We start from the raw sequence: 44792 nt of genomic DNA on the forward strand, positions 1-44792 counted from the left end.
ATGAGGTTATTGAATTACATGCGTGGCCTTGAGCTACTATCAGATTATGCTGAAAGTTATCTGCAAGAGCAGTTACTTTCCCCATTAAGCGTGGGTGATGTTTTTACTATAGCGTTGTTTTCTGTAAGGACAAAAAACAATCTATTACTAGAAGGATGTTTAACGTTAACGCAAGCTATACCCCATTTAATTCCAGCCATTAAGTCTCTTGTTGAGTGGGCACCCATAGAGTCTATTCTCTGGCAACAGCTAAATAATTACCCCTATTTTAAAGCATTGGCTGTTTATTTGAGACCTGAGGTCTCTCAGCTATCCCCACTGACAGAAAACGATATTACCTACTTGTATGATAAAGCGGAAACCGCTTCTTTACTGATTTATGCATTATTTTACCAAAAGCACCCTGATGCCCATGATATTACAAATGCATTGCTCGCAACTGAAAATGTGTCTATCAAAATGGCAATCGTAGATGTTGTATTGCGCCACCACTTGCCTGTTAACATAAAAAAAGAAGAAGTGCTTTTTCCTTTAATGTATTCATCTACGTCGGATGTTGCTTTCAAAGCAACACGTCTATTTACGTTATATACGCATTACTCTGCGGCAGAATATCAAACCGTAGTGACTCCGGACAAAATTGATAGGCGTATCTATATTCAAGCATTGGGCTGGTCTGGCTATACTTCAAACATCCCTTTGTTAATCGAATATTTAGACGGATCTGAATACGCCAGATTAAGTGCTGCGTCAATGACCACGATCACTGGTTCATTGCCGATAAAATGTGGTTGGAATGAAAAAAATGTGGAGCGTTTTATTGCGCCGGTCGCTGTGTCTTCCGTGAGTCCAGATGACGATCCGGATATTTCCTTAACTTGGCCGGATAAAAGTGCATTTTTGCATTGGTGGCAACAAAATGCTGGGCGTTTTGACACTAATGGGACTTATCTGGACGGTGTACCTGCTCACAATGACGGACTGTCATCCGTTCTTCGCTACGGTAGTCTGATATTGCGACGGTTGGCGGCAGAACGATTGCAGTATCAGCAGTCACCTCTCACGCTAAACACGGATGCGCCAGCGTTTAGTCAAATAACACAAAGAGTATAATAAATTTAGCAAAGGAAGGTTGAACCATGACTGATGCATTATTAAAAACATCCATAGAACCTCTGAATAAGCCATTTTCTGAAACACAAGAGAGTGAGACGTCAGAAGAATTGGTGTTTCGTTCCAATAAAAAAATCACGCTAGAGTGTGGGAAATCCAGCATTACGTTATATCCCGGCGGGAAAATTGTTTTGAAAGGGGAATATATCTTCAGCGATGCAAACGGTGTTAACCGGATAAGCGGTGGTCGGCTCGAACTTAATTGAGAGAAAACAGCACTATGTGGGGAATTGATAATCGAACACCCTATGCAGCAAGTAGCGCCTGGATAAGGGATAGTCATGGCGCAGAGGTCTGGGTTGTGGCCGTGAAAGCCACCTATGACTTTTTTCCTGACGGACAAGTCATGTTATCGGAGATACAGCATCCCGTACATTCTGGTCCGGTTATGCATCCCGCTGGCAAAAGCCTGCTCTATGACAACGAAGTCGGTGCGCCCAAGCCATTTACGGATGTGATCCTTAATGGGAGTGCCTGGTCATCCACCGATTCTCCTTTGCCAGAATTTAGTGTGGGTTTGCGTATCGACAGCAATGTCAAGCTGGCGCGGGTATACGGGGAACGTGTATGGGAAGGAAGAGGTTATGGCGCTCCCGTACCTACAGAGCGTGTAGATCTACTGTATGAGAATATGCTCTGTGGGCCTGAATATGCTAATGGTTATGCTAATCCTGTGGGTGTTGACCTTAACGCGGAACGGCAAGTGTCTTTCTCCCGGCTTCCCTCTATTGAGATGTTAGGGCAGTCAGATATAGATATTCGTGGATTTGGAGCGCTTGCCAGCCACTGGCCTGATAGAGCACGTTATGCGGGGACTTATGACCATCATTGGTCGTTACAACGTGCACCACTACTACCGGAAGATTTCAACCCTCTGTACTGGCAGCTTCTTCCCGAAACCGACGAAAAGAAGGCTAAGCAACTGAAAGGGGGAGAACTGGTTACCCTGGCAGGATTAACACCTAAGACGTTCAGTCAATCCCAACTGATAAGTTTCTATTTACCTAAAGTTGCTCTGCTATTCAGGACGCGTTTCTTTGATGGGAGTATCCAGGAGCACAGGGCAATGTTGCATACCGTGACGATTGAGCCTGACAGGCATCAAATCATGATGGTTTGGCATACAACATTATCCTGCCACCGCAAGGTCAATCAGCTTGCCGAAGTATTGATCAAGGAAAAACGGTGGTTGACACCCGCCCGCGTTGCACCCGTTAAATCATTCCCTGAGTGGGAGGCAACCTTACGATGAATCTCTCGATTATTGCTGCCGGGGGTGTTTTCCCTTCAGGACCCACGTTACCGTTGGCAGATATTGCCGTCAGTACTGAGTTCTCCTTACAACGCCGCTACCCCTTCTATACCGATCAATGTGGCTGTCCTGTTAGCCTAAGCTATTTTCCTGAAAAAAATGCACGTTTTGGTATTGAACGCTGGGCGGCGTTATTGAAGGCGATATTGGATGATGTCAGCCAAAGAGAATTGCCCCTCGATATCAAAAATCAGCCTGCACATATCTGGTTGATTTTACCCACCAAGGATATCTTCGTATTTCCAGAGCAAATCGAATCAGTATTATGTCAGGTGTTATACGACTACGCACCGCTCTGGGGAGTGAAACATATTTATTATGGTGAACATGCTCAGGCGGGCACCGTATTGGAAGATATAGCACGCACTGCGCAACACACGCGGGAGCCGCATCTGGATATCGTGATTGCCCTGCATACCTGGGCCACGCTGGAAGCACTGTTATGGTTAGAATCGCGTTCATTGTTGCATGGTAGCCATTCTTTTTATCAAGACAGGCTGCGTTCAAATCCTTATGGTCGCGTTCCCGGTGAGGGAGCCGCCTGTATCGTGATTGGTCATAATATTTCAGTGCCAGCCTGGTGTCAGATTGCCGGTATCGCAGTTGCCAAGGAAGAACGGTTGGTTGATAGCGACCAACCCTGCACCGGAGTAGCATTAAGCCAGGCTGCCAGACAAGCAATAACGTCAGCAAGGACACCTGTGATTTCACAACTGGTGACCGACTTTACCGGGGAGGCATATCGGGCTGATGAGTTGGGCTTTACCCTGTTACGTTTAAAGCACAATCAATTATTGACTGATTTTCAGCAGATTACGCCCGCGTTAGCATCAGGTGATGTAGGCTGTGCCAGCCTGCTATTGCATATGGCTGTCGTTGCCTGGCGCTACGCTCAAAACGCCGGAGCGACGACCCCTACTTTATTACTGTCCAGTGCGGACAATGGGCAACGTAGCGCGATAGTAATGTCACCTCACCACAAGGAGAGTACAGATGACGGTCACAATCAATGTTAACGGGCTGACGTTATGTCATAAAGGCTCTGGGGGCGTTACCCATAATACACTCCCTGATGTCTGCAAAACGCCGGGAAACGGTATTCCTATCCCTTACCAGAATGAAGCGTACTCCCGCACGCTGACGAAAAGTACCGTGAGCGTGTTTGCTGACGGGGGAAATACCATTGCCAACCTGGGATCGCAATTTGCAAGCAGCGTTTTTGACGAACCGGGGAGCATGGGTGGCGTGGTTTCCGGCACAAATATGGCGGAAGCAGAATGGATGACTTTTTCATTTGATGTTTTTTTTGAAAAAAAATCAGCTTGCCGGTTATCGGATAAGATGTGGATGAACCACCGTAACACGGTGAATATGGGCGGTTTGCGTCAGCCTAATTTACCGGAAGACGATTTTTTAAAATTAATCTGTGAAATTGCTATCGATTGCTATATTAAACATTGTAATAATTTAAAAGGAAACAAAGGCGCAGTAGACCCTAAGTATTCCCAATATGAACAGTGCGTAGACGATAAAATCAGAGAGAATAATTATGACGGTCGTTACCCCAAAGATGACAGCTCGGTCTGGTCAGAAGTGCATTTTGATGAAAACCTCGATCTGCTAAAGCAAGGGGGTGGCAAAGGCCCTTTACCCAGTTCCCGCCCGATAACCCCAAGGGGGGGGCGACGGATGGATATTATACGGGTTGACCCGACGACGAAGCAGCCTCTGGGGTTATATGACTTAAAGTTTCCAAACGATCCTACGTCTTTACCAAAAGAGAGGCTGGATGACTATTACGAAATGGCAGAAAAACTGAATTCTAAATATAAAACCTATGATGTTAAAGAAAAGTGTGATGGTTTTCCGGATGAGTGCCCCAACCCGAAGCCCGTGCCTGTACCAGAGCCCGTACCGGCCCCTGCTACAGAAGAGAATGAAAATAGCGGCTGGGCCTGGGCTGGGCTGATCACGCTAGGCGTGGTGGCAGTGGCGGCGACGCTTTGCCCGTTTGACGGTCCAGTGGGTGATGTTGCCGCCTGGACAGCTTTTGGGGCGCAGGCTACCGCCATGGGCATGTAATCAACCAAGGAGACAACGAATGACAGAGAATACATCAGAATTAGTCTTACCCGATTTGTCCAATATAGGTCAGTTGGACCAGTTACTTATCACCTCCCCCAAAGGAAGTATTCAGGGACGGATTGTTCTGGGCTGTGAACTGTATTTTGCACCACCGGATGACTATCCAGCCTTCTTTGCTGATTTGATTTGGGCGGTTGGGGATTACTACGCCCGATACGGTGAGTTTGTGAACCACTATGCGCTACCGAACGAAGCGGGCAGTGGCAAGATTAACGGCGATCCAATGCCGAAATTTTGGCAGGCGGTGGCTAATCAGGATCCGGATGAAGGTATGGGCGGGTTGCTCTGGCGGCAAGAGCAACCGGGCTATCACGCCACTTCATGGCAGGTTGACGTGGTGGGATTGGCACCACGTAAGAAGAGGCTATCATCACTGTTTGCCTCGATGTCGGTTGGTAAAGGAGAGGACGGTAACCGCTTTAGCGAACTGGCGGATTTAGTGTTGGCCTGGTGTGAGCGGTTACAACCGGTGCACGGTTCTGCGGGTTTTTGTTTTGGCTACCCTGTGGGGTTGAAACCAGATCCTCAATATACCTGGGCACTGCTCCAACGCTGCCCAGGCATTGATCACAGCGATACTGTAATGTTTTCTGTTAAGGCTAAGCAAACCTATAACCGAATTAAAGGGGTTAACTGGTTAACCGTATTAAGCGATCCTATCGTGGCGGAATTAGGCGGTCTTGCGGCAATCCAGATGCAGTTGGCGGATAAGTGCCGGATTAAAACCTACCGGGGCGGAATTATTATTATTGCCGGTCCGGTGCCGCAGTTGGGTGACCGTTATATTAACTTTATTCCCACCCGTTATCAGGCCGCTGCCAAAGTGACCCGTCCCGTCCGTTTTGAAGACTATCAGCGTCCCTTCGTGGAGTTACCCGAACCGTTCGATGAAGATATGGAGAGCATGAAATGGATCCGGCGTTTTGACGTTGATGAGGGGCAGTGAAGCTGCAAAAGACATACACTCAACAAGTGATGCGGATAGCGCAACGCTGATGTAATGCCGGTCACGCGCTGTATGTTTAATGCGTTGTTCATTGAGTGAAATCCCCGCGCTTTTGATGCGGGGATATCATGGTTAGAGTTGGCGTAAAGCGCCTATTTGTGCTACTTAACCGGCCAGAAATGCAGAGAGTCACTGATGTTACAGGGAGTTCGGATGAATAAAGAAAGGGGGGAAATAGTTAGCAGGAATAGCAGAACTGCATGGACAATCGACGAGATACGTGTTGTTGAGCAGCACTACGGGACGTTATCTGTCGCAGAAATCGGGAAGTTGTTGGGACGAACTCGGTCATCCGTAAGAAGTATGGCTAACCGGCTGAAATGTTGTGCCGAGTACGACCTCTGGAGTGATGCCGAGGTGGATATCCTCCGGACGCACTATGCTGCCGGTGCCGATATTGGGACGCTGCTGGCAATGTTACCCCGCCGCACGAAGGCGGGTATTAGGTCAAAGGTGGATACTCTGGGGATTATCCGGCGGCGGTGGCGTGAGGATGAAAACCATATCCTGCGGAAGTATTATCTTCTGGAAGGTATTGCCACTGCCGTGAGGTTGCCGGGGAGAACGGCATCAGCCATCAGAAACCAGGCTTACGCACTGGGGCTCTATCGTCCGAGAAGAATAAAGTGGAGTGAAGAGGAGTGGGTGCTGCTTGAGAAAAACCAGCATCTAGATCTGTCTGAACTGCATAAATTATTTCCAGGGCGAAGTCCCCAGGCAGTATGCCATGCTCGCATAAGATTAAAGCAGTCGCAGGGGACGGATTAAAATATGATGGCCTGATCGCTGATGTCCAGGACACTCATGAGTCATTTTTTAGCATTGTGCGTGCGTTTTTAATTGTTCACCAGGGAAGAAAGATGATGTGTTTAAGGAAGTTTCCGGGTTTGGTTTCTGATAATATTGCCGAAAAACTGGAGCCTGTGGTGGCTGCGTAAACCGATCTCCCTAATAGTAATGCGCAATAATCCTTTTTAGATGTTTGAGTGTATTGGTTGGTTCGTATCGAGTAAGTTATTCTTTCACTAACAACGGAGATAAATAATGAAAAAAGTCGTCATTACCGGATTTATAGCCTATAGCCTGATGGCAATGATTTTTTTTCATCTTTTGTGGGATTCGCTCCTGTTTCGCTATCAGTTTTCGGAGATCACATCCGTCAAGATAACTCTTGGTTACAGTACGGGGAGCCTGTTGGTTATTGGTGGCGTATGCACCATTACTGCTATCATTATTTTCATTCGCAGATTATTCAGAAGCGATAAGCAGATCTATGATTATTAATATACCCTATGGACAGGATAATGAGTTCTGGCGGAACATTCAAGACCAACCTTGTGCCAGATACCATCACTAGCATCAGAACCCGTTTTTCCAGGGTTAGTACGAGGACCAGGAAAGCGGGCTGTATTACAACCTGAACCGGTATTATGATCCGGGGATTGGGCGGTATCTGACGGATAACTCGAAAAGTTTTGTCGAAGGGGAATATAAAAATAAAAATACAATCAATAAGTCACCTGCCTTGTTGGCCGGTGACTTATTGTAAGAGGTATTAGCTTTTTTGTTGACTGAAGATTATTTTGTGCTTTTGCAGTTCAGACTCCATATCGTTGATGCAATAGACAATATAGTAAACATTAAAGATGAAGGTATAAAATGGATTCATCTTCAGTTCAAATTTAAACTCATTTAAAGCGTAAGCCTGTAATGCTGTCTTAGCCTTAAATGCCCAGACGATTAGCATAATCCCAGATGCCAATGATAATATCCTTGCCATAAGGTCAAAAATAGTGGCATCATAGCTGTTAATTGCTATACCGACATCGGATAACAACCAGCCTAGGCCGGTGACAACTGCAAGCCACAACGGATAATCTTTTGCAATAAAATCGTTTTTCAGTTCTTCCGTCATCTTTCTTTGATTCAGGTATAACCACATCATGGGATAGATGCCACCTGTCGCTATCGTCAATAATACAAAATTCAAGGTTTTTGTATTCAACATATTCTTTAGGGTATTGATATCTTTCATGAGCAAGTCCTTATGTTAATCTCTAAATTATTAATTAGTTGGCATCAGGAATGTATGAGTTTGAAATACTATTGTATACAGTGTTTTTGTCTATTTTAATGCTGGCTTTTGGCATTGTTGTCTGAACATCTCCTTTGAAAACATTTACTGTATATTCTTCAAGGTTTTTGTCAGCGGAGTAAGCATACCCGACTGCGTAAGTAAATGCTCCGTTAGGGATATAAAGCATTTCTTCTCTATAGTCGCTTCCATTCAATACACTTTTAGTGACATCAGATTTGTTTTTGACTAACATAATCTCGGGTTTATTACCAATAGGACCAAACTGATAAGAGATCTTATCTCCCTGATCGCAAACTTGAACCTCTTTGGTATGCTTGGTATTCATTCCATAATAAATGGTCTTATTATCATCGCATTGAGACGCTGCAAAGGCTGAAAGTGAAAAGATCGTTAGTACAAAAGCGGTAATGTATTTCATGATGGTTCCTTATTATTAATAGTGGTTCTTATTACATGGGGTTAAATATCAATATCGATAATTTTGTATTGATACTCACTTTTTTCTTTATCAGTCCAGGCAATTTGATAGATGAAATCATAAGTTTCAATATCTGAGCCAGCACGCATAGTTAATGCACCACTGCACTGCCTTAACCCAGCTTTTTCATCATACAAACTTTCTTCAACCTCAGAAATGGTCGTTTTTGGATTGATGATGCTGGTGTCAGCTTTGACTAAATAACTATTGACAAGATCAGGTAATCTTTTGTTGATTAATTCACTATTATTACATTTTGGTAATTCTCCTGAGTCATTCCATCCTTTTATAAAATTAAAAGCACAGAATAGAACAAAAACACCGATAAAAACAATTTTATATTTAATCAAAAAATTTCTGATGACTTCCTTATTACCCATGATGATTCTCCATTATTAATCTTGGTAACTAATCAATGCTGTTTTACACCAGTAATTCCGTTTTAATTTAATGCATTTAAAAACTCAATTATTTATCTTTATCATATCAACGAATTTTTACTCTTTTCGTTTCTGGCTGTTTGCTTTATTTATTGCGTTAGGTAAGTTTTTTATAAAGAAAATAATGAAGCTAAAAACTCCGCTAAAGATTGCCTTGATAATTTTAGGGAATTTAAGCGCTAACGGAATGGCAATGAGAAAAAACAAAATAATAATAATTACCTGCATAAATATAACCTCTAATATAGTTAAAAGAGTTATCCGCTCTGCGGATAACTCTATCTGTAAGTATCATGTTCATTATGAAATGATTGTTTAATCAACTACGATAATGACTCTCTTTGTTTTCTTCGCATCCATTTATTATAGTAATCTGAATGGTCTTCATCCCTTCCGCCAGTTTCCTGGATCCAGTCTTCATACTCAGGGCTATCTTCAAAACGTTCGGACATTTTTGCCTCCATTCAATAGTGTTTACTAAAAACAGGCACCACAGTGTGGTTAGCTGAGTTTTCAGGGACCTATGTTCAACAAATAGACTAAACGAACTTCACTGATATCTGAAATCGTTAAAACCGATCGAAGTAGCGAAACTGATCTGTGAAACCTATTGATTATAACGATCGATATTTTATATTTGATAGTCTTTTGCTATCAATGATCGACTAACGATCGTTGCATCAGATCAATCAAAGGAGGGGGCGACATTGAGTAGTACGATGAGATAGATCCCAACCGTATGTATTGATTGATATAAGGCCTCAGTAACTTTGGCCTGTTGACGAGGAATACCACTAAGCATCAATCGAAGGTATGGTCACAGTTCCGACATTCAAACCGGTCGAACAGAACCCCGTCCATTGCAGACCCCGTCACAGCGCCTGCTGTAGCACCAGCGACAAACCGTCCCAGCAATGAACCAATAACGGCCCCTGCTGCTGTTCCCACGATAGGGACAACAGAGCCCATTGCTGCTCCAGCGCTAGCGCCACTGAGTGCTCCCGCTACACCACCGGCTATACCTCCTGTAGTCCTGCCAATATGGCGTTCGCTGATACGTTCAGAGCCGCATTCCGGGCATATCGTTGTCATTTCTGTATTCTCCTTTTTTCAGTACATTAAAAAGCAAAAAGGCACCGGCTCATTAACGAGCGGATGCCTTCTCTATGGAATTACGTTTGTCTATTTGTCAGTGATGCCAGCCAGCGAGTCGATGTAGTCAGCATACCACTGCATCATTTCTTTACGTCCATCAAGATACTGGGCGTGGTTGTACGTACCACGAATGGAATTTTTGTCCACATGAGCTAATTGAGTTTCAATCCACGCAGAATTAAATCCTTTCTCATGTAAAATAGTGCTCATTGTGTGCCGGAAGCCGTGACCAGTAGCTCTGCCGTCATAACCTAGCCGTTTCAAGACCATGTTGATGCTAGCTTCGCTCATGGGCTTGTTCACATCATTTCGCCCGGCAAAAACCAGTTTGTAGTTGCTCGAGATTTTTTCTAGTTGACGAAGTGCATCCACAGCCTGACAGGATAACGGTACCAGATGCGTTCTCTTCATCTTCATACGTGATTTTGGGATCTCCCAAATGCTGTTGTCAAAATCGATTTCGCTCCACTGAGCCATACGTAGTTCGACTGTTCTTAAACCTGTTAACATTAGCAAACGAGTAGCTAACTGAGTCGTCATACTTCCAGTGTAAAGCGTCAGTTTATTCAGAAACTCGGGTAGTTCTGAAACAGAAAGAAAAGGATAGTTTTGTTTTTGGTATCCTTGTAAAGCACTAGCGAGGTCTGGAGCAGGGTTGTATTCAGCTCGACCAGTTACAATCGCATAACGAAAAACTTCACCACATCGTTGGCGTACTTTATTGGCTAGTTCTGGAGCTCCACGCTTCTCGATCCGTTGTAGCAATGATAGAAGTTCAAGGGGTTTTATTTCATTGATTGGTCGAGAGCCGATATGTGGGAAAACATTATTTTTAAATGCTCTACTGACATAATCGGCGTAGTTTTTTGACCAACTAGGAACCTTTGAGGTATACCATTCAGTGGCAATAGATTCAAAAGTGTTTTCAACGGAGCGCTTCTTTGCTAGTTGGTCCAATTTTTTCACTTCACCAGGATCGTTTCCTGCGGCTAACAACTTTCTTGCCTCTTCACGTTTGGTGCGTGCGTCAGCAAGAGAAACATCAGGATAGATCCCAAATGAAAGCTTTTTCTCTTTACCAGCAAATCGATACTTCATTCGCCAGTATTTAGAGCCATTGGCATTGATTTGTAGGTAAAGCCCACCACCATCAGCGAGCTTATAGATTTTCTCTTTTGGCTTTGCGGTATCAATCTGCCGAGCATTGAGTGGCATTTTGGGGGCCTCATTTATTGTTGAACATAGTAAGCCCCCAAATAGGCCCCCGAACAGTTGTTGATTTCAGTTGAACGGGGTAGACGTCTGTTGATGTCAATATGCCTGCATGGTAGGTTTATAATTGATTATACGGGGTTTTTGTTGATTTAGGTAGAGTTCAGGAGATATACATTTGGTGTCCCCTGCAGGAATCGAACCTGCAACTAGCCCTTAGGAGGGGCTCGTTATATCCATTTAACTAAGGGGACACAGCGCGCGCAGTATACCCATTTTTACGCTTGGGTTTAAGAGGTTATTGGCCTGATCGTCTGAAATGTAACCGGTTTTCTCTGTTTTTAGCCCATTTATTGCCGTTAGCCGCCCATCAGTGAGCATTGATGGCAGGAGTCAGTCGCTTTGGTGAAGGGCGAGCGGCAGGAACGAGGCATGTCACAGTGCCCCACAGCTGCCGCCGTGGTATCAAGAAGTTGTCTGGTTCTAAGGGGTTAAATTAAAAAGTTTTGCTGCATCTTGCTAAAGTCGGCGTCGGTAAAGCCTAATTCCTGCTTGATGTAACCCGCAACGCTACCAGATTGTTGTTTCATAGTGTTGAACACCTCAACAATAAAGGATTCCCGCGTATCAATCAGCGTATGCAGGTAATCAAGCACATTTTGGTCGTCGGTTATTTTACGGTAGGCAGCCATTTTTACCTCGTTGCGCTCCATCCGGTTGGCCTGGGTTAGCAGGTAATCGGCAATAATGTCATCCTCTGAAACCCCCAGCATGGATAAAACCAATAAAGCGCCATAGCCCGTGCGGTCTTTGCCCCCACGGCAGTGCTGAATATGTGGGCTGTTGTCTTTATCTAACAACACCTCAATCATGGCCTTAAACGCTGTTTTAGACTTGTCACTGGTCACGAAGTGTCTGTATTGTTCTAAAACCTGTGCGCCTTGCCCATTGATCAGTTCTGCAGGGATATCACGCATAACGCTTTCGATCAGCATACGATCTTCGTCACTGGGCTCGGCGGAAAACTGGGCCGCCAGCTCTGCGGTTTGTGCCGCTGCATCCAGATGATAGGTTCTTTTCTCACCAACAGCGTCGTTGGGGCTTTTGGCAATCTCATTGGCACTGCGGTAATCAATAATGGTCTGAATCTGCAACGATTCGATGTATGCCACGGCCTGTGGGCTGAGGTGGTATAAATGGTTCGAGCGGTACAACATTCCCCATTTTACTTGTTTGCCACCGGCACCCACGTAGCCGCCAAAATCCCGGAAGTTATTTAATCCGCCAACGGGAAGGGTTCTTTCTGCGCTAAGAAAAGTTTGGCCTCCCTGCTCGATAATAAAATAAACGCGCTGTTCGGCCTTTAACGGATCGTCCAATAAATAGGGACTAGAGGCATTGCCCGTAATTAAATAGCGTTCCTGACTGTTGGCGTCATTATCTTTTGTCCAGTATAGCGACACCGGGCCTGCATCTGAATTAAAGCTTATCTCGAGTTGGGTCTTGTTTTTTCTGCTGACGGATAACCGAATCTTCGAATTCATCACTATTCCCTTTAACTTAAAATGCCAAACATGGAGCAAATGACGCCGAACACCATCATTGCAATGATGAGTGACACCGTATATTTTCCTTTAAACTTTTTGACCAGGAAGAATATGCCCAAGGAGAACAGTAACGTCAGCAAGTTAGGCGCAACCTTGTCAAACATCTCCTGGACTTTTATCGACTGCTCGCCAACCGCGATCACCAAGGGGGTCGATATCTTGACGGTGGTGGCTATTAGCGATCCTAGCACCATCACTCCCACCACGTTGGCCACGTTTGAGATGCGTTGAATGATGTTGGAGTTTTTCGATTGCTCGATTAAATCCACGCCCTTGTTGTAGCCATAATGGATAAAGAAATATTTCGAGCCGATGTTGACCAGGTTAAAGAGAATAAACATCAGTATCGGGCCGATAAGATTACCCTGCAGGGCAAATGCGGCACCGATACTGCCGCAGATCGGCAGCCAGGTGAATTTCAACAGGCTATCGCCTAAACCGGCCAGCGGGCCCATTAAACCGGCCTTAACAGAAACTACTGCTTCTTTCTCTTCTTCTGTGGTTTTTTCTTCCAGCGCGGCGGTAACGCCCAAAATCAGTGCGCCAGTGTTAATCTGTGAATTGTAGAATTCCAGGTGCCGCTTCATGGCCCGTACGCGCGTTTCTTTATCGGCATCGGCGTACAACTTGTCGAGCACCGGGATCATGCAATGCGCAAAGCCAATAGTTTGCAGCTTCTCATAGTTATATGAGAATGACATGGTCTGAATATTCCAGAAAATACGGTTTAAATCGGCCTTGGTCAGCTTTTTTTCCTGAGTGGTGGGGCTCACACCATGATATGAAATTGTCTCGTTCATAAGTCATACTCTTCTTCAGTGTCCGTTGCGGTCGCTTTGCTCTTTTCTGGTGCCGGAGTATTCATGCCGTTGGTATAAGCCATGTCATAAAGCACGGCAAAGGCCAGGGCGATAAAGGTAATCGGAATAATCGGCAGCTTTAAATAGGTGGTCAGAATAAAGCCTAGCAGGAAGAAGAACCACATCCGGCCCTTTAACAGCATCAGCAATAAGATACATACGCCGATGGCTGGGATCATTTTAGACGCCACGCCCATGCCGGTTAAAATGCTGGCCGGTATGGCTTCTAACACTTTGCTGACCAGGTCCCCACCAAAGTAGATTGCCAGGAAGCAGGGAACGGCACGGATCAAGAACCACAGCGGCGTCGAGAAATAGTGGACCTTGACCAGGCCTTGATAGTCCCCCGATTGAATGGATTTCTCCGCCCAGACGTTTAAGAAGCTGGCAAAAGAGCGCCAGACGATCAGCAGTTGCTGGCAAAGAATAGAGACCGGAACTGCCAGCGCGATACCCGCGGCAATACCGCCTTTGGAGGCGATACCCAAAGCGACACCGATGATCGATCCCGCAATGATATCGGGAGCAGAGTAGGCGCCTACGTTACCGATGCCCATCCACATCAGTTCAAGCGTGGCGCTGATCGCCAACCCCTGAACCATGTCCCCCATGATGATGCCCGCTACCGTGCCGGTTAACAACGGCCGCCGCAGCATTTGTGGCCCTACGTCATCCATTGAGCAGATACCTGCCCAAATGGCCACCAAGATTGCTTCCATTAACATCGTTGTATCCCCCAGCGATTACGTAAAAAGTTACCTAATCAATCGATCAATGTTTTCAGTTCCACAATGGGATCTTTCGGCACCATTTGTATTTCTACCGCAATATTTTTGGCAATCAGTGATTTAAACGCCTGCTCTTCTTCTGGTGTTACCGCAACGGCCCGCGAAAGGCTCTTTCTGCCTTCCTGCATTCTCATGCCACCCACGTTCAGCTTGTCAATTTTCAGCCCACCTTCTACCAGCGCGTGGACATCGACACTGTTGGTAAACAGCAGCATGGTGCGTCTTTTAATTTCTGCCTTTTTCAGTACATCGATAAACTTCTGTACGCCAAATACCTGAACCTTTAATTCAGGCGGTGCTGACATGGTGATCACCGATTGCTGAACGCTATCACCGGCAACCTTGTCATTAATAATCAGGATCTGTTCAATATCATGGTTTTTAACCCATGTGGTGATCACCTGGCCGTGAATAAGGCGGTCATCAATTCTGGCTAAATTAATTGGCATGGTATCTTTCCTTAAAGTTCGGTTGACTGTTCCCGCTCGGCTTGTAAGGCCTTCCCAACGTTGAAGCAACTATTTGGAAAAACCTCCTCGATAACGGTTCCAATCTCATTTAATGGCAACTCGCGATTGCTGAAAACTTCAAGCAGGGTCGGAATATTAAAACCGCAGAATAACAACACGTCATCATGGGTTAACAACAGCTCGCAAGACAAATTACACGGCGAGCCACCCATCATATCCACCAGGATCACCACTCCATTGCCCTGGTTAATCGATTTATAGGTGTCAAATAGCGTGACGCGCGCATCACTGATATTGGTGTCTTCCTGAATGGAGACCACCGCAACGTTTTCTTGCTTACCGATCAGCATCTCGGCACAGGTCAGCGCACCTTGGGCAAAGGGGCCGTGGCTCACTAATATGACAGGGATCTCAGCTTGCATCGTCTCTCCTGGATAATCCTTTGTGTAACATTATTACTTTGTGTGTTTTATTTTTTAGTAATACTATTACCTTCGAATTGAAATGGACACCATGAGAAGTGGATTTTCTGCGTTCTGAGAAGCCGATCACTCTTTAGTAGCTAGGCATGCATAGGCTTGAGGCGGTAATGGAGGGCATAGCTAGAAGTGGCTAGGGCGCAGCATTGAGCGCCCCCAGCGGCCTGGTTAAGGCTTGTTGTTTTGGTTGTAAAAACGTTCTGCGCGGGTTTGGGTTTGCTTTAATAAACGCTCGTCGTACTGCTGGATAAACAGGTTAGTCACCAACATATTAATCACCGAAAGCTGTGAAATCTTGGAGCGGATAGGGATCAGGCGGGAAACGCTTTCCGTGGAAATGGTGTGCAATAACACATCGGCCAAGCCAGAGATGCGGCTTTGTCCCATTTTGGTGATGGCGATAGAAGGGACACCCAACTGCTGTGCCAGGGTCAGCAACTTGACGCCATCCTGATTTTCACCGGAGTGGGAGATAATGATCAGCAGATCGTGTTTATCCAGGGTATTGACGATGCTAAATTGAATGCTGTAGTCCAGGTGGCAGCTCACGTCTTTCTTTATCTTGATCAACTGGTATTCGAGCTCTTTACCTACCAGTCCGCTACTGCCTGCTCCGTAGATCACCACTTTATTGCTATTTCTGATGAGCTCATTGGCTTTGGCCAACTGCTCGCTATTCATCATGGCGTGGGTTTCATCAATAGAGGAATTTTCTATCAGGTGAATTTTACCGTTCACCGTTTCTATTGAGTCATCCAGATTAATGTCTTCCTGCAACACATTATCTTGTTTGCTGAAACCCGACGAGGTGATCAAATCGATTTTAAGATCGCTAAATCCTTGATACCCCAGCTTATGGCAGAGACGTAGAATGGTGGTGGTGCTGACGTCGTTAGCTTTTGCCAGCGTCTGGATACTCATATTTTTTAGCGACTGTTTATTCGCAATAATATACTCGGCTACGCCACGTTCTTTCGCCGATAATCCGTTGCTGACTTCTCTAAGTTTTAAGTCGAACATCTAACACCTTTCGCCGGGTAAGAATGTTATTCGTTGTTTATAATACAATTTCGCACCAACCTTATCAAACGGCGAATCGCTGGCGGCAGCAAGTCTTACTGGCGATCCGTATCTTCCTTCGGTTTTTTCTCCCGTTGTGTCTTCAGCCGTTCGGCCTTGGCCTTGTCACTCATATCGTTGCGGATCTGCGCATGGCTGATCAGAGCGAAGATAAAGCTACCGCCGATGATATTGCCCGCCAACGTCGGGATGGCGAACGGGTAGAAGAACTCCTGCCAGGGGAGTGCACCGCTAAACACCAGGTACAGGATTTCGACGGAACCGACCACAATATGGGTAAGGTCGCAAATCGCCACCAGGTAGGTCATCAGCACGATCACCCAGATCTTGGCGGCCCCGGCGGAAGGGAACATCCACACCATCGTGGCGATGATCCAACCCGCCAGGATGCCGTTGGCAAACATCTCTCGCGGGGTGTTATGCATGATTTCCTGCGACAAGTTGGTGAAGGCCGCACGGATATTCTCATCAAAAATAGGCATATGGATAAACGCCAGCGCGGCCAGGCCGGTGCCGAGCAGATTCCCCAACAGCACTATCCCCCATAAGCGGAACAGAATAACGAAGTTCTTCGGCGTCGGTTTATGCATGATGGGCAATACCGCAGTGACGGTGTTTTCAGTAAACAACTGCTGGCGAGCCATGATGACGATGATAAAGCCGAAGGTATAACCGATGTTCTCGACAAAAAACCGGCTTGGGTCATCCGGTAGCCGTGCGTGAAAAATCCCTTTTGCTGCCAGGGAAGCCCCCATCGACAAGCCAGCCGCCAAGGCCGAAAGCAATAGCGCCAGCCAGTCACGCTCCAGTTCTTTCTCCCCCTCCATGCGGATTTGTTCATGTACGGCAGCGGCGCGCGAGGGCAGTTTTTGCTCATCGACCTCAATGGTGGATTTGCCCCGATCGTGCTCTTCGCTTTCGACCTTGACGCTGCTTTCATCGCTGTTGGCTTGACGATCTGGTTTTACGCTCAACGGTCATTCTCCTATTGGCTGATAACTAAGCGTAGTTGCTGATGGAGCGAAGGAAAGTGCGCCGGGAAAATGATTAAAAAGTAACGAAATTTTAACGTTGCTGTTTTTTTCTACGCAATTTTGATCTGATGCGCAATATTACCTCTAATGGAGTACATCCAAGCCAGGCTGCGGGCTTCGAGCGCACTGTGGCTTATGCTATGATTCGCTATCCCAAAGAAAAATAAGAGTCCTCCATGCTGGAAGCCAGAAATCTTAGTTGTGTACGAGATGAACGTACTCTGTTTGACAGGTTGAGTTTTTTGGTGAGCCCGGGGGACATTATTCAGGTGGAAGGCCCTAATGGGGCTGGCAAAACCAGCTTGCTGCGCATTTTGGCCGGGTTGGCACAGCCAGACGCGGGTGAAGTGCTGTGGCAGGGTGAAAATACGCGCCATCGCCGTGAGCAATATCATCTGGATCTGCTGTTTCTGGGGCACCAGCCGGGGATTAAATCCATGCTGACCCCGTTTGAGAATTTGCAGTTTTACCAGGTCGTTAGCCAGTCATCCGATCGTCAGGCCATCTGGCAGGCGCTGGAGCAGGTAGGCTTGGTAGGGTACGAGGATGTACCGGTGGCGCAGCTTTCCGCCGGGCAGCAGCGGCGGGTGGCGCTGGCACGGCTCTGGCTCAGCAAATGCCCACTGTGGATCCTGGATGAACCTTTGACGGCCATAGACAAGCAGGGCGTGTTGGAGCTGACCACGCTGTTTGAGCAACATGCACAACAGGGCGGTATGGTGTTGCTAACGACGCATCAAGATTTAACCGGAACACGGCAGGCGGTAAGGAAAATTCGCCTGACACAGACCAGCGCGGAGATCGCCTGATGTTCTTTATCATACTGCGGCGGGAACTGAAAATTGCCTTTCGTAAAGGCTCCGAGATCGTCAACCCGCTGTGGTTCTTCCTGATCGTGATCACGCTGTTTCCGTTGGGCGTTGGGCCAGAACCGCAATTGCTGGCGCGTATTGCGCCGGGGATTATCTGGGTAGCGGCGCTGTTAGCCTCATTGCTTTCACTGGAGCGATTGTTTCGTGATGACTACCTGGATGGCTCATTGGAACAGCTATTGTTATTGCCAACGCAACTGCCAATGACGGTGTTAGGCAAAGTGTGTGCTCACTGGGTGGTGACTGGGTTGCCGTTGTTGATCCTGTCGCCGCTGGTGGCGCTGCTGCTGTCGCTGGATGTGAATACCTGGATGGCGATGGCGCTGACCCTGCTGCTGGGCACCCCAACGCTGAGCCTGATTGGTGCTATCGGTGTGGCGTTGACGGTGGGGCTACGCAAAGGTGGCGTGTTGCTGAGTTTGCTGGTGCTGCCGCTGTATATTCCGGTACTGATATTTGCTACTGCGGCGATAGATGCCGCCTCGATGGGGATGCCGATTGACGGTTACCTGGCCATCCTGGGCGCGATGTTGGCGGGCAGCATCACGCTGGCGCCTTTTGCCACCGCAGCTGCGTTGCGTGTAAGCGTACACTAGCTGGAAATTTAATCGCGGATGAATGCCTGTAAGAGCTTTTCCGTGCGCAAGACTTTCGCCGTTCTGCCATCAGGGAGCGGCTACCGAATGATTTTTTACCGTGAGCAATGACGACAATGTGGAAATGGTTACATCAATTTGCCAGGCCGGAACGGCTGTACCATGTCTGTGGCCGCTTTGTCCCCTGGTTGGGGATAGCGGGCGCCATCTGTCTGCTGGTCGGCTGGGTGTGGGGCTTCGGTTTCGCACCTAAAGATTATCAACAGGGTGACAGCTTCCGTATCATGTACATTCATGTTCCGGCGGCCATCTGGTCGATGGGCATTTATGGCTCGATGGCGATAGCGGCGTTTATCGGCCTGGTCTGGCAGATGAAAATGTCCGATACCGTGGTCGCGGCCATGGCTCCGGTCGGCGCGGTGTTCACCTTTATTGCATTGGTCACCGGATCTGCCTGGGGTAAACCGATGTGGGGCACCTGGTGGGTGTGGGACGCACGCCTGACCTCAGAGCTGGTATTGCTGTTCCTTTATATGGGTATCATTGCGCTGTATAACGCTTTCGACGATCGCCGCCTGGCCGGGCGAGCCGCCGGTATTCTGGTGCTGGTGGGGGTGATCAACATTCCGATTATTCACTTCTCGGTCGAATGGTGGAATACCCTCCACCAGGGCTCAACCAATATGCAGCAGAGCATTGCGCCAAGCATGCGTTACCCGCTGCGTTGGGCGATCTTCGGTTACCTATTGTTCTTTATTACGCTGACCTTGATGCGCCTGCGCAACCTGATCCTTTTCCAGGAACGTCAGCGCCCGTGGGTCGCCGAGTTGGTTAACAAGGAGCGTCAGTCATGAATGCTGCATTCAGTTCCTGGCAGGCGTTTTTCGCCATGGGCGGCTACGCGTTTTACGTTTGGTTGGCCGTGGCCGTAACCCTGCTTTCCCTGCTGGGGCTATTGGTCCACACCCTGTGGCAGCGCAAGCAGCTACTGGCTGAAGTCAGCCGCCAAGCGTCACGTGAACGGCGTATCCGCCAGTCACAACAGTCAAAGCAATCCGCAGCCACACCGCAGTCTGTTAACTCGCGGGAGAAATCACAGTGAATCCACGTCGTAAAAGCCGCCTCTATCTGGTCATTGTCGTACTGATTGGCGTCGCGCTGACCGCCACGCTGATGCTGTATGCCTTGCGCTCCAATATCGACCTGTTCTATACCCCAAGCGAGATCCTGCAAGGCAAGGGCGAAAAGCATGAAAAGCCGGAGGTGGGCCAGCGCCTGCGTATCGGTGGCATGGTGATGCCTGGCTCGGTCAAACGCGATCAGCAAAGCCTGCAGGTGAGCTTCAAGGTGTATGACGCCCGCGGGGCCATCGAAGTAACCTACAACGGGATTTTGCCGGATCTGTTCCGTGAGGGGCAGGGCGTAGTGGCACAGGGTGTGTTGGGAGAAGGTAACGTGGTCAATGCGCGCGAAGTATTGGCCAAACACGATGAAAAATATACGCCACCAGAAGTCGCGGATGCCATGAAAGAGAATCATAAAAGCCCGGCCGCTACCTATAGCAATTCGCCGGACGGGGGCAACAAGTCATGATGCCGGAACTTGGAAGTTTTCTGCTGTGCCTGGCGTTGGCGATTTCGTTGCTGCTGAGCATTTATCCGCAATGGGGAGCGGCGCGTCAGGATACGCGCATGATGGCGGTAGCCCGCCCGTTAACCTATGGCATGTTTATCGCCATCGCCCTGGCATTTGCCTGCCTGGTGTATGCGTTTATTACCAATGACTTTACCGTCTCCTATGTAGCAGCCAACTCCAACACCAAGCTACCGGTGTATTACCGCATTGCGGCAACGTGGGGGGCGCATGAAGGTTCCCTGCTGTTGTGGGTGCTACTACTGAGCTGCTGGTCACTGGCGGTTGCCATATGTAGCCGTGCAATGCCGCAGGATGCCGTGGCGCGTGTGTTGTCGGTGATGGGGATGATCACCGCCGGGTTCTTGCTGTTCATCATTATGACCTCCAACCCGTTTACCCGCACCTTGCCGAGTTTCCCGATCGACGGGGGCGACCTTAACCCGCTGTTGCAGGATATCGGGCTGATCTTCCACCCGCCGTTGCTGTATATGGGCTACGTGGGGTTCTCGGTGGCCTTTGCCTTCGCGATTGCCTCACTGATGGCCGGGCGGCTAGATACGGCATGGGCTCGTTGGTCGCGTCCGTGGACTACGGCGGCCTGGGTCTTCCTGACCATGGGCATCGTGTTGGGGTCAGCGTGGGCTTACTATGAGCTGGGCTGGGGCGGCTGGTGGTTCTGGGATCCGGTCGAAAACGCTTCCTTTATGCCATGGCTGGCCGGTACGGCCTTGATGCACTCGCTGGCGGTTACCGAAAAGCGCGGAACCTTCAAAGCCTGGACGGTGCTGCTGGCGATCACGGCCTTCTCCCTGTGTCTGTTGGGCACCTTCCTGGTGCGTTCCGGCGTGCTGGTTTCCGTTCACTCCTTTGCCTCCGATCCGGCGCGCGGGATGTTTATCCTCGCCTATCTGGTGATCGTGATTGGCGGCTCGCTGTTGCTGTATGCCGTGAAGGGCGGGCAGGTGCGTAGCCGGGTGCAGCATGAAACCTTCTCGCGGGAAACCTTCCTGCTGGGCAACAACGTCTTGCTGATCGCTGCCATGCTGGTGGTGTTATTGGGGACCTTGTTGCCGTTGGTGCATAAACAGTTGGGGCTGGGCAGTATTTCCATCGGCGAGCCCTTCTTCAACACCATGTTTACCTGGCTGATGGCACCGCTGGCGCTGTTGCTGGGCATCGGGCCGTTGGTGCGCTGGCGTCGTGACGAACCCACCAAGCTCTGGCGTCGCCTGGGCGTGGCGCTGGTGATCACGCTGGTGTTGTCAATTCTGCTGCCTTGGCTGCTGCAAGACAGTATCGTCGGCATGACGGTGGTCGGGCTGATCATGGCCATCTGGGTGATTTTGCTGACCCTGATGGAGCTGCATGAGCGAGCCACCCATCGCCACGGTTTTTGGCAGGGGCTCAGGCACCTTTCTCGTAGCCATTGGGGCATGGTATTAGGCCATTTGGGCGTGGCGGTCACGGTGATCGGGATCGCTTTCAGCCAAAACTACAGCGTTGAGCGTGATGTCCGCATGAAGGCCGGTGATAGCGTGGAAATTCACGACTATCGCTTCATCTTCCGCGACGTTCACGATATCCGTGGTTCAAACTATACCGGCGGCGTCGGGATTATCGATGTCACCCGCAACGGTAAGGCCGAAGCCACCCTGCATGCGGAAAAACGTTATTACAGCGTGGCGCGCAGCATGATGACGGAAGCCGCCATCGACGGTGGCCTGACGCGCGATCTTTACGCCGCGTTGGGTGAAGAGCTGGACGATGGCTCCTGGGCCGTGCGGCTTTACTACAAACCTTTTGTCCGCTGGATCTGGTTCGGTGGGGTGTTTATGGCGATCGGCGGCGTGTTGTGTATTCTCGATCCGCGCTATCGCATGAGCAAAAAACTCAAACGTGAAGCCAAACAAGGGGAGCAGGCATGAACCGCAAACTGTTATTTATTCCGTTAATCCTGTTCCTGCTGTTAGTGGTGGCCTTGTTGGTACAGCTGACGCGTAACGCCGGTGGGGAAGATCCCACCATGCTGGAGTCTGCGCTGATTGGTAAACCGGTGCCGACCTTCAAGCTTGAATCCTTGGATCATCCGGGTAAAACCTTCGATCAGTCGGTGCTGCGCACTGGCAAACCGATATTGCTGAACGTGTGGGCGACCTGGTGCCCTACTTGCCGGGCGGAGCACGAGTATCTGAATACTCTGGCGGCCAAAGGCATTCGCGTAGTGGGGCTAAACTATAAAGACGATCGTCAGAAGGCGGTGGTGTGGCTCAATCAGTTGGGTAACCCTTATGCGCTGAGCCTGTACGACGGCGACGGCATGCTGGGGCTGGATCTCGGCGTGTATGGCGCACCGGAGACCTTCCTGATCGACGGTGAAGGCATAATCCGCTACCGCCACGCCGGGGACATGAACGAGCGTGTCTGGCAGCAGGAAGTGTTACCGCTGTATCGTAAATATGGGGGCGACGCATGAGGCTGATAACCTTACTGGTGGCGGCATTGCTGAGCTGGAGTGCCGCTGCGGCCATTGACACCTACAAATTCAATTCGGTGGAGCAGGAGCAGCAATACCGCGAGTTGACCGAACAGCTGCGCTGCCCTAAATGCCAGAACAACAGCATTGCCGATTCCAACGCCATCATCGCGGCGGACATGCGCACCAAGGTGTATGAGCTGATGATGCAGGGGCAAGACAAGCAGCAGGTCATCGACTATATGGTGGCGCGCTACGGTAATTTTGTGACCTATGAACCCCCGGTGACGCCAGCAACCTTGATCTTGTGGGTCGGGCCGCTGCTGTTTGTGCTGATTGGCGGGGCGGTGGTGATACTGCGTACCCGTCAACGTCGCACGGGCGCAGTCAACGAGGAATTCTCCGAGCAGGAGCAGCAGCGTCTTGCGGCGTTGTTGAAAGAGACTGACAGGAAGAAACCCTAATGGCTTTTTGGCTGATAATTATAGTGCTGTTGGTCGGTGCGAGCGCGTTGCTGGTCGTGCCCGTGATGCGCCAAGGCAAAGAAAGTACGGCGGCCAGCCGCGATACGCTCAATAAGGCGTTCTACCAGGATCGCCTCGACGAGCTGGCACAAGATGAAGATCAAGGGGTGGTTGCGGAACGCCCTGAACTGATCAAAGAGCTGCAACAGAACTTGCTGAACGATATCCCTGGACAACCGGATGAGCAGCCTGCTCGGCCCATCAATCGTTGGGCTCTGGTGCCTGGCGTGATGGTGCTGGTGGTGGTGTCGGTTGGCTTTTATCTGAAAACTGGCGGTTTGGCTCAGGTTATGGCCTGGCATCAGGTAGAATCCCAAATGCCGGAACTGCGTGCGCGGGTGGCCAATGAACGTGCCCAGCCGCTGAGCATGGAGGAGATCGCTCGTCTTGGCTTGGGATTACGCACCTCATTGCAGGATGATGACAGAAATCTGAATGACTGGATGATGCTTGGCCGTGTCGGAATGGCGTTGAATAATGCCACCACCGCGACCCAGGCTTTTGCTCGAGCTTACAGCCTGGATCCGAGCAATATGGAAGTGCGCCTGGGTTATGCCGAAGTGCTGACGCGCTCTGGCGATCCGGAAGACAACAAGCAGGCGACCGCGATGCTGCGCACCATGGTGGCAGAAGATCACACCAACGTGCGCGTACTGAGCCTGCTGGCGTTCAACTCCTTTGAACAGGGCGATTACCAACAGGCGATCGGTGCCTGGCAGGTAATGTTGAAACTGTTACCAGCCGATGACCAGCGTGTTGCAGTGATAAAGCGCAGCATTGAACAAGCAAAAGTTCAGGTGGGCGCAGAAACTGTTAAACTCTCCGTCACTGTCACGCTGTCGCCAGAGGCGGCAAAAGCATTACCACAACAAGGAACGCTGATCGTTTCGGTTACCGATGGAACCAACCCGGTGCCGGTAGCGGTCAAGCAATTGCCACTTAGTCGTTTCCCGCTATCATTCACATTGGATGACAGCAACGCCATGATGCCTGAGCGTCTGCTTTCGGCTCAGCAGAAGGTGAAGGTGCATGTCAGGCTGTCACAGGATGGTCTGGCAACGCCGCAGGCGGGCGACTGGTTTGGCGATAGTACGCTGCAAGCCTATAGCGGCAAGGAGCAGGTCAGCGTTCAGATTGATAAACAGGTTCCCTGATAAAAAGAATCCAAGGGTTTTCATGGAGAAATATATGAACTTTCGCCTGACTGGGCTGGCTTTCGCAACGGTGTTATTGGTAGGCTGTGCCAGCTCGCCTGGTGACGATCCGCAAGGGCGTTCCGACCCTCTTGAAGGGTTTAACCGGGCGATGTTTAACTTCAACTATAACGTGATGGATCCCTACGTGCTGCGCCCGGTCGCGGTGGTATGGCGCGATTACGTCCCGACGCCTGCGCGTAATGGCTTGAGCAACTTTACTTCCAACCTGGAAGAGCCAGCCAGCATGGTGAACGAATTTCTGCGTGGTAACCCTTATCAGGGCATGAAGCACTTCAACCGTTTCTTCCTCAACACCCTGTTGGGGATGGGCGGGTTGATCGACGTGGCCAGTATGGCTAACCCGAAACTGGCGCGTGAAGAACCACGCCGCTTCGGTGGAACCTTGGGGAACTACGGCGTAGGTTACGGCCCGTATGTCCACTTACCGGTTTACGGTAGCTTCACCATCCGTGAAGACGGTGGTGACTGGGCGGATACCGTTTATCCGGTGCTGAGTTACCTCACCTTCTGGATGTCGGCGGGTAAATGGGTAGTGGAAGGGGTTGAAACCCGTGCTCAGCTGCTGGATTCCGATGGGTTGCTGCGCAACTCTTCCGATCCTTATGTGATGGTGCGTGACGCCTACTTCCAACGCCATGACTTCCTGGCGCAGGGCGGGGTGCTCAAGCCGCAGGAGAACCCAAATGCCAAGGCGATCCAGGGCGATCTGGATGAGATCGACTCTGCCAACTAAGGATTAGGTTTTTTTCAACTTATCCTGTGGTGAATGGCGTTTGAAAAAGGATCCTGGAAGTTTGGGGGATCCTTTTTATTTATGTAAATGATAATCATTTTTCTTGAGGATTTTCTGGGATGCCGGTGCAGTAAATGCTAAAATCTGCGCCAGGCGACTGCCGCTGGTTACATGGAGGGCAGCGCCCGTGGCTTGGGAACCGGCTTGTGTGGAACAAGGATCGTTTATAGCGGATTGCTGCATCACCTTTTACCGCGTTTTGTCCCCTCTTTCCTGCCTGTTTTCTGCTGCCGCGATATTTTCGCAGTGATGCGCACGGAGAACGCCAATATGGACCTACTTTCTTCAGGCAATGCCCCTTTCTTGATCGCCCTGCTCCTGCTGCTGTTTATCGGCGTGCTGGAAACGCTGGCGGTGTTTCTCGGTGCTTCCCTTTCCAGCCATTTCGACGCAGCTATAGACTCCCATCCGGATATTACCCTGGGTGAGAACGTTTTCGCCCATGGTCTGAGCTGGCTGCATATCGGGCGCTTGCCGCTGCTGGTCATCATCGTGCTGTTTCTCGGCGGTTTTTCACTGAGTGGCCTGATACTGCAATGGTTGGCAGGCGGTGAATTACCGGTATGGCTGGCGGTGATCGTTGCCTTTATTGTCGCCGTATTCTGCGTGCGCTGGTGCGGCCGCGGCATTGCTCGCTACTTGCCACGTGACGAGAGCAGCGCCGTTTCCACGGACAGCTTTATTGGCCGCATGGCAATTATGACCGGTGCCACGGCCACGGCGGGCACCCCGGCAGAAGCCAGGTTGACTGACGAGCACGGGCGTACCCATTACATTTTGATCGAACCGGATGAGGAGGACGTCGCCTTTGTGCGTGGAGCCAAGGTGCTGGTGACGGCCCGCATTTCCGGGTCCCGTTTCAGCGGCAGTGCCAACCCTTGGCCGGATCTGCTGTGAACGCGGTTTTAACGGAATTATTTTGATAATACTTACGGAGAGGTAGCCCTAGTGATAATTAGTGATGGTCTTACGTTTTGGGGGTCGATTGCGGGTGGCATCTTTGTTGTCCTGCTGATCATCGGACTGATTTTTTCGCGCCTGTATCGCCGTGCCTCGGCAGAACAGTCGTTGGTTCGTACCGGTCTGGGCGGTCTCAAGGTCGTGCTGAGTGGTGGTGCCATCTCCCTTCCTGTGTTCCATGAGATTGTTGAAATCAACATGAAGACCCTGAAGCTGGAGGTCAGCCGTGCCATGCATGACAGCCTGATCACCAAGGACAGAATGCGCGTGGACGTAGTGGTGGCATTTTTCGTCCGTGTGCAACCTACCATTGAAGGGATCTCCACCGCAGCACAAACTTTGGGCCAGCGTACGCTGTCACCGGAAGATCTGCGCCAACTGGTGGAAGACAAGTTTGTTGACGCCTTACGCTCCACCGCTGCGCAGATGACCATGCAAGACCTGCAAGACACACGCGAAAACTTCGTGCAGGGCGTGCAGAGCACGGTATCTGAAGATTTGGCGAAAAACGGCCTGGAGCTGGAAAGCGTGTCGCTGACCAACTTTAACCAGACCTCGAAAGAGTATTTCGATCCTAACAACGCCTTCGATGCTGAAGGTCTGACCAAGCTGACGCAGGAAACCGAACGCCGTCGTCGCGAACGTAATGAAGTTGAGCAGGACGTAGAGGTCGCAGTACGCGAAAAAAACCGCGATGCCATGTCACGTAAGCTGGAGATCGAGCAGCAGGAAGCCTTCATGTCGCTTGAGCAGGAGCAGCAGGTCAAAACCCGCAGCGCCGAGCAAAGCTCCCGGATCGCCACCTTCGAAGCAGAGCGCCGCCGTGAGGCCGAACAGAGCCGTATCTCCGCCGAGCGTCAGATTCAGGAGGCGGAAATCGAGCGTGAGCAGGCGGTACGGACCCGTAAGGTAGAGGCGGACCGTGAAATCCGTGTCAAAGAGATCGAGCAGAATAAAGTCACGGAAATGGCCGCCATCGAGCAGAAAAAAGTGACGGAAATTGCCGAACAGGATAAGGCCATCGCCATTGCTGCCAAGTCCGAGCAGCAGTCCCAGGCTCAGGCGCGCGCTAATGATGCGTTGACCGAAGCGGTGAAAGCGGAACAAAACGTGGAAACCACGCGCCAGACCGCCGAAGCCGATCGTGCCAAGCAGGTTGCTCTGATCGAAGCCCGTCAAGGGGCGGAAACCGAGGCGATGCAACTGACGCTGAAAGCCCGTGCGGAGAAAGAGGCCGCTGAACTGCAGGCCGCAGCCATCATCGAACTGGCCGAAGCCGCGCGTAAGAAAGGCTTGGCAGAGGCGGAAACCCAGCGCGCGTTGAACGAAGCGGTCAACATGCTTTCCAGCGATCAGACCAGCCTGAAGTTCAAACTGGCGTTGCTGCAGGCACTGCCGGCGATCATCGAGAAGTCCGTTGAGCCGATGAAGGCTATCGACGGGATCAAGATCCTGCAGGTTGATGGGTTGAACCGTTCTGGCGCTGCAGGTGCGGCAGCGGCTTCGATCGGTGGCGGCAACCTGGCCGAGCAGGCGATGTCTGCCGCTCTCGCTTATCGTACGCACGCCCCGGTTATCGACTCCCTGCTACAGGAAATCGGTATCAGCGGTGGTTCATTGCAGGCGTTGACCGCGGCTTTACCGCAGGCACAGCCAGTTGTTCCGTTGGCGGAGCCTGACGCTGTAGTCGTGCAGGAAGAGATTGCGGAACAAAAACCGGAGTCGTATGCACCGTCAACGGAGCACAGCATCACGACGGTAAACCTTTCCTGAGTTACGGCTGGAGGGGGTTAACACAATAGAAAACGGCGGGGTAATCCCGCCGTTTTTACGTTCCTGTCTAGGAAAGCAGATTAGAAACGGTAGTTGAAGCCAGCACCGTACAACCAGGCTGAACCTTTCGATTCGAAGGTGTATGGACCTTCTTTGATGGTGACTTTCTGGCCGTGCATGTAAGACACCCCGACGTCTACAGAAGCGTCTTTATTGAACGCGTAAGTGGTACCGGCGCTGATCCAGGTGCGATCCTGATCCGGGATCGAGATAGAGCGGTTTTCCGCTGGGACTGGGCTGTCATCGAAGGCGATACCGGTACGGAAGGTCCAGTTATCGTCGTAGAAGTAGGTGGTACCCAGCGCGATACGGTAAGCATCACGGAAGCCTTCATGCTTCTGGAACAGGGTGTTGCCGTTGCTGTCGGTTGCTCTCAGCTCCTGGAACTGGCTCCAGCTGGTGTAGGCCATGCTGTAGTGTATCGCCCACTGTGGTGCCACTTTGTTATAACCGGAGATTTCCCACATTTCTGGCAGATTCAGGGTCAGAGAACCAGGGACGTTGTTACCGTTGGTCCCCATTGGCAGGCCGATCTGCTGGAATAGCCCGTTATAAGCGGAGGGCAGGCTGCTGCGGTAGTCGCCGTCAAAGTCGATTTTCACTTCTGAACGGTAGGTAAAGCCGTAGCGGTTGTTTTCATCTACTTGATACAACACGCCCGCGTTCCAGCCGTAACCCCACTTGTTGCCTTCCAGATGTGAAATCTGGGTATCGGCAGGGATTTTTGCTACCTGGCCAGCCAGAGACGGAGGTAATTGGCCTGAGCCTGCCAACAGCAGCGGTAAATCGCCAGCGTAGCGATCGATTTTAGCTTTGGCATACACCGCATCGAAGCCCAGACCGAAGCTGAAGTTTTGGTTCAGACGGTAAGCGGCGCTCAGGTTGAGGTTCAGCGTGGTCAGGTCGGTGGTACCGCCGACAGAGCCTGCCGGGTAGCTATCGCTGTATTCGGTGGCCAGGCCATAGTTGCTGGTCACGGAGCCACCGACGGCCCATTGGTCATTCAGCGGTTGAACGTAGTGCAGGTTGGGTACCCAGGCTGTCGGGGCAATGTTATTCGCATTCAGGCTTTTGCCTGAAGGTGAAGTGCCGGTAATGTTAACGTCTGGGTCGATAAATACTGCGCCCGCAGAGAACGAAGGGCGGTCAAACATCATCATGGTTGCCGGGTTACGACTTGCCGAGGCAGCGGTATCCGCCATTGCGCCTTCGCCAGAATAGGCTCGCCCTAAACCAGCTGCCGAAAACTCGTTCAGCTGGAATCCTGCGGCATATACGTTTGAAGAAATAATTGCCACTGCAGCTGCGAGAGCTGATTTAGTGAATAGGTTTTTCTGGCTCATGACCAAAACCTCATTTTATGTGTTTATTATTTAAACAATGTTACACAAAGTAACATGGAGCGCGCGATTGTAGGGTCCGTTATCAATCTGACAAATCAGACCAGTGGCTGAATTATAGGTCTGACCTGTTAAGATGTTGCAAGTTTGTTTTTGAAATATTTCCAGATTGATATCAGAAAAGAGATCCACATAACAAAAAATGACCTGCACATAACAAAACTCTTATGTTTTTTTACCGCGAAGCGATTTAGTTATGTGATTTCCGTCACTTAAAGTGCTTACAAAAAGTAAGGCTAGTGATTGGCAAGCCCGAGGAGTAAAATAAACACAGAATTTTGTTTATTTGCGCCAGATCATAAATGGCTATTTGGGCGAGCTTAACTGCGGCCCGTGAGGAGATTTCAACTATGTCAGATGCAATCAATAAATGTAACGCTCAGGAAACTGCGGCCTGCTGCTGTGTCGATGTCGGAACCGTGATGGATAACACCGATTGCACCGCTTCCTACAGCCGAGTGTTTGCCAATCAGCAAGATGCAGAGCAAACCCTGGCAGCACTGACTGAAAAGGCACGCGGCGTGGAGTCCGAGCCTTGTGACATCAGCAGTAGCATTAAACCGGTTGACGGCGGCGTGCAACTGGATGTGGATTTCACCTTCTCCTGCCAGGCAGAAACCATGATCTTCCAGCTCGGCCTGCGTTAATCCCGACCCGATCCCGTAGGGGCGTAATATCCGCCCCTGCTGGTATCCGCACCGCTTTACCCCCTACCAGAAAGTTGCTCCCGCTCTCAGTTTTCACTTCTGCCGGTTTGCCAAATGTAAACATTTGGTTAACAATGACCTCATCAGGTCAGACCTCTTTTTGTCCGTTGTGTTGACGGCCTCTCTTCAGGAGCGTTTATGAGTAAGGCATTGCCGCTGGTTACCCGTCTCGGCGACCGTATCGCCATTGTTCAAGGGCTGCGCACCCCTTTCGCCAAGCAGGCTACCGCTTATCACGGTATACCTGCGGTCGATCTTGGCAAGACGGCGGTGAGCGAGCTGCTGGCGCGTAGCGGCATCGATCCCGCCCTGATTGAGCAACTGGTATTTGGCCAGGTGGTGCAAATGCCCGAAGCGCCCAACATTGCGCGGGAAATTGTACTTGGCACCGGTATGAGCGTGCACACCGATGCCTATAGCGTTTCACGTGCCTGTGCCACCAGCTTCCAGGCGATTGCCAACGTGGCGGAAAGCATCATGGCCGGCAGTATCAGTATCGGCATTGCCGGTGGGGCGGATTCTTCCTCCGTGCTGCCGATTGGTGTTAGCAAGGCGCTTGCCCGCACGCTGGTGGACGTCAACAAGGCCCGCACGTTGTCGCAGCGTTTGAAACTGTTCAGTAAACTTAAGTTCCGCGATCTGATGCCGGTACCGCCCGCCGTGGCGGAATACTCTACCGGTCTGCGCATGGGGGATACTGCCGAGCAAATGGCGAAAACCCACGGCATTACTCGCGAGCAGCAGGATGCCTTGGCACACCGCTCACATCAACTGGCCGCTAAAGCCTGGGAGCAGGGGCTGTTGCGCGATGAAGTGATGACCGCCTATGTGCCGCCGTATAAAACCCCGCTGGCCGAAGATAACAACGTCCGCAAAGATTCCAGCCTGGAGTCTTATGCCCGCTTAAAACCGGCATTCGATCGCCGACACGGTACCGTCACGGCCGCCAACAGTACGCCACTGACCGATGGTGCGGCAGCGGTGCTGATGATGAGCGAGTCCCGTGCGAAAGAGCTCGGCCTGGAGCCTCTAGGCTACCTGCGCAGCTTCGCCTTTGCCGCCATTGATGTCTGGGAGGATATGTTGCTCGGCCCTTCCTATGCCACCCCGTTGGCGCTGGATCGTGCCGGTATTACCCTGGCCGACCTGACCCTGATCGATATGCACGAAGCCTTTGCGGCGCAAACGCTGGCCAACCTGAAAATGTTCGCCAGCACCGAGTTTGCCCAGCAGAAGCTGGGGCGTGAGCAGGCGATCGGCGAGGTGGATATGGATAAATTCAACGTGTTGGGGGGCTCTATCGCCTACGGACACCCGTTCGCCGCGACCGGTGCGCGCATGATCACCCAGACGTTACACGAGCTTAAACGGCGCGGTGGCGGTCTGGGGCTGGCCACTGCCTGCGCAGCCGGGGGCTTGGGAGCTGCGATGATCGTGGAGGTGGAAAAATGAGTTTCGAGAACGCATTGCACGAGCAGCGTGCCAAGCCTTCGACATTTCATCTGACCCTGCGGCCGGATAATATTGGCGTGATCACCATCGATGTGCCGGGGGAGAAGGTCAATACGCTGAAGGCAGAGTTTGTTGAGCAGATCAACGACGTGCTGCTCAAGGCGCAGCAGCTTGCTACCCTGGAAGGGTTGGTGATCCTCTCCGGCAAGCCAGATTCCTTTATTGCCGGTGCAGATATCACCATGATCGCCGCGTGCCATACGGCCCAAGAGGCACAAGCGCTGGCGAAGAAGGGGCAGAGCACGCTGGCACAGATTGCCGCGTTCCCGGTGCCGGTGGTTGCCGCTATTCATGGTGCTTGCCTTGGAGGCGGGCTGGAGTTGGCTTTGGCCTGCCATAGCCGCGTCTGTTCTCTGGATGACAAAACGGCGCTTGGCCTGCCGGAAGTCCAGTTGGGTTTGCTGCCTGGTTCTGGTGGTACCCAGCGCTTACCCCGTCTGATTGGTGCCAGCAAAGCGTTGGATATGATGCTGACGGGCAGGCACGTTCGCGCGCGTCAGGCGCTGCGTATGGGCCTGGTGGACGAGGCCGTACCGCAATCCATTCTGCTGCAAACCGCCATTGAGCGTGTAAAACAGGGGTGGAAATCGCGCCGTGCGTTACCATGGCAGGAACGCCTGCTTAACGGTCCGTTGGGCAGAAGCCTGTTGTTCAGCATCGTGCGTAAGAAGACCCTGGAGAAAACCCACGGTAACTACCCCGCAGCGGAGCGTATTATCCAAGTGGTGCGCACTGGTCTGGATCATGGCAGTGCCAGCGGCTATGAAGCGGAGGCCCGCGCCTTCGGTGAACTGGCGATGTCTTCCCAGTCTGCCGCATTACGCAGCCTGTTCTTTGCCTCTACGGCGCTGAAAAAAGAGCGCGGCGGGGATGCCCAACCTCATGAATTACAGCGCGTCGGCGTACTTGGCGGTGGTTTGATGGGCGGCGGTATAGCCTGCGTCACGGCGACTCGTGGCGGGCTACCGGTGCGCATTAAAGACGTGAATGAGCAGGGGATCAACCATGCGTTGAAATACACCTGGGATCTGTTGGGCAAGCGGGTACGCAGCAAACGCATGCGTCCGGCAGAGCGTCAGAAACAGATGATGCTGATTTCAGGCAGCACCGATTACAGCGGTTTTGAACGGATCGACATCGTGGTAGAGGCGGTATTTGAAGATATCGCGCTCAAGCAACAGATGGTGGCCGATATTGAACAGTATGCCGCGCCGCATACCGTATTCGCCTCCAACACCTCATCATTGCCGATCGGCCAAATCGCGGCGCAGGCAGCCAGGCCGCAGCAGGTTATTGGTCTGCACTACTTCAGCCCGGTGGATAAAATGCCGTTGGTCGAAGTGATCCCGCATGCCACTACCAGCGAACAAACCATTGCCACCACCGTTGCTCTGGCCCACAAACAGGGGAAAACGGCGATCGTGGTCGCCGATCGTGCTGGTTTTTACGTGAACCGTATTCTCGCTCCTTATATTAATGAAGCGGCGCGATGCTTGCTGGAAGGCGAGCCTATCGAATCGGTTGATAAGGCTTTGGTCGATTTTGGTTTCCCGGTGGGCCCCATCATGCTGTTGGATGAAGTGGGTATCGACGTCGGCACCAAGATTATCCCGATCCTGACGGCGGAGCTGGGGCCACGCTTTGCCGCTCCAGCGGCGTTCGACGCAGTGCTGAAAGACGGCCGCAAAGGGCGCAAGAATGGCCGTGGCTTTTATCTGTACCCAGCCGAGGGCAGTAGGTCAGGCCAGAAACGCAAGAGCGCTGACAGCAGCATCTATCCATTGTTGGGTATCACCGGCAAGGCGCATATTCAGCATGCGGTGATCGCTCAACGCTGTGTGATGATGATGCTCAACGAGGCGGCGCGTTGCCTGGATGAAGGCGTGGTGCGCAGCGCACGCGACGGTGATATCGGCGCGGTGTTTGGCATTGGTTTCCCGCCGTTCCTTGGCGGCCCGTTCCGCTATATGGATGAGCTAGGCGCGGAGAAAGTGGTAAAAACCCTGCGCTACCTGCAACAGCAATACGGTGAGTATTTTGCTCCTTGTGAACGTCTGCAGCGCATGGCGGAGCAGGGGGAACGCTTCTATCCGCAAGGCAGTTAACCAGCATGGCGGCCCGGTTTGCGCTACAGTTTGATCAGGGCCGCACTGTGATCGCCATCACTCCTTGCAATTAGGGCAATCCCGGAAGCTGTACAGGGAGATTGGGGAGGGGTAACGTAGCGTTTTGGTGGGTGGCTCACTCAGCGCTACCAAAATTTCATAGCAACAAGGTTAAAATTTAACCCGTTGAATTGGTTGTTATGTCAGCGATGAATTTGTGTAAGGGCGCAAATGTTGTAAAAAACAGCGTTTTCTTTACGCGAACTTTCAGGCAAAATGCCCGGCCGCCATAGAGAGACGGCGCGTTATCGTTTGAAGCAGGCCTGTGTTCTTGAGTGCAACTCGGCGATACAGCACGCTCGGCGTTTCTGTATAGCGTTATTTTGTCAACAACAGCGGTGCAATATGCAAGTTTTGATTATGCGTCACGGAGAGGCGGCACTCGATGCAGCCAGCGATTCGGTAAGGCCTCTTACCGTTTGTGGCCGTGATGAGTCACGTCAGATGGCGGCCTGGTTGAATACCAAGTCTGTGGATATTGAACGAGTGCTGGTCAGCCCCTATTTGCGGGCCGAGCAGACGCTGGAAACGGTACGCGAAGCGTTAACGCTACCGGAAGGTGAAGAAGTGCTGCCGGAGCTGACTCCTGGGGGCGACGCTGGGCTGGTGAGCTGTTATCTGCAGGCGCTGGCAAAAGAGGGCATCGGTGCGGTGTTAGTGGTTTCCCATCTACCGCTGGTGGGTTATCTGGTGGCCGAGCTGTGCCCTGGAGAATGCCCGCCAATGTTTGCGACCTCCGCCATTGCTAATGTCGATCTGTCAGAGGATGGCAGCGTCGGCAAGTTTGAATGGCAGGTCAGCCCGTCACAGGTGATGGCCAAGGTCTGAGCTTGTTCTCACCATCAAAGGGCGATGATAAACATCGCCCTTTGTCATTAACGTCTTCAAAATTGCCACTGTAACGTAAAGCCTAGGTTGACCGGGCTGGTGGTGAAATTATCAGGCTTGGACAGCGGCACCCCAACGAAGGCGTCATAACCGACCGCTTTTACCTTCCCTCGAATACCGGCAACGCTACCAAGCAGGTGGCCATCGGCAAAGTCGTTACTACCGTCTCCTTTCACCCGGCCATAATCCATACCCAGGTATAACTGCTGCTCCAGTCTTGGCAGGTTCAGGTTCAGGTCATTGCGCAGGGAGTAGCCCTTGTTGGCCATCATATTCATTTCACCGTCAAAACCACGTACGGTCCAGCGGTTACCGATACTGAATTGATCCTGGGTGGTCAGGCGGTCCGGACTGTATTGCTGGCGAAAGCGGGATTGATAACTCAGTGACAGATCTTGCACGGTAAATGGCGTATAGGTGCTGATATCCAGGTTGACGATGCGGCTTGACGGAGCGCTGTCCACCGGTCTTTCGGCACCAAACCAGGCGGTATCACGCTGATAGCTCAACATGGCATCGACAATAGATTGGCCGACGTAGTGGCGATGATTGAACTCAATGCTCCAGTTGGCCATATTACGCTTTTGCAACTTCAGTTCCGTATCGTTCAGATAAAAATGTGAGTTACGCTTGAGGACTTGAAAGCTGAGCGTGTTTTTTTGGCTCGCGTTGCGATACAAGAGGCGATTGATTTTTAAGCTAAGGTTGCGATACTTGCCGCGGTAGGAAAAATCGGTATAGATACCATGGATATTTTGTACATATTCGCTGCGGCTAGCATATAAGTCCAATGACCAGAAGCCGTAGGGCACCGAGTAGTACAACGAGCCATTATTAGAATGACGGCTCGATTGGAACTGCAAATCACGACCGGCAGAAACGTAGAACAGATCGTTCATCGAAGTCGGGTTATCAATATATAAAGCCAAGCCGCTTTGATAGCGGCCGGTTTGTTTACTGCCTGAGTCATCCAGCCAACCGCCCAAACGCCAGAATGAGGGGTGTTCGCGGGTTATTTCCAGGTCGGATTCACCCGCCTTACTGCCTGGGTGGAGTGAAATGTTGGCAACAACATCAGGAATGCGTTGCATGTTTTCCAACCCCTGCTCAATCGCACGCAGATCCAGCAGATCCCCTTGGCTGCCAGGGAAGGTGGTGTGCAAGTTGACGTACTGATCGCTGTCATCGGTCAACCTGACGTTGCCAATGGTGCCGGGCAGGATATCCAGAGTGAGAAGCCCTTGCGTCAAATTCTGCTGAGGGATCATGACCCTGGTAGTAATATAGCCATGTCCAATCAGCTTGTTTTGCAAGGCGGTCGCGAGCGTTTTCACCCCTTGGATCCCCAGGCAGCGCCCTTGTGCCTGTTCTGTCAGTTTGTGCAAGGGTATCCAATGAGGGATCTTGTCGTCCTTATTCAGTTCAACCCGTTGTAGAGGGAAACAGGGTTGTTCTTCGGGAAAGTCGATGTGGGTGCTTAGTCCTGCGCTGCCAGCGGAGCGAACGTCTTTACCTACGGTTTCCAATTGGTTGTAGAGTGCTTTTTCCTGTTCCTGCTGGTGGCTCATTTGCTGCTCAATAAACTGGCCTTTTTCAGTTGCCTGAACCAGTGGGGTGAAAATAAGCAATAACCAGGCATTGAGAAAGCGAAAACGCATGTTAACTTCCTTATTAATATGATTTTTCTTTAATCGGGTGCAGTGTGAAGATAGGCAGGAGTGAAAAACAGCTGATAGCCATTGATAACATGGCTATCAGCTTGTTATTACCTATCTCGCGATGCTAATAGACGTGATAGGGGTATTTATCGCCTCAGTATTGGCTCTGGATTAGTACTTGGTATGGATTTCTACAGTGTTGTCCGAAATCATTTTGCCGTAATTGCCGAATTTCCCGTCTGTATCGATCTTTATCTTGTTTTTGCCAACCAAGGTCCCTTGATTATAGAAGCTGCCATCGACACGCTGACCACCGGCAAGGGCTCCGCGCTTCATGTTGATCTCTAAAGTATCACCGGCCTCAATGTTTCCTGCTGTGCTAGCTGATGAACCATTATCTAAACGTGATGCATTAACCACCAGATTTTCACCGGCAATAATATTACCATTGTGATTGCCAATGCTGGTCGCACTCAGCATGATGTTTTTATCACTCCCAATATGCCCATGTTTATTGGCGATGAGAGAGTTAGGACTGACGGTGATATCACCATGAGAAGCGATGACACCATACTCATTATTGAGTGAGGAGCTCAAGTTTAGGCTCATGCCACCACCGCTGAATATACCGTATTCTTGGGTTGGATTGTGATAAGCACTATTAACCAGCCGGGCGGCTTCGATATTCAAGGCTTCCTGAGCCATGATTTTACCTGAGTTATTTTTAATCTCAGACGCTTTTATAGCGATGTTGCCTTCTGCCAGAATTTCACCTTGGGTGTTATTCAGCTCGGAGGATACGTTAATAACTACGTCATCCTTGGTTTGGATGAGGCCGTATTGATTGCTCATCTTGTAAGCATTCAGAGCCACGCAGCAGTTGGCCTCAATAATCCCTCTGTCGTTGAAGAGGGTGTTAGCGGTATTAATCGTCACGCCACCAAAATCTGATACAATTCTACCCACGTAGTTATTCACACCATACTTGGCGTCCAGGGTGACATCGTCCACGGCACTGATGATACCGCTGCTGTTCTTGATTGAGGCTCCTTTGGTGCTAATCGTGATACCCTTTCCAGCGCTGAGTTCACCATTATCATTATCGACCCCTACATTTGAAGATAAGGCTGCGGAACTGTCGATGTTGATATTGCCATCGGCCACCATGGTCCCCTTGATGTTTCTTACGTAAGAGCTTTTAATATCAATATCATTGCCAGCTTCAAGATAACCACCTGGGCTGTTTATTACGTATGTAGTGTTGTTACTAGGGGTTAATACCACGCTGATATCTTTTTGGGCAGAAATAGTCCCCTTATTGGTGAGTGAACCATTCATGTTCATGGTCACATCGCCAACAGAAGCGGCGAGGGTGCCAGCGTTGTTCACGCCCACGCCATTGCCGGTACCGATCAGCGTAATTTTGTTGGCGTACATGCCGCCCAGGTTGGACACGTCAAGGCCTATGCCAGACTGACGAGCAGCAGAGAGCAGGGTGGCTTTGGTGTTGTCGACATTAACGCGGTTTTGGCCATAAGTGACCCGTAGATCCTGGGCCTGCACGTCGGCGTTAATGGCAACGGTGTGGGCGATTAGATCGGTATAGTTGGCGCTGGAACTCTGCAAGCCATCGCCAGTAATGGTAATTTTACCTTTGTTGACAACGTAATCGAGGACGCGGCCATTAGCCACCGAGGCCTTGCCCGTGGTCAAGGTCGCACGATTGGCGTTGATAAAACCGCAGCCGTTGCAGGTAATCCCCGATGGGTTGGCAATAATAACCTGTGCATTCTGACCTGCTACCTCAATCATACCGTTGAGTTGGCTGGCTTTAGCGGAGTTGACTTCATTGAGGATAACGTTGGCGGCACCGTTGGCTAAATTCTTGTTGCCGTTAATGGCACCCGCCACCTGGGTCGTTGAATTTTGTGCGCTGTTATTTAGCACTACTCCACCACGGTCTACGTCAAACTGGTTATAGATATTGTGAGATACGCCCCCTCTGCCGGGCTTATTAATGTCGATAACCGTACCGCCCTTGATGGAGCTGGCACCGAGCGATGGGCCACCTGGGGCGGAAACGATAGCGGCGTGGGCAACGGTTACTCCTTGTAAGGCCAGCAGGCTAAAGAAACAAATTGGCGAAAGTTTGGCAAAAAACGGCTTCTGTTTGTTTTTTAGGGTCATAATATTATTTCCTATAATATTTGAAATGCAAAGGCTATCAATATTGGTAGCCGAACTGGTGGAAAAAGGCTTTGCAGCCAACTTCATTTCTGTCAACCATGAGGGATCATCCCCCACGTTGGGCAGGAGGTATAGGCTATTATTTGATTAACTCAAGGTGCTATATTTGCCATGTGGCTATTCGTAGTAACTATTAACTGCGGATGACAATGTTTACGCTTTATCTGCGTTTAACAAAATGCGCATTCTACTTGTAATATTTTCCCTGTCTACTTTTTGGCGTTAATACAGGATCTTTCTCGTGAATTTTAAATCACATCAATGATTTTTGTTTTAAGTATATTTAAAACAAATGTTTTATTTGAAATTCAAGATTAAAAATATTTGGGGTATTTAAGTAGGTATGGTATTGGGGAGAGATCTTAGGTTTTGCCAGGATGGGGAGGGGCTATTTCGTCAAGGTCGTTCTCAACTCATGGCCCCCTTCTTGGAACCGTCACTGCGGATTATTTGGCACCGTTAAGTGCCATTTTATATCGCTATTCTGCTAGTTCGATCAACAGCAGTATTGCTGCGTTACCCCCCCATTCTTTGGGGGCCTGGTGGAACGCCAGCACGTCCGGATGTTGCGCCAACCAAAGCGGCGTTTGCTGCTTGAGGATGTGTTTGCCGTGGCCGTGCATCACGCAGGCACAGTGCACGTGCTCACGCTTGCAGGCGGCGATCATCGCCCCGAGTTCCTGCTTGGCCTGCATCTGTGTCAAGCCATGCAAATCCAGGAACAGATCCGGCACGTAGTCCCCACGACGCAGTTTCTTCAACTCATAGTGGCTGTAGCCGGGACGCACATAGCGCGTTGGGCCTTCATCTTCCAACTGCGGCTGAAACTCATCGGAAAAGTAAAAGCTGGCATCCACCTGCTCTTGCAACAGGCGCTGCGGCGCGATCTGCTTGGTTTTCATTTTAGGTTTTGGGTGGACGATGGTGTCCTGCGGCAGCTTCTTTGCTCCAGCTACCGACTCTCTAAAGAGCAATAATTCATCTTTGCTCAGAGGGGGCTTATTCTTCATTATTCGCTCGTCGCCTATCATTTATCGCGCTAGTTTACCTGCTCGAAGGTTTCTGTCGACGCAAAACTAGCACTGAATGCCAACCAGAATGCTGCTACGCTGCTATTGCTGCTGATTTGTCGCAGGCTTCATGGCAAACTACGGGGCTAAATCATGAATCATCGCGCCTGCCGGAGGGCAAATTGGACAAAATTTTCGTCGAAGAAGCAGTGAATGAACTGCACACCATTCAGGATATGCTGCGCTGGGCCGTAAGCCGTTTCAACGCCGCCAATATCTACTATGGCCACGGAACCGATAACCCGTGGGACGAAGCCGTGCAATTGGTCTTGCCCAGCCTGTTCCTACCGTTGGATATTCCTGAAGATATGCGCACTGCGCGTTTGACCTCCAGCGAACGTCACCGCATCGTTGAGCGAGTGATCCGCCGTGTCAACGAGCGCATCCCGGTTGCTTACCTGACCAATAAAGCCTGGTTCTGCGACCTGGAGTTCTATGTCGATGAGCGCGTGCTGGTACCGCGTTCACCGATTGGTGAGCTGATCAACGACCGCTTCAGCGCGCTGATCCCCCATCCGCCACGCCATATCCTGGATATGTGTACCGGTAGTGGCTGTATTGCTATCGCGTGTGGCTATGCCTTCCCGGAAGCGGAAGTGGACGCGGTAGATATCTCTACCGACGTGCTGGCCGTGACCGAGCGTAATATTCAGGCGCACGGCGTGGAACATCAGGTGATCCCGATCCGCTCCGATCTGTTCCGTGACGTCCCCGCGATCCAATACGATCTGATCGTCACCAACCCGCCGTATGTCGATGCGGAAGACATGTCCGATCTGCCGCAAGAGTTCCGCTTTGAGCCGGAACTGGGGCTGGCTGCAGGCAGCGACGGCCTGAAGCTGGTGCGCCGCATTCTGGCCTGTGCGCCAGACTTCCTGAGCGATGACGGCGTGCTGATTTGTGAAGTGGGCAACAGCATGGTACATCTGATGGAACAATATCCGGATATTCCGTTCACCTGGCTGGAGTTTGATAACGGCGGGGACGGCGTCTTCATGCTGACGAAACAGCAGCTGATTGACTGTAAAGATCATTTCAGCCTCTACCGCAGCTAACCAACAACCTGGGCTCGCCATAGTGTGGGCCTGTATGCCCCGTTTGCACGCGAACGGGATGACAACCAACGGTAAGGAGCCGTGATGGCAGGGAACAGTATTGGGCAGTTTTTCCGCGTCACCACATTTGGTGAATCTCACGGTGTGGCGCTGGGATGTATCGTAGACGGTGTGCCGCCAGGTATTCCGCTGACAGAAGCTGATTTGCAGCACGATCTCGATCGTCGCCGCCCCGGCACTTCGCGCTATACCACCCAGCGCCGCGAGCCGGATCAGGTGCGTATCCTCTCCGGGGTTTTTGAAGGCGTCACTACTGGCACCAGCATTGGCCTGATGATCGAAAACACCGATCAGCGCTCGCAAGACTACGGCGCGATCAAAGATGTGTTCCGCCCTGGCCATGCCGATTACACCTACGAACAGAAATACGGCGTGCGTGATTATCGCGGCGGTGGCCGTTCTTCGGCGCGTGAAACCGCGATGCGCGTTGCCGCCGGTGCCATTGCCAAAAAATATCTGGCGCAGAAGTTTGGCGTACAGGTGCGCGGCTATCTGGCGCAGATCGGCGACGTGAGCTGCGAGTTGAAAGATTGGGATCAGGTTGAGCAGAACCCGTTCTTCTGCCCGGATCCGGACAAGCTGGAAGCCCTGGACGAACTGATGCGCGCGCTGAAAAAAGAGGGCGACTCCATCGGTGCCAAAGTGACCGTGGTGGCGGAAAACGTCCCGGTAGGGCTGGGCGAGCCGGTGTTCGATCGTCTGGATGCCGACTTGGCGCATGCGCTGATGAGCATCAATGCGGTCAAAGGTGTAGAAATTGGCGACGGTTTTGCCGTGGTCACCAAGCGTGGCAGCGAAAACCGCGATGAAATCACCCCTGAAGGTTTCCAGAGCAACCACGCTGGCGGCATTCTTGGTGGTATCAGCAGCGGTCAGCCGGTGATTGCCCATCTGGCGCTGAAGCCGACCTCCAGCATCATGGTGCCGGGCCGTACGATCAACCGTCAGGGTGAAGCGGTGGAAATGGTCACCCGTGGCCGCCACGATCCGTGCGTCGGGATCCGTGCGGTGCCGATCGCCGAAGCGATGATGGCGATCGTGCTGATGGATCATCTGCTGCGCCAGCGTGCGCAAAACGGTGATGTGATTTCCGACGTACCACGCTGGTAAGGGACTACGATGAAAAAATGGCTGCTGGGCTTCGCTGCGTTGATCGCTTCCAGCTCTGCCTTGGCGTTAACGCCGTGGCAAAAGATTGACCACCCGGTCAGTGGAACTGCACAGGCCGTTGGCGGTTTCGCCAATGGTTGTATTATCGGGGCGCATCCGTTGCCGCTTAACTCACCGGATTATCAGGTGATGCGTACCGACCAGCGGCGCTACTTCGGCCATCCTGACCTGCTGGCGTTTATTCAACGCCTGAGCAGCCAGGCCAACCAGAAAGCACTGGGCACGGTGTTGATCGGCGATATGGCAATGCCAGCCGGTGGGCGCTTCAGCAGCGGCCATGCCAGCCACCAATCCGGTTTGGACGTGGACATCTGGTTGCAGTTGCCGCGCCAACGTTGGAGCGCTCAGCAACTGTTGAAACCGCAGCCGATCGATCTGGTCTCTGGCGACGGTAAGCAAGTAGTGGATCGCCAGTGGCAGCCGCAAATCGAATCTTTGATCAAGATGGCGGCGCAGGACAGCGAAGTGACGCGGATCTTCGTTAACCCGGCGATCAAACAGCGTCTTTGCCAGGATGCCGGTGCCGATCGCGGTTGGTTGCATAAGGTCCGGCCTTGGTTTGGGCATCGTGCGCATATGCACGTACGCTTGCGTTGCCCGGCGGGTAGCCTGGAGTGTCTGGATCAGGATGCGCCGCCGGTGGGTGATGGCTGTGGTGCCGAGTTGGCCAGTTGGTTCAAACCGCATCAGCCGAATGCCAATCCGGTCAAGAAAGAGCCACCACCGCTGCCGCCAACCTGTCAGGCGCTGCTGGATAGCCACTTCGCCAATCGCTGATAGCCTGATGAAAACGCCTCGAATGGGGCGTTTATTTTTTGAGTTTTAAGGCGTAGTGTGTGCGGCAAACAAAGTGGCTCCACTTTTGCAGGCAGACGACTTATGGATGGGCTGGTATTAGGTCCCGAATTGCTCGGGATTCTGTTTTTGGTAGCAATGTTCGCCGGGTTTATTGATTCGATCGCCGGTGGTGGTGGGCTGTTGACCGTACCGGCTCTGCTGGCCGTTGGCGTCCCGCCAACCCAGGCGCTGGCGACCAATAAATTGCAGTCGGTTGGGGGATCGTTTTCCGCCAGCCTGTACTTTGTTCGCCGTCGCGCTGTCGATCTTAATACCCAGAAGCTGACCATCTTCCTGACGCTGGTGGGATCAGTGATCGGCGCGCTCCTGGTGCAGCACATGCGTGCCGATATATTGCGGCAGATGCTGCCGCTGTTGGTGATTGGTATCGGCGTCTATTTCTTGTTGACGCCACGGCTGGGGGAAAACGATCGCCAGCGTCGGCTGGGGGCGTTACCCTTTGGCCTGGTAGCTGGGGGCTGCGTAGGGTTCTACGACGGTTTCTTCGGGCCAGGAGCCGGTTCGTTCTATGCCTTGGCCTATGTGACGCTGTGCGGTTTTAACCTGGCCAAGGCGACCGCCCATGCCAAGGTGTTGAACTTCACCTCCAATCTGGGCAGCCTGGTGCTGTTTATTATCGGCGGCCAAGTGATCTGGAGTATTGGTCTGGTGATGCTGGTAGGGCAGGTGTTCGGAGCCCGTCTTGGGGCGCACATGGTGCTGACCAAGGGCCAGAAGCTGATCCGGCCGATGATCGTGATAGTGTCTCTGATCATGAGCTGCAAATTGCTGTACGACAATCACGGGGCGGAAATCCAGCAGTGGTTGGCGTTGCATTTTTAACATTTCAAAGGGGCGGCAAGCCGAGAGATATCGGCTATAATGGCCTCCTTAATTTTGTGGTTATTTGAGTTTTTTATGCCAAACACACACCAGTATCCGCAACTGATTGAAATCTTTAATCAGTGTTTTAGCGATGAGTTCAATACCCGCCTGGTCAAAGGCGACGATGAGCCTATCTATCTGCCTGCCGATGATGAGCTGCCTTATAATCGCATCGTCTTTGCACACGGCTACTATGCCAGCGGCATGCATGAAATCTCCCATTGGTGCATCGCCGGAGCAGAACGCCGCAAGCTGGTGGACTTCGGTTACTGGTATTGCCCGGATGGGCGCGATGCCCAGACGCAGAGTGAATTCGAGGCGGTTGAGATTAATCCGCAGGCGCTGGAGTGGATGTTCTGCGTGGCGGCCGGTTTCCCGTTCAACGTCAGTTGCGACAATCTCAGTGGAGATTGCGAGCCGGATCGCATCGGTTTTCAGCGTAAAGTCCGTACCCGAGTGCTGGAATTGCTGGAACGGGGAATACCCACACGACCTGCGCGCTTTATTCAGGCGCTGCAATCGTTTTACAATACGCCTCCGCTGGCGGCCGAGCATTTTCCCTACCCGGAAGATCTCTGAGGCCAGAGTCTGTTTGTTAACGAGGAAATTTGATGATCGCAGAATTTGAAGCGCGCATTCTGGCGCTGATTGATGACATGGTAGAGCACGCCAGCGATGATGAACTGTTTGCCGGTGGCTACCTGCGCGGTCATCTGACTTTGGCGGTGGCGGAATCGGAAGAACATGCCGAACACAGCGCCGAGCAGCTCAAGGTGCGGGTGCAGAGCAGCCTGGACAAGGCCATCAAGGCCGGGGAGCTTTCCCCGCCGGATCAGATACTGGTGCTGGGCATGTGGGAAAACCTGTATCAGACAGCGTTGCCGACTGAGTAAAACGC

General features: G+C 51.3%; 45 protein-coding genes and 1 tRNA gene (1 of these 46 only partly in view). 30 read left to right on the forward strand and 16 right to left on the reverse strand.

The window, feature by feature from the left end:
* The 8 genes from ACKWMY_RS15040 to ACKWMY_RS15075 form a co-directional block, all read left to right on the forward strand.
* Positions 1 to 1113, forward strand: the 3' portion of a protein-coding gene (locus tag ACKWMY_RS15040) for a hypothetical protein (protein WP_409486541.1). 129 nt of this gene lie to the left of the window's left edge; the window shows 1113 of its 1242 coding nt (coding positions 130-1242); its start codon lies off the left edge, out of view; its stop codon occupies positions 1111 to 1113.
* A gap of 26 nt (positions 1114 to 1139) precedes the next feature.
* Positions 1140 to 1379 (forward strand): hypothetical protein, encoded by a 240-nt coding sequence (locus ACKWMY_RS15045; RefSeq protein ID WP_409486542.1) that lies wholly within the window; start codon positions 1140 to 1142, stop codon positions 1377 to 1379.
* A gap of 14 nt (positions 1380 to 1393) precedes the next feature.
* Positions 1394 to 2425 (forward strand): DUF2169 domain-containing protein, encoded by a 1032-nt coding sequence (locus tag ACKWMY_RS15050; protein ID WP_409486543.1) that lies wholly within the window; start codon positions 1394 to 1396, stop codon positions 2423 to 2425.
* Positions 2422 to 3501, forward strand: coding sequence for a hypothetical protein (locus ACKWMY_RS15055; protein WP_409486544.1), 1080 nt, complete (start codon positions 2422 to 2424; stop codon positions 3499 to 3501). The genes ACKWMY_RS15050 and ACKWMY_RS15055 overlap by 4 nt, the downstream gene beginning before the upstream one ends.
* The gene (locus ACKWMY_RS15060) at positions 3479 to 4567 is read left to right on the forward strand and encodes a DUF4150 domain-containing protein (RefSeq protein ID WP_409486545.1); all 1089 of its coding nucleotides are present in this window, start codon (positions 3479 to 3481) and stop codon (positions 4565 to 4567) included. Before ACKWMY_RS15055 ends, ACKWMY_RS15060 begins: the two co-directional genes overlap by 23 nt.
* A 19-nt stretch (positions 4568 to 4586) precedes the next feature.
* Positions 4587 to 5576 carry a type VI immunity family protein gene (locus ACKWMY_RS15065; protein WP_409486546.1) on the forward strand — a complete coding sequence of 330 codons (990 nt, stop codon included), beginning with the start codon at positions 4587 to 4589 and terminating at the stop codon, positions 5574 to 5576.
* A 213-nt stretch (positions 5577 to 5789) separates the two neighbouring features.
* Positions 5790 to 6404, forward strand: coding sequence for a hypothetical protein (locus ACKWMY_RS15070; RefSeq protein WP_409486547.1), 615 nt, complete (start codon positions 5790 to 5792; stop codon positions 6402 to 6404).
* 276 nt (positions 6405 to 6680) lie between these two features.
* Entirely contained in the window at positions 6681 to 6920 is a 240-nt protein-coding gene (locus tag ACKWMY_RS15075; protein ID WP_409486548.1) for a hypothetical protein, read from the forward strand.
* 271 nt (positions 6921 to 7191) lie between these two features.
* Here the strand turns inward: ACKWMY_RS15075 and ACKWMY_RS15080 are convergent, their stop codons facing one another.
* The 12 genes from ACKWMY_RS15080 to ACKWMY_RS15135 form a co-directional block, all read right to left on the reverse strand.
* Positions 7192 to 7671: a DUF4234 domain-containing protein gene (locus ACKWMY_RS15080; protein WP_409486549.1), complete on the reverse strand. Its 480-nt coding sequence runs from the start codon at positions 7669 to 7671 to the stop codon at positions 7192 to 7194.
* Positions 7672 to 7705: 34 nt separating this feature from the next.
* Positions 7706 to 8152: a hypothetical protein gene (locus ACKWMY_RS15085; RefSeq protein ID WP_409486550.1), complete on the reverse strand. Its 447-nt coding sequence runs from the start codon at positions 8150 to 8152 to the stop codon at positions 7706 to 7708.
* Positions 8153 to 8193: 41 nt separating this feature from the next.
* Positions 8194 to 8592 carry a hypothetical protein gene (locus ACKWMY_RS15090; RefSeq protein ID WP_409486551.1) on the reverse strand — a complete coding sequence of 133 codons (399 nt, stop codon included), beginning with the start codon at positions 8590 to 8592 and terminating at the stop codon, positions 8194 to 8196.
* Positions 8593 to 9834: 1242 nt separating this feature from the next.
* Complete coding sequence (locus ACKWMY_RS15095) at positions 9835 to 11022, reverse strand: tyrosine-type recombinase/integrase (RefSeq protein ID WP_409486552.1); 1188 nt, start codon at positions 11020 to 11022, stop codon at positions 9835 to 9837.
* 176 nt (positions 11023 to 11198) lie between these two features.
* A tRNA-Arg gene (locus ACKWMY_RS15100) sits at positions 11199 to 11273 on the reverse strand.
* Between the two features lie 237 nt (positions 11274 to 11510).
* The gene (locus ACKWMY_RS15105) at positions 11511 to 12563 is read right to left on the reverse strand and encodes a tyrosine-protein phosphatase (protein WP_409486553.1); all 1053 of its coding nucleotides are present in this window, start codon (positions 12561 to 12563) and stop codon (positions 11511 to 11513) included.
* Positions 12564 to 12574: 11 nt separating this feature from the next.
* The gene (locus ACKWMY_RS15110; protein ID WP_074030642.1) at positions 12575 to 13426 is read right to left on the reverse strand and encodes a PTS system mannose/fructose/sorbose family transporter subunit IID; all 852 of its coding nucleotides are present in this window, start codon (positions 13424 to 13426) and stop codon (positions 12575 to 12577) included.
* A complete protein-coding gene (locus ACKWMY_RS15115) occupies positions 13423 to 14211 on the reverse strand; it encodes a PTS mannose/fructose/sorbose/N-acetylgalactosamine transporter subunit IIC (protein WP_071684095.1) in 789 nt (262 codons plus the stop codon). The genes ACKWMY_RS15110 and ACKWMY_RS15115 overlap by 4 nt, the downstream gene beginning before the upstream one ends.
* A 38-nt stretch (positions 14212 to 14249) precedes the next feature.
* Positions 14250 to 14723, reverse strand: coding sequence for a PTS system mannose/fructose/N-acetylgalactosamine-transporter subunit IIB (locus ACKWMY_RS15120; protein WP_024485100.1), 474 nt, complete (start codon positions 14721 to 14723; stop codon positions 14250 to 14252).
* Positions 14724 to 14734: 11 nt separating this feature from the next.
* Complete coding sequence (locus ACKWMY_RS15125; RefSeq protein WP_074030643.1) at positions 14735 to 15166, reverse strand: PTS sugar transporter subunit IIA; 432 nt, start codon at positions 15164 to 15166, stop codon at positions 14735 to 14737.
* A 225-nt stretch (positions 15167 to 15391) separates the two neighbouring features.
* Positions 15392 to 16243: a MurR/RpiR family transcriptional regulator gene (locus ACKWMY_RS15130; RefSeq protein WP_409486554.1), complete on the reverse strand. Its 852-nt coding sequence runs from the start codon at positions 16241 to 16243 to the stop codon at positions 15392 to 15394.
* Positions 16244 to 16338: 95 nt separating this feature from the next.
* Complete coding sequence (locus ACKWMY_RS15135; RefSeq protein WP_409486555.1) at positions 16339 to 17277, reverse strand: formate/nitrite transporter family protein; 939 nt, start codon at positions 17275 to 17277, stop codon at positions 16339 to 16341.
* 236 nt (positions 17278 to 17513) lie between these two features.
* Between ACKWMY_RS15135 and ccmA the strand changes: the two genes are divergently transcribed.
* From ccmA to ACKWMY_RS15195, 12 genes are all read left to right on the forward strand, one after another.
* A complete protein-coding gene (ccmA, locus tag ACKWMY_RS15140) occupies positions 17514 to 18146 on the forward strand; it encodes a cytochrome c biogenesis heme-transporting ATPase CcmA (protein ID WP_409486556.1) in 633 nt (210 codons plus the stop codon).
* The gene (ccmB, locus tag ACKWMY_RS15145) at positions 18146 to 18805 is read left to right on the forward strand and encodes a heme exporter protein CcmB (protein WP_021806074.1); all 660 of its coding nucleotides are present in this window, start codon (positions 18146 to 18148) and stop codon (positions 18803 to 18805) included. The genes ccmA and ccmB overlap by 1 nt, the downstream gene beginning before the upstream one ends.
* 116 nt (positions 18806 to 18921) lie before the next feature.
* Complete coding sequence (locus tag ACKWMY_RS15150) at positions 18922 to 19659, forward strand: heme ABC transporter permease (RefSeq protein ID WP_024485095.1); 738 nt, start codon at positions 18922 to 18924, stop codon at positions 19657 to 19659.
* Complete coding sequence (gene ccmD / locus ACKWMY_RS15155; RefSeq protein ID WP_074030647.1) at positions 19656 to 19907, forward strand: heme exporter protein CcmD; 252 nt, start codon at positions 19656 to 19658, stop codon at positions 19905 to 19907. The genes ACKWMY_RS15150 and ccmD overlap by 4 nt, the downstream gene beginning before the upstream one ends.
* Entirely contained in the window at positions 19904 to 20398 is a 495-nt protein-coding gene (gene ccmE / locus ACKWMY_RS15160) for a cytochrome c maturation protein CcmE (RefSeq protein WP_024529171.1), read from the forward strand. Before ccmD ends, ccmE begins: the two co-directional genes overlap by 4 nt.
* The gene (locus ACKWMY_RS15165; protein ID WP_074030649.1) at positions 20395 to 22365 is read left to right on the forward strand and encodes a heme lyase CcmF/NrfE family subunit; all 1971 of its coding nucleotides are present in this window, start codon (positions 20395 to 20397) and stop codon (positions 22363 to 22365) included. Before ccmE ends, ACKWMY_RS15165 begins: the two co-directional genes overlap by 4 nt.
* A complete protein-coding gene (locus ACKWMY_RS15170) occupies positions 22362 to 22913 on the forward strand; it encodes a DsbE family thiol:disulfide interchange protein (protein ID WP_409486557.1) in 552 nt (183 codons plus the stop codon). Before ACKWMY_RS15165 ends, ACKWMY_RS15170 begins: the two co-directional genes overlap by 4 nt.
* Positions 22910 to 23377, forward strand: coding sequence for a cytochrome c-type biogenesis protein CcmH (locus ACKWMY_RS15175; protein ID WP_074030651.1), 468 nt, complete (start codon positions 22910 to 22912; stop codon positions 23375 to 23377). Before ACKWMY_RS15170 ends, ACKWMY_RS15175 begins: the two co-directional genes overlap by 4 nt.
* Positions 23377 to 24591: a c-type cytochrome biogenesis protein CcmI gene (gene ccmI, locus ACKWMY_RS15180; protein WP_409486558.1), complete on the forward strand. Its 1215-nt coding sequence runs from the start codon at positions 23377 to 23379 to the stop codon at positions 24589 to 24591. Before ACKWMY_RS15175 ends, ccmI begins: the two co-directional genes overlap by 1 nt.
* A 34-nt stretch (positions 24592 to 24625) precedes the next feature.
* The gene (gene mlaA / locus ACKWMY_RS15185) at positions 24626 to 25387 is read left to right on the forward strand and encodes a phospholipid-binding lipoprotein MlaA (protein ID WP_024529166.1); all 762 of its coding nucleotides are present in this window, start codon (positions 24626 to 24628) and stop codon (positions 25385 to 25387) included.
* Positions 25388 to 25717: 330 nt separating this feature from the next.
* Complete coding sequence (locus ACKWMY_RS15190; protein ID WP_199063696.1) at positions 25718 to 26344, forward strand: OB-fold-containig protein; 627 nt, start codon at positions 25718 to 25720, stop codon at positions 26342 to 26344.
* A gap of 51 nt (positions 26345 to 26395) precedes the next feature.
* Entirely contained in the window at positions 26396 to 28180 is a 1785-nt protein-coding gene (locus ACKWMY_RS15195; protein WP_211135928.1) for a flotillin family protein, read from the forward strand.
* Between the two features lie 80 nt (positions 28181 to 28260).
* On the opposite strand, the gene fadL is transcribed toward ACKWMY_RS15195, so the two are convergent.
* Positions 28261 to 29583 carry a long-chain fatty acid transporter FadL gene (fadL, locus tag ACKWMY_RS15200; RefSeq protein ID WP_409486559.1) on the reverse strand — a complete coding sequence of 441 codons (1323 nt, stop codon included), beginning with the start codon at positions 29581 to 29583 and terminating at the stop codon, positions 28261 to 28263.
* Between the two features lie 407 nt (positions 29584 to 29990).
* Between fadL and ACKWMY_RS15205 the strand changes: the two genes are divergently transcribed.
* The 4 genes from ACKWMY_RS15205 to sixA all read left to right on the forward strand — a co-directional run bounded on the left by ACKWMY_RS15205 (position 29991) and on the right by sixA (position 34852).
* Positions 29991 to 30287 (forward strand): YfcZ/YiiS family protein, encoded by a 297-nt coding sequence (locus ACKWMY_RS15205; RefSeq protein ID WP_074032198.1) that lies wholly within the window; start codon positions 29991 to 29993, stop codon positions 30285 to 30287.
* Between the two features lie 198 nt (positions 30288 to 30485).
* Positions 30486 to 31799, forward strand: a complete 1314-nt coding sequence (fadI, locus tag ACKWMY_RS15210; protein WP_024529161.1) for an acetyl-CoA C-acyltransferase FadI — start codon at positions 30486 to 30488, stop codon at positions 31797 to 31799.
* Positions 31796 to 33964 (forward strand): fatty acid oxidation complex subunit alpha FadJ, encoded by a 2169-nt coding sequence (fadJ, locus tag ACKWMY_RS15215; RefSeq protein WP_409486560.1) that lies wholly within the window; start codon positions 31796 to 31798, stop codon positions 33962 to 33964. The genes fadI and fadJ overlap by 4 nt, the downstream gene beginning before the upstream one ends.
* A 405-nt stretch (positions 33965 to 34369) precedes the next feature.
* Entirely contained in the window at positions 34370 to 34852 is a 483-nt protein-coding gene (gene sixA / locus ACKWMY_RS15220; protein ID WP_024529159.1) for a phosphohistidine phosphatase SixA, read from the forward strand.
* A gap of 56 nt (positions 34853 to 34908) precedes the next feature.
* On the opposite strand, the gene ACKWMY_RS15225 is transcribed toward sixA, so the two are convergent.
* The 3 genes from ACKWMY_RS15225 to smrB form a co-directional block, all read right to left on the reverse strand.
* Positions 34909 to 36570, reverse strand: a complete 1662-nt coding sequence (locus ACKWMY_RS15225; RefSeq protein ID WP_409486561.1) for a ShlB/FhaC/HecB family hemolysin secretion/activation protein — start codon at positions 36568 to 36570, stop codon at positions 34909 to 34911.
* Positions 36571 to 36741: 171 nt separating this feature from the next.
* The gene (locus ACKWMY_RS15230; protein WP_409486562.1) at positions 36742 to 38844 is read right to left on the reverse strand and encodes a filamentous hemagglutinin N-terminal domain-containing protein; all 2103 of its coding nucleotides are present in this window, start codon (positions 38842 to 38844) and stop codon (positions 36742 to 36744) included.
* Positions 38845 to 39296: 452 nt separating this feature from the next.
* Entirely contained in the window at positions 39297 to 39827 is a 531-nt protein-coding gene (gene smrB, locus ACKWMY_RS15235) for an endonuclease SmrB (RefSeq protein WP_021806058.1), read from the reverse strand.
* Positions 39828 to 40009: 182 nt separating this feature from the next.
* On the opposite strand from smrB, the gene prmB reads away from it, so the two are divergent.
* The 6 genes from prmB (at position 40010) to ACKWMY_RS15265 (ending at position 44787) form a co-directional block, all read left to right on the forward strand.
* Positions 40010 to 40942, forward strand: coding sequence for a 50S ribosomal protein L3 N(5)-glutamine methyltransferase (prmB, locus tag ACKWMY_RS15240; protein WP_024529156.1), 933 nt, complete (start codon positions 40010 to 40012; stop codon positions 40940 to 40942).
* An 84-nt stretch (positions 40943 to 41026) separates the two neighbouring features.
* Positions 41027 to 42112 (forward strand): chorismate synthase, encoded by a 1086-nt coding sequence (aroC, locus tag ACKWMY_RS15245; protein WP_021806057.1) that lies wholly within the window; start codon positions 41027 to 41029, stop codon positions 42110 to 42112.
* 9 nt (positions 42113 to 42121) lie between these two features.
* Positions 42122 to 42949, forward strand: a complete 828-nt coding sequence (gene mepA, locus ACKWMY_RS15250) for a penicillin-insensitive murein endopeptidase (RefSeq protein ID WP_021806056.1) — start codon at positions 42122 to 42124, stop codon at positions 42947 to 42949.
* 102 nt (positions 42950 to 43051) lie between these two features.
* The gene (locus tag ACKWMY_RS15255; RefSeq protein ID WP_024529155.1) at positions 43052 to 43852 is read left to right on the forward strand and encodes a sulfite exporter TauE/SafE family protein; all 801 of its coding nucleotides are present in this window, start codon (positions 43052 to 43054) and stop codon (positions 43850 to 43852) included.
* Positions 43853 to 43927: 75 nt separating this feature from the next.
* The gene (locus ACKWMY_RS15260) at positions 43928 to 44473 is read left to right on the forward strand and encodes an elongation factor P hydroxylase (RefSeq protein WP_024529154.1); all 546 of its coding nucleotides are present in this window, start codon (positions 43928 to 43930) and stop codon (positions 44471 to 44473) included.
* Between the two features lie 32 nt (positions 44474 to 44505).
* Positions 44506 to 44787, forward strand: a complete 282-nt coding sequence (locus ACKWMY_RS15265; RefSeq protein ID WP_024529153.1) for a YfcL family protein — start codon at positions 44506 to 44508, stop codon at positions 44785 to 44787.
* Positions 44788 to 44792: the final 5 nt, after the last annotated feature.

The sequence above is a fragment of the Serratia sp. J2 genome, from assembly GCF_046269175.1.
Lineage (GTDB): Bacteria > Pseudomonadota > Gammaproteobacteria > Enterobacterales > Enterobacteriaceae > Chania > Chania fonticola_C.

Bases quoted from the DNA above. Each gene is read 5' to 3' on its own strand.
- ACKWMY_RS15225 (WP_409486561.1), bottom strand. From the start codon at position 36,570: ATGCGTTTTCGCTTTCTCAATGCCTGGTTATTGCTTATTTTCACCCCA.
- ACKWMY_RS15165 (WP_074030649.1), top strand. From the start codon at position 20,395: ATGATGCCGGAACTTGGAAGTTTTCTGCTGTGCCTGGCGTTGGCGATT.
- ACKWMY_RS15230 (WP_409486562.1), bottom strand. From the start codon at position 38,844: ATGAAGTTGGCTGCAAAGCCTTTTTCCACCAGTTCGGCTACCAATATT.
- ACKWMY_RS15060 (WP_409486545.1), top strand. From the start codon at position 3,479: ATGACGGTCACAATCAATGTTAACGGGCTGACGTTATGTCATAAAGGC.
- ACKWMY_RS15075 (WP_409486548.1), top strand. From the start codon at position 6,681: ATGAAAAAAGTCGTCATTACCGGATTTATAGCCTATAGCCTGATGGCA.
- sixA (WP_024529159.1), top strand. From the start codon at position 34,370: ATGCAAGTTTTGATTATGCGTCACGGAGAGGCGGCACTCGATGCAGCC.
- ACKWMY_RS15205 (WP_074032198.1), top strand. From the start codon at position 29,991: ATGTCAGATGCAATCAATAAATGTAACGCTCAGGAAACTGCGGCCTGC.
- ACKWMY_RS15130 (WP_409486554.1), bottom strand. From the start codon at position 16,243: ATGTTCGACTTAAAACTTAGAGAAGTCAGCAACGGATTATCGGCGAAA.
- ACKWMY_RS15055 (WP_409486544.1), top strand. From the start codon at position 2,422: ATGAATCTCTCGATTATTGCTGCCGGGGGTGTTTTCCCTTCAGGACCC.
- aroC (WP_021806057.1), top strand. From the start codon at position 41,027: ATGGCAGGGAACAGTATTGGGCAGTTTTTCCGCGTCACCACATTTGGT.
- ACKWMY_RS15120 (WP_024485100.1), bottom strand. From the start codon at position 14,723: ATGCCAATTAATTTAGCCAGAATTGATGACCGCCTTATTCACGGCCAG.
- ACKWMY_RS15080 (WP_409486549.1), bottom strand. From the start codon at position 7,671: ATGAAAGATATCAATACCCTAAAGAATATGTTGAATACAAAAACCTTG.
- ACKWMY_RS15175 (WP_074030651.1), top strand. From the start codon at position 22,910: ATGAGGCTGATAACCTTACTGGTGGCGGCATTGCTGAGCTGGAGTGCC.
- ACKWMY_RS15265 (WP_024529153.1), top strand. From the start codon at position 44,506: ATGATCGCAGAATTTGAAGCGCGCATTCTGGCGCTGATTGATGACATG.
- ACKWMY_RS15190 (WP_199063696.1), top strand. From the start codon at position 25,718: ATGGACCTACTTTCTTCAGGCAATGCCCCTTTCTTGATCGCCCTGCTC.
- ccmI (WP_409486558.1), top strand. From the start codon at position 23,377: ATGGCTTTTTGGCTGATAATTATAGTGCTGTTGGTCGGTGCGAGCGCG.
- ACKWMY_RS15070 (WP_409486547.1), top strand. From the start codon at position 5,790: ATGAATAAAGAAAGGGGGGAAATAGTTAGCAGGAATAGCAGAACTGCA.
- ccmB (WP_021806074.1), top strand. From the start codon at position 18,146: ATGTTCTTTATCATACTGCGGCGGGAACTGAAAATTGCCTTTCGTAAA.
- ACKWMY_RS15105 (WP_409486553.1), bottom strand. From the start codon at position 12,563: ATGAATTCGAAGATTCGGTTATCCGTCAGCAGAAAAAACAAGACCCAA.
- ACKWMY_RS15050 (WP_409486543.1), top strand. From the start codon at position 1,394: ATGTGGGGAATTGATAATCGAACACCCTATGCAGCAAGTAGCGCCTGG.
- ACKWMY_RS15065 (WP_409486546.1), top strand. From the start codon at position 4,587: ATGACAGAGAATACATCAGAATTAGTCTTACCCGATTTGTCCAATATA.
- smrB (WP_021806058.1), bottom strand. From the start codon at position 39,827: ATGAAGAATAAGCCCCCTCTGAGCAAAGATGAATTATTGCTCTTTAGA.
- ACKWMY_RS15095 (WP_409486552.1), bottom strand. From the start codon at position 11,022: ATGCCACTCAATGCTCGGCAGATTGATACCGCAAAGCCAAAAGAGAAA.
- ACKWMY_RS15125 (WP_074030643.1), bottom strand. From the start codon at position 15,166: ATGCAAGCTGAGATCCCTGTCATATTAGTGAGCCACGGCCCCTTTGCC.
- fadJ (WP_409486560.1), top strand. From the start codon at position 31,796: ATGAGTTTCGAGAACGCATTGCACGAGCAGCGTGCCAAGCCTTCGACA.
- fadI (WP_024529161.1), top strand. From the start codon at position 30,486: ATGAGTAAGGCATTGCCGCTGGTTACCCGTCTCGGCGACCGTATCGCC.
- ACKWMY_RS15045 (WP_409486542.1), top strand. From the start codon at position 1,140: ATGACTGATGCATTATTAAAAACATCCATAGAACCTCTGAATAAGCCA.
- ACKWMY_RS15085 (WP_409486550.1), bottom strand. From the start codon at position 8,152: ATGAAATACATTACCGCTTTTGTACTAACGATCTTTTCACTTTCAGCC.
- ACKWMY_RS15170 (WP_409486557.1), top strand. From the start codon at position 22,362: ATGAACCGCAAACTGTTATTTATTCCGTTAATCCTGTTCCTGCTGTTA.
- ACKWMY_RS15150 (WP_024485095.1), top strand. From the start codon at position 18,922: ATGTGGAAATGGTTACATCAATTTGCCAGGCCGGAACGGCTGTACCAT.
- ccmD (WP_074030647.1), top strand. From the start codon at position 19,656: ATGAATGCTGCATTCAGTTCCTGGCAGGCGTTTTTCGCCATGGGCGGC.
- mepA (WP_021806056.1), top strand. From the start codon at position 42,122: ATGAAAAAATGGCTGCTGGGCTTCGCTGCGTTGATCGCTTCCAGCTCT.
- ACKWMY_RS15115 (WP_071684095.1), bottom strand. From the start codon at position 14,211: ATGTTAATGGAAGCAATCTTGGTGGCCATTTGGGCAGGTATCTGCTCA.
- fadL (WP_409486559.1), bottom strand. From the start codon at position 29,583: ATGAGCCAGAAAAACCTATTCACTAAATCAGCTCTCGCAGCTGCAGTG.
- ACKWMY_RS15090 (WP_409486551.1), bottom strand. From the start codon at position 8,592: ATGGGTAATAAGGAAGTCATCAGAAATTTTTTGATTAAATATAAAATT.
- ACKWMY_RS15260 (WP_024529154.1), top strand. From the start codon at position 43,928: ATGCCAAACACACACCAGTATCCGCAACTGATTGAAATCTTTAATCAG.
- mlaA (WP_024529166.1), top strand. From the start codon at position 24,626: ATGAACTTTCGCCTGACTGGGCTGGCTTTCGCAACGGTGTTATTGGTA.
- ACKWMY_RS15110 (WP_074030642.1), bottom strand. From the start codon at position 13,426: ATGAACGAGACAATTTCATATCATGGTGTGAGCCCCACCACTCAGGAA.
- ccmA (WP_409486556.1), top strand. From the start codon at position 17,514: ATGCTGGAAGCCAGAAATCTTAGTTGTGTACGAGATGAACGTACTCTG.
- ACKWMY_RS15255 (WP_024529155.1), top strand. From the start codon at position 43,052: ATGGATGGGCTGGTATTAGGTCCCGAATTGCTCGGGATTCTGTTTTTG.